The 53,292-nt window shown below is 61.0% G+C and carries 54 protein-coding genes (1 of these 54 cut by a window edge); 21 read left to right on the top strand and 33 right to left on the bottom strand.

Going from position 1 to position 53,292, the window contains the following annotated elements; all coding sequences use genetic code 11:
• Nucleotides 1-65: 65 nt before the first annotated feature.
• The 8 genes from hydA to BMZ10_RS24075 form a co-directional block, all read right to left on the bottom strand.
• The gene (hydA, locus tag BMZ10_RS24110; protein ID WP_093468334.1) at nucleotides 66-1,502 is read right to left on the bottom strand and encodes a dihydropyrimidinase; all 1,437 of its coding nucleotides are present in this window, start codon (nucleotides 1,500-1,502) and stop codon (nucleotides 66-68) included.
• Between the two features lie 13 nt (nucleotides 1,503-1,515).
• Nucleotides 1,516-2,412 carry an allantoinase PuuE gene (locus tag BMZ10_RS24105; protein WP_093468331.1) on the bottom strand — a complete coding sequence of 299 codons (897 nt, stop codon included), beginning with the start codon at nucleotides 2,410-2,412 and terminating at the stop codon, nucleotides 1,516-1,518.
• A gap of 54 nt (nucleotides 2,413-2,466) precedes the next feature.
• Nucleotides 2,467-3,339: a MurR/RpiR family transcriptional regulator gene (locus BMZ10_RS24100; RefSeq protein ID WP_093468328.1), complete on the bottom strand. Its 873-nt coding sequence runs from the start codon at nucleotides 3,337-3,339 to the stop codon at nucleotides 2,467-2,469.
• Nucleotides 3,340-3,356: 17 nt separating this feature from the next.
• Nucleotides 3,357-4,604 (bottom strand): cysteine desulfurase-like protein, encoded by a 1,248-nt coding sequence (locus tag BMZ10_RS24095; RefSeq protein ID WP_093468818.1) that lies wholly within the window; start codon nucleotides 4,602-4,604, stop codon nucleotides 3,357-3,359.
• Between the two features lie 22 nt (nucleotides 4,605-4,626).
• Nucleotides 4,627-5,361, bottom strand: a complete 735-nt coding sequence (locus BMZ10_RS24090) for an amino acid ABC transporter ATP-binding protein (protein ID WP_093468325.1) — start codon at nucleotides 5,359-5,361, stop codon at nucleotides 4,627-4,629.
• Nucleotides 5,358-6,035 (bottom strand): amino acid ABC transporter permease, encoded by a 678-nt coding sequence (locus BMZ10_RS24085; protein ID WP_093468322.1) that lies wholly within the window; start codon nucleotides 6,033-6,035, stop codon nucleotides 5,358-5,360. The genes BMZ10_RS24090 and BMZ10_RS24085 overlap by 4 nt, the downstream gene beginning before the upstream one ends.
• A 52-nt stretch (nucleotides 6,036-6,087) precedes the next feature.
• Nucleotides 6,088-6,864, bottom strand: coding sequence for a transporter substrate-binding domain-containing protein (locus BMZ10_RS24080; protein WP_093468319.1), 777 nt, complete (start codon nucleotides 6,862-6,864; stop codon nucleotides 6,088-6,090).
• A gap of 403 nt (nucleotides 6,865-7,267) precedes the next feature.
• On the bottom strand, nucleotides 7,268-7,885 hold the full coding sequence (locus BMZ10_RS24075; protein ID WP_093468316.1) for a PAQR family membrane homeostasis protein TrhA: 618 nt from the start codon (nucleotides 7,883-7,885) through the stop codon (nucleotides 7,268-7,270).
• A 163-nt stretch (nucleotides 7,886-8,048) separates the two neighbouring features.
• Between BMZ10_RS24075 and BMZ10_RS24070 the strand changes: the two genes are divergently transcribed.
• The gene (locus BMZ10_RS24070) at nucleotides 8,049-8,969 is read left to right on the top strand and encodes a LysR family transcriptional regulator (RefSeq protein ID WP_093468313.1); all 921 of its coding nucleotides are present in this window, start codon (nucleotides 8,049-8,051) and stop codon (nucleotides 8,967-8,969) included.
• A gap of 102 nt (nucleotides 8,970-9,071) precedes the next feature.
• On the opposite strand, the gene madM is transcribed toward BMZ10_RS24070, so the two are convergent.
• From madM to pilG, 15 genes are all read right to left on the bottom strand, one after another.
• Complete coding sequence (gene madM / locus BMZ10_RS24065) at nucleotides 9,072-9,836, bottom strand: malonate transporter subunit MadM (protein WP_093468310.1); 765 nt, start codon at nucleotides 9,834-9,836, stop codon at nucleotides 9,072-9,074.
• 1 nt (nucleotide 9,837) lies between these two features.
• On the bottom strand, nucleotides 9,838-10,281 hold the full coding sequence (gene madL, locus BMZ10_RS24060) for a malonate transporter subunit MadL (protein WP_093468308.1): 444 nt from the start codon (nucleotides 10,279-10,281) through the stop codon (nucleotides 9,838-9,840).
• A 67-nt stretch (nucleotides 10,282-10,348) separates the two neighbouring features.
• Entirely contained in the window at nucleotides 10,349-11,284 is a 936-nt protein-coding gene (gene mdcH, locus BMZ10_RS24055) for a malonate decarboxylase subunit epsilon (RefSeq protein ID WP_093468305.1), read from the bottom strand.
• The gene (locus BMZ10_RS24050) at nucleotides 11,281-11,916 is read right to left on the bottom strand and encodes a malonate decarboxylase holo-ACP synthase (RefSeq protein WP_177182210.1); all 636 of its coding nucleotides are present in this window, start codon (nucleotides 11,914-11,916) and stop codon (nucleotides 11,281-11,283) included. Before BMZ10_RS24050 ends, mdcH begins: the two co-directional genes overlap by 4 nt.
• On the bottom strand, nucleotides 11,910-12,710 hold the full coding sequence (mdcE, locus tag BMZ10_RS24045; RefSeq protein ID WP_093468299.1) for a biotin-independent malonate decarboxylase subunit gamma: 801 nt from the start codon (nucleotides 12,708-12,710) through the stop codon (nucleotides 11,910-11,912). The genes BMZ10_RS24050 and mdcE overlap by 7 nt, the downstream gene beginning before the upstream one ends.
• Complete coding sequence (locus BMZ10_RS24040; protein ID WP_093468296.1) at nucleotides 12,707-13,558, bottom strand: biotin-independent malonate decarboxylase subunit beta; 852 nt, start codon at nucleotides 13,556-13,558, stop codon at nucleotides 12,707-12,709. Before BMZ10_RS24040 ends, mdcE begins: the two co-directional genes overlap by 4 nt.
• Nucleotides 13,551-13,850 (bottom strand): malonate decarboxylase subunit delta, encoded by a 300-nt coding sequence (locus BMZ10_RS24035; RefSeq protein ID WP_093468293.1) that lies wholly within the window; start codon nucleotides 13,848-13,850, stop codon nucleotides 13,551-13,553. The genes BMZ10_RS24040 and BMZ10_RS24035 overlap by 8 nt, the downstream gene beginning before the upstream one ends.
• Before the next feature lie 2 nt (nucleotides 13,851-13,852).
• Nucleotides 13,853-14,743 carry a triphosphoribosyl-dephospho-CoA synthase gene (locus tag BMZ10_RS24030; RefSeq protein WP_093468290.1) on the bottom strand — a complete coding sequence of 297 codons (891 nt, stop codon included), beginning with the start codon at nucleotides 14,741-14,743 and terminating at the stop codon, nucleotides 13,853-13,855.
• Nucleotides 14,743-16,419 (bottom strand): malonate decarboxylase subunit alpha, encoded by a 1,677-nt coding sequence (gene mdcA, locus BMZ10_RS24025; protein ID WP_093468287.1) that lies wholly within the window; start codon nucleotides 16,417-16,419, stop codon nucleotides 14,743-14,745. The genes BMZ10_RS24030 and mdcA overlap by 1 nt, the downstream gene beginning before the upstream one ends.
• Nucleotides 16,420-16,576: 157 nt before the next feature.
• The gene (locus BMZ10_RS24020) at nucleotides 16,577-17,065 is read right to left on the bottom strand and encodes a chemotaxis protein CheW (protein WP_093468284.1); all 489 of its coding nucleotides are present in this window, start codon (nucleotides 17,063-17,065) and stop codon (nucleotides 16,577-16,579) included.
• Entirely contained in the window at nucleotides 17,058-23,042 is a 5,985-nt protein-coding gene (locus BMZ10_RS24015; RefSeq protein WP_093468281.1) for an Hpt domain-containing protein, read from the bottom strand. The genes BMZ10_RS24020 and BMZ10_RS24015 overlap by 8 nt, the downstream gene beginning before the upstream one ends.
• Before the next feature lie 54 nt (nucleotides 23,043-23,096).
• On the bottom strand, nucleotides 23,097-25,133 hold the full coding sequence (locus tag BMZ10_RS24010; RefSeq protein WP_093468278.1) for a methyl-accepting chemotaxis protein: 2,037 nt from the start codon (nucleotides 25,131-25,133) through the stop codon (nucleotides 23,097-23,099).
• 57 nt (nucleotides 25,134-25,190) lie between these two features.
• Entirely contained in the window at nucleotides 25,191-25,730 is a 540-nt protein-coding gene (locus BMZ10_RS24005) for a chemotaxis protein CheW (RefSeq protein ID WP_093468275.1), read from the bottom strand.
• A 16-nt stretch (nucleotides 25,731-25,746) separates the two neighbouring features.
• Nucleotides 25,747-26,112: a twitching motility response regulator PilH gene (gene pilH / locus BMZ10_RS24000; protein WP_093468272.1), complete on the bottom strand. Its 366-nt coding sequence runs from the start codon at nucleotides 26,110-26,112 to the stop codon at nucleotides 25,747-25,749.
• A 46-nt stretch (nucleotides 26,113-26,158) separates the two neighbouring features.
• Nucleotides 26,159-26,569, bottom strand: a complete 411-nt coding sequence (gene pilG / locus BMZ10_RS23995; protein ID WP_065991170.1) for a twitching motility response regulator PilG — start codon at nucleotides 26,567-26,569, stop codon at nucleotides 26,159-26,161.
• 266 nt (nucleotides 26,570-26,835) lie between these two features.
• Between pilG and gshB the strand changes: the two genes are divergently transcribed.
• The 7 genes from gshB to BMZ10_RS23960 all read left to right on the top strand — a co-directional run bounded on the left by gshB (nucleotide 26,836) and on the right by BMZ10_RS23960 (nucleotide 33,188).
• Entirely contained in the window at nucleotides 26,836-27,789 is a 954-nt protein-coding gene (gshB, locus tag BMZ10_RS23990; protein WP_093468269.1) for a glutathione synthase, read from the top strand.
• Between the two features lie 244 nt (nucleotides 27,790-28,033).
• Entirely contained in the window at nucleotides 28,034-28,936 is a 903-nt protein-coding gene (locus BMZ10_RS23985) for an energy transducer TonB (RefSeq protein WP_093468815.1), read from the top strand.
• Nucleotides 28,937-29,281: 345 nt separating this feature from the next.
• Nucleotides 29,282-29,851, top strand: a complete 570-nt coding sequence (locus tag BMZ10_RS23980) for a YqgE/AlgH family protein (RefSeq protein ID WP_093468266.1) — start codon at nucleotides 29,282-29,284, stop codon at nucleotides 29,849-29,851.
• The gene (gene ruvX / locus BMZ10_RS23975; RefSeq protein WP_093468263.1) at nucleotides 29,851-30,291 is read left to right on the top strand and encodes a Holliday junction resolvase RuvX; all 441 of its coding nucleotides are present in this window, start codon (nucleotides 29,851-29,853) and stop codon (nucleotides 30,289-30,291) included. Before BMZ10_RS23980 ends, ruvX begins: the two co-directional genes overlap by 1 nt.
• Before the next feature lie 90 nt (nucleotides 30,292-30,381).
• Nucleotides 30,382-30,903, top strand: coding sequence for a bifunctional pyr operon transcriptional regulator/uracil phosphoribosyltransferase PyrR (gene pyrR, locus BMZ10_RS23970; protein ID WP_093468260.1), 522 nt, complete (start codon nucleotides 30,382-30,384; stop codon nucleotides 30,901-30,903).
• 12 nt (nucleotides 30,904-30,915) lie between these two features.
• Nucleotides 30,916-31,920, top strand: coding sequence for an aspartate carbamoyltransferase catalytic subunit (locus tag BMZ10_RS23965; protein ID WP_093468257.1), 1,005 nt, complete (start codon nucleotides 30,916-30,918; stop codon nucleotides 31,918-31,920).
• Entirely contained in the window at nucleotides 31,917-33,188 is a 1,272-nt protein-coding gene (locus BMZ10_RS23960; RefSeq protein ID WP_093468254.1) for a dihydroorotase, read from the top strand. The genes BMZ10_RS23965 and BMZ10_RS23960 overlap by 4 nt, the downstream gene beginning before the upstream one ends.
• A gap of 117 nt (nucleotides 33,189-33,305) precedes the next feature.
• On the opposite strand, the gene BMZ10_RS23955 is transcribed toward BMZ10_RS23960, so the two are convergent.
• Nucleotides 33,306-33,725 (bottom strand): NINE protein, encoded by a 420-nt coding sequence (locus BMZ10_RS23955; protein ID WP_093468251.1) that lies wholly within the window; start codon nucleotides 33,723-33,725, stop codon nucleotides 33,306-33,308.
• Nucleotides 33,726-33,975: 250 nt separating this feature from the next.
• Between BMZ10_RS23955 and BMZ10_RS23950 the strand changes: the two genes are divergently transcribed.
• Nucleotides 33,976-34,710, top strand: a complete 735-nt coding sequence (locus tag BMZ10_RS23950; RefSeq protein WP_093468248.1) for a C40 family peptidase — start codon at nucleotides 33,976-33,978, stop codon at nucleotides 34,708-34,710.
• Between the two features lie 141 nt (nucleotides 34,711-34,851).
• Here BMZ10_RS23950 and BMZ10_RS23945 read toward each other — a convergent pair whose 3' ends face one another.
• Nucleotides 34,852-35,886: a type IV pilus twitching motility protein PilT gene (locus tag BMZ10_RS23945; RefSeq protein WP_093468246.1), complete on the bottom strand. Its 1,035-nt coding sequence runs from the start codon at nucleotides 35,884-35,886 to the stop codon at nucleotides 34,852-34,854.
• Between the two features lie 54 nt (nucleotides 35,887-35,940).
• Here BMZ10_RS23945 and BMZ10_RS23940 point away from each other — a divergent pair, with 54 nt between their 5' ends.
• The 9 genes from BMZ10_RS23940 (at nucleotide 35,941) to BMZ10_RS23900 (ending at nucleotide 42,651) form a co-directional block, all read left to right on the top strand.
• On the top strand, nucleotides 35,941-36,627 hold the full coding sequence (locus BMZ10_RS23940) for a YggS family pyridoxal phosphate-dependent enzyme (protein ID WP_093468243.1): 687 nt from the start codon (nucleotides 35,941-35,943) through the stop codon (nucleotides 36,625-36,627).
• 24 nt (nucleotides 36,628-36,651) lie between these two features.
• Nucleotides 36,652-37,470 carry a pyrroline-5-carboxylate reductase gene (gene proC, locus BMZ10_RS23935; RefSeq protein WP_093468240.1) on the top strand — a complete coding sequence of 273 codons (819 nt, stop codon included), beginning with the start codon at nucleotides 36,652-36,654 and terminating at the stop codon, nucleotides 37,468-37,470.
• Between the two features lie 10 nt (nucleotides 37,471-37,480).
• On the top strand, nucleotides 37,481-38,071 hold the full coding sequence (locus tag BMZ10_RS23930; RefSeq protein WP_093468237.1) for a YggT family protein: 591 nt from the start codon (nucleotides 37,481-37,483) through the stop codon (nucleotides 38,069-38,071).
• Between the two features lie 193 nt (nucleotides 38,072-38,264).
• On the top strand, nucleotides 38,265-39,404 hold the full coding sequence (locus tag BMZ10_RS23925) for a homoserine O-succinyltransferase MetX (RefSeq protein WP_093468234.1): 1,140 nt from the start codon (nucleotides 38,265-38,267) through the stop codon (nucleotides 39,402-39,404).
• 7 nt (nucleotides 39,405-39,411) lie between these two features.
• The gene (gene metW / locus BMZ10_RS23920) at nucleotides 39,412-40,032 is read left to right on the top strand and encodes a methionine biosynthesis protein MetW (protein ID WP_093468231.1); all 621 of its coding nucleotides are present in this window, start codon (nucleotides 39,412-39,414) and stop codon (nucleotides 40,030-40,032) included.
• Between the two features lie 22 nt (nucleotides 40,033-40,054).
• The gene (locus BMZ10_RS23915) at nucleotides 40,055-40,501 is read left to right on the top strand and encodes a DUF4426 domain-containing protein (protein WP_093468228.1); all 447 of its coding nucleotides are present in this window, start codon (nucleotides 40,055-40,057) and stop codon (nucleotides 40,499-40,501) included.
• Complete coding sequence (gene rdgB / locus BMZ10_RS23910) at nucleotides 40,498-41,094, top strand: RdgB/HAM1 family non-canonical purine NTP pyrophosphatase (protein WP_093468225.1); 597 nt, start codon at nucleotides 40,498-40,500, stop codon at nucleotides 41,092-41,094. Before BMZ10_RS23915 ends, rdgB begins: the two co-directional genes overlap by 4 nt.
• Nucleotides 41,091-42,305: a radical SAM family heme chaperone HemW gene (gene hemW / locus BMZ10_RS23905; RefSeq protein ID WP_093468222.1), complete on the top strand. Its 1,215-nt coding sequence runs from the start codon at nucleotides 41,091-41,093 to the stop codon at nucleotides 42,303-42,305. Before rdgB ends, hemW begins: the two co-directional genes overlap by 4 nt.
• 22 nt (nucleotides 42,306-42,327) lie before the next feature.
• Nucleotides 42,328-42,651 carry a DUF3392 domain-containing protein gene (locus tag BMZ10_RS23900; RefSeq protein ID WP_093468219.1) on the top strand — a complete coding sequence of 108 codons (324 nt, stop codon included), beginning with the start codon at nucleotides 42,328-42,330 and terminating at the stop codon, nucleotides 42,649-42,651.
• A 154-nt stretch (nucleotides 42,652-42,805) separates the two neighbouring features.
• Here the strand turns inward: BMZ10_RS23900 and trmB are convergent, their stop codons facing one another.
• From trmB to BMZ10_RS23880, 4 genes are all read right to left on the bottom strand, one after another.
• Nucleotides 42,806-43,519, bottom strand: a complete 714-nt coding sequence (trmB, locus tag BMZ10_RS23895; RefSeq protein ID WP_093468812.1) for a tRNA (guanosine(46)-N7)-methyltransferase TrmB — start codon at nucleotides 43,517-43,519, stop codon at nucleotides 42,806-42,808.
• Nucleotides 43,520-43,574: 55 nt separating this feature from the next.
• Nucleotides 43,575-44,369 (bottom strand): thiazole synthase, encoded by a 795-nt coding sequence (locus BMZ10_RS23890; RefSeq protein WP_093468216.1) that lies wholly within the window; start codon nucleotides 44,367-44,369, stop codon nucleotides 43,575-43,577.
• Between the two features lie 69 nt (nucleotides 44,370-44,438).
• Nucleotides 44,439-44,639, bottom strand: a complete 201-nt coding sequence (thiS, locus tag BMZ10_RS23885; RefSeq protein ID WP_093468809.1) for a sulfur carrier protein ThiS — start codon at nucleotides 44,637-44,639, stop codon at nucleotides 44,439-44,441.
• 330 nt (nucleotides 44,640-44,969) lie between these two features.
• Nucleotides 44,970-45,353 carry a DUF423 domain-containing protein gene (locus BMZ10_RS23880; RefSeq protein ID WP_093468213.1) on the bottom strand — a complete coding sequence of 128 codons (384 nt, stop codon included), beginning with the start codon at nucleotides 45,351-45,353 and terminating at the stop codon, nucleotides 44,970-44,972.
• A 79-nt stretch (nucleotides 45,354-45,432) separates the two neighbouring features.
• Here BMZ10_RS23880 and mtgA point away from each other — a divergent pair, with 79 nt between their 5' ends.
• Nucleotides 45,433-46,143, top strand: a complete 711-nt coding sequence (gene mtgA / locus BMZ10_RS23875) for a monofunctional biosynthetic peptidoglycan transglycosylase (protein ID WP_093468806.1) — start codon at nucleotides 45,433-45,435, stop codon at nucleotides 46,141-46,143.
• Between the two features lie 76 nt (nucleotides 46,144-46,219).
• Here mtgA and rpoH read toward each other — a convergent pair whose 3' ends face one another.
• The 4 genes from rpoH to ftsY all read right to left on the bottom strand — a co-directional run bounded on the left by rpoH (nucleotide 46,220) and on the right by ftsY (nucleotide 50,459).
• A complete protein-coding gene (gene rpoH, locus BMZ10_RS23870; RefSeq protein ID WP_093468210.1) occupies nucleotides 46,220-47,074 on the bottom strand; it encodes an RNA polymerase sigma factor RpoH in 855 nt (284 codons plus the stop codon).
• A 138-nt stretch (nucleotides 47,075-47,212) separates the two neighbouring features.
• Entirely contained in the window at nucleotides 47,213-48,238 is a 1,026-nt protein-coding gene (ftsX, locus tag BMZ10_RS23865) for a permease-like cell division protein FtsX (RefSeq protein ID WP_093468207.1), read from the bottom strand.
• Nucleotides 48,235-48,906 (bottom strand): cell division ATP-binding protein FtsE, encoded by a 672-nt coding sequence (ftsE, locus tag BMZ10_RS23860; RefSeq protein ID WP_093468204.1) that lies wholly within the window; start codon nucleotides 48,904-48,906, stop codon nucleotides 48,235-48,237. The genes ftsX and ftsE overlap by 4 nt, the downstream gene beginning before the upstream one ends.
• Nucleotides 48,903-50,459 carry a signal recognition particle-docking protein FtsY gene (gene ftsY / locus BMZ10_RS23855; RefSeq protein WP_093468201.1) on the bottom strand — a complete coding sequence of 519 codons (1,557 nt, stop codon included), beginning with the start codon at nucleotides 50,457-50,459 and terminating at the stop codon, nucleotides 48,903-48,905. The genes ftsE and ftsY overlap by 4 nt, the downstream gene beginning before the upstream one ends.
• 451 nt (nucleotides 50,460-50,910) lie before the next feature.
• Here ftsY and BMZ10_RS23850 point away from each other — a divergent pair, with 451 nt between their 5' ends.
• Both BMZ10_RS23850 and BMZ10_RS23845 read left to right on the top strand, forming a co-directional pair.
• A complete protein-coding gene (locus BMZ10_RS23850; RefSeq protein WP_093468198.1) occupies nucleotides 50,911-52,263 on the top strand; it encodes a M16 family metallopeptidase in 1,353 nt (450 codons plus the stop codon).
• Nucleotides 52,264-52,322: 59 nt separating this feature from the next.
• Nucleotides 52,323-53,292: the 5' portion of a M16 family metallopeptidase gene (locus tag BMZ10_RS23845; RefSeq protein ID WP_256214583.1), read on the top strand. The gene runs 464 nt beyond the window's last position; only the first 970 of its 1,434 coding nucleotides appear in the window; the start codon lies at nucleotides 52,323-52,325; its stop codon lies beyond the right edge, outside the window.

The raw sequence follows: 53,292 nt of genomic DNA, 5'->3' as shown, positions 1-53,292 counted from the left end.
GTGCGCACACCGGCCTCTTCCCGGCTGAAGCCGGTCAAACCCACACCGACAGGGTCGCGTTGTCATCAATCCGGCAGTTCCGATATCCGCCGCCGCGCTTTTGCAGGTTCCGGGCGGGAGCAGGGCAGAAACTCGCCGCGCCCAGGTTCACCTGACGCACTGCCGTCCCACACGCATTCCCCTCGGGCGAAGGTCATCGCAGGCCAGGCACTCAAACGCATACCCTCATACGGGGTGTAATCCACGTTATGGTGCAGCCGCTCGTTGGTCAGCTCGACGTCCAGATCCTCATCCCAGATCACCAGGTCCGCATCAGCGCCAATGGCGATGCTGCCTTTGCGCGGATACAACCCATAAAGGCGCGCGGCATTGGTGGCCGTGAGGGCAACAAACTCCTGCGGGCTGATCCGGCCCTTGCGGACCCCTTCCGACCATAACAGCGCCATGCGCGTTTCGATTCCCGGAATGCCGTTGGCAACCTCAGAAAACGGTGGTGCATCGCCGTGGGCGCGCTTGCCGTCATGGCCCTCGTAGCGAAATGGCGCGTGATCTGACGAGAACACTTCAAACGAGCCATTCTGCAGACCGTCCCAGATCACCTGCTGGTTTGCCGAATCGCGAGGCGGCGGGCTGCAGATGCATTTCGCGCCCTCGAAGCTGTCGTCGCAGCCGAGCGAATCCGCTGTCAGAAACAGATACTGCGGGCACGTCTCGCCATAAACCTTCAGCCCTTGGCTCTGGGCCCAGCGAATCTGCTCGATCGCCTCACGCCCGGAAACGTGAACGATCAGGATCGGCACATCGACTAGCTCGGCCAGTGCAATGGCACGATGAGTGGCTTCGCGTTCGACCAGCATCGGCCGTGACGTGGCGTGATAGCGAGGGGCGCTATGCCCGGCGGCCAGCAATCGTTCGGTCAGCCAGGCAATGCAATCGCTGTTTTCTGCGTGGAGCATCACCATCGCGCCTTCGGCCCGCGCTACCGAGAGCGTTTCCAGGATCTCCCGGTCATTGAGCTTCAGCGCGTCGTAGGTCATGTAAATCTTGAACGAGGTGTACCCCTCGGCGATCAGTTCGGGCAGTTCGCGGCGCAACACGTCTTCGGTGGGATCGGTGACGATCAGGTGAAACGCGTAGTCGATCAGCGCCCGGCCATCGGCGCGTCGGTGATAGTCCTCCACCGCTGCACGCAGGCTCTGTCCTTTTTGCTGGCAGGCAAAAGGAATGACCGTTGTGGTCCCGCCGCACATGGCGGAGCGGGTGCCGCTTTCGAAATCATCGGCCATGACTGAGCCATCACCGGTCGGCTGATCAAGGTGGACGTGGCTGTCCACGCCGCCTGGCGTCACGGTCCTACCGCCAGCATCGACTTCCCGCGAGGCGCCTTGCAACGCGAGCCCCAGCGCGGCAATGCGCCCGTCACGCACGCCGATGTCGCACAAAAAGCTGTCTGCGGCGGTGACTACGTTGGCATTGCGGATGATCAGATCGAAAGCCTGCATCTCATGTTCCCCCTCAGGCGCGTGCCAACCAGGCCTTGGCAATTTCTTCTCGAGTGGTGAACCAGACGCCCTCGTGGGCCTGGGCGTACTCGATGAATCGCTTGATCGCGCGCACGCGCCCCGGGCGTCCGACCATGCGCGGATGCAGTCCGATGGACATCATCCGCAGCCCGTCGGCGGCCTCTTCGTACAGCACGTCGAAACTTTCCTGCATGTATTCGAGGAAATCGGAAGCCTGGGACAATCCCGGAGAATTCCAGTAGCGAAAGTCGTTGACGTCGCTGGTGTAAGGCACCACCAGGTGCTGCTTGCCTTCGACTTCAACGAAATACGGAACATCATCGTTATAGGCGTCGGAGTCATACAGAAAGCCGCCCTCCTCAGCCACCAGCCGCCGTGTGTGAACGCTGGCGCCGTAGCGGCAGTACCAACCCACCGGACGCTTGCCGCACGTCCGTTCGAAGGACTCGATCGCCAGACGAATGTGCTCGCGCTCCTCGGCCTCGCTCAGGCGGAACACCTCCTCCCAGCGGTAACCGTGACTGCAGATTTCGTGGCCCAGTTCGACCGCTGCTCTGGCGACGTCAGGGTTCTGTTCGAACGCGACGGCGCAGGCATGAAAGGTCGCCGGGACGTTGGCCTGTTGCAGGATGTCGAGGATGCGCCAGATACCGACGCGGGCGCCGTATTCGTACATCGATTCCATCGCCAGATTGCGCACGCCTTCGGGAAACTGATAGCTGCCCCATTCGGTCATGCTTTCCTGATCAGCGTCGCCCATGGCGAGCGAGCGTTCAGAGCCTTCTTCGTAGTTGATGACGAAATTGACGGCCAGACGCGCACCATTAGGCCAGGTGCCACGTGGCCGTTCCCGGCCATAGCCGATCAGATTGCGAAGGGGTAGCGCCATAGAACCAGTCTCCTGCAACGTTCGAACAGCCCGTAAAAGTGCCGAGCCCCAGGCTCAGCAATCGATATTTTTCAGTGCATCGTGATCAGGTCCGTCGAGGTTCTGGCCGTTGCGAAAGGCCAACCCCATGGCCAGCGTCTGCGCAATGCAAAACGCTGCGGTAAGCGAGCGGAAGCCCAGCAGCTCGGCGTCGTTGACCTCAATCATTACCGACGCTTTCTGTCCGACAGGGCTCAGGATGCTGTCAGTGATCGCCACGATCGGCGTGCCCGCGGCGACTGCCTGCTGGCAGGCATCGATGGTTTCCTGCGCGTAGGGTGGAAAACTCACCGCCACCAACACGTCATCGCCATGCAGCGCGCCAACCTGTTCGCGCAGGCTGCCGCCCAGACCGCTGATGTGTACGGCGCGGCGTCCTACACGGCTGAGGGCGTAGCTGAGATAGGCCGCCATGGGAAACGAGCGACGCATGCCGACCACAAAGGTGGTGCGCGCCTCTTGCAACAGACCGATGGCTTTCTCGATGGCCTGGACCTGTTCGCCCTCGGCCAGATGCTCAAGCGAAACGATGTTGGCGCGGCTGAACGCGCCAAGCATCGCCCCGACATCGGTGGGGTCATCCAGCAGTTGCTCGCCCCGGTAGTGGCGGATTCGCTCTTTGAAACTGCCTTGCCCGGCCTGCTGCAACGGCTGCTTGAACAACCGCTGCAGGTCACTGAAACCACCAAACCCCAGCGCCTGCGCCAGCCGGATGAAGGCCGATGAAGGAATGCCGGAGATTTTTGCCAGCGCAGCCACGGTGTTCAACGCAACGTCGTGAGGGTGTTCGTTCAGGTAATGAGCGGCATCACGCTGCCGCGCGGTCAGACGTTCCTGATGTTCGACGATGGCAGAACGCAGCTCGGCCAGGGTTTGAGGTAGAGGCATAAAATCGCTCGATAAATTCAGGATGGACGCAGTTCCGAAATCGCCTGGGCCAGATGCGCCACCAGACGATTCAACTCATCGACGCTGTTGTAATGGGCAATCGATACGCGAACCACGCCGCCGTAGGGGGTCAAGCCCAACTGTTCGAGCAGGCGTCGAGCGTAGAAGTCACCAAAGCGGATGCCCATGCGATGGCCATCGACACGACGCACGATGGCTTCGGACTGAACGCCCTCCACCACAAAGCTGATCGTCGGCACCCGATCGCCGTGGTTCACGCGGGATTTTCCGATGATTCGTACGCCCGGTGTCTCCCGAAGAAACGCCAGCAAGGTCTCGGCGAGCAGGTCTTCCTGTGCTTCGAAAGCGTCGAACGCTGCTTGCATCAGTTGACGCGGTGTACCGGCGGCGCCGAGCCGCTGGCCAATGTCGATCAGGTAGTCGCTGATGCCGATGCAGCCGTAAGACAACTCGTAGTTCAGGTTGCCCGGCTGCAGTTTGTAAGGGATGACGTCCTGACCAATGAAGAAGTGGTTCAGGCTTGGCAATTCCAGCAACGCTTCGCGCTTGCCCCACAGGACCGCGAAATGCGGGCCGAAGGTCTTGTAGAAACTGAAGACGTAGTAATCCGCGCCGCTGGCTTGAACATCGACCAGTCGGTGAGGGGCATAGGCCACCGCATCGACACACAATTTGCCGCCCACCCCATGCACCCGACGCGCGACTTCGGCGACCGGATTGACGCTGCCAAGAATGTTCGACGCGTGGGTCATGGCGACGTAGCGGGTGCTGTCATTGAGGAGGCTGTCCAGGTCGTTCAGCTCCAGCTCCATGCTGTGCGGGTCGACTTCCCACACTCGCAGGGTGGCGCCGCGCTCTTCGCAAAGGCGTACCCAAGGGCCGATGTTCGCTTCGTGGTCGCAGTTGGTGACGACGATCTCATCGCCTGGCTGGATGGAAGGCGCAACGGCGCGGCAGAGGATCTGCAGCAGGTGCGTAGTCGAGCCGCCCATCACGCACTCTTCCGGATAACGCGCATTGATCAGTTGCGCCACCGACTCACGCGCCGCCATCACCCGCGCCCCGGCGTCCACCGACTCGCTGTAGGAGGCGCCCAGTTGCACGGCGCTGTTAAGCAGGTAGTCGCTGATGCGATCGGCCACCGGCTTGAGCACGGCCGACCCGCCCGCGTTGTCCAGATACGCGTAACCGCTGCTCAGTGCGGGAAATTGGCTGCGGACGTAATCGATGTCCAAGGCATTCAAGGCAGTGCTCTCCAAAGTCAGTTCAGTGATGCAGGATGGCCTGCAAAAATGCACGGGTTCTGGGCTCTTGCGGGGCCGTGAAGAAGTCGTGCGGGTTGTTCTGTTCGATGATTCGCCCGTTCTCCATGAAGATCACCCGGTCGGCGACCTTGCGCGCAAAACCCATTTCATGGGTGACCACCACCATCGTCACGCCAGAGCGGGCCAGGTTCTGCATCACGTCCAGCACTTCGCCGACCATTTCCGGATCGAGCGCCGATGTGGGTTCGTCGAACAGAATCACGCGCGGCTCCATCGCCATGGTGCGAGCAATGGCCACGCGCTGCTGCTGCCCACCGGACAACTGCCCAGGGTATTTCTCGGCGTGAGCACCCATGCCGACTTTCTCCAGCAGCAAGCGAGCGCGCTCGTTGGCGTCACGCCGCGACATGCCCCGTACGCGCACAGGCGCCAGCGCGACGTTGGCCAACACGGTGAGGTGCGGATACAGGTTGAAATTCTGAAAGACCATGCCGACTTCACAGCGGATGCTTGCCAGCTTCGGGCCGTTTTCAACCCGCTGGCTGGCCACGCGAATGTCACCCTGCTGATATTCCTCCAGCAGGTTGATGCAGCGGATCAGCGTCGACTTGCCTGACCCCGATGGTCCGAGAATCACCACCACTTCGCCCTGATCCACGGTCAGGTTGATGTCGCTGAGCGCCTGAAACGGCCCGTAAAACTTATCCACGCGCTCGATTTCAATCACGGTACTCATGGGTTTTTCCTCCCAGCGCCATTTCGGCGCTCGTTCCAGCTCACCAGTTGCACCAGCGGCAACAGCAACAGCAGGTACATGACCGCAGCGCCCACCAGCGGAGTCGGATTGGCCGCCAGCGCCTGAGCCTGCGTGGCTTGCTTGAGCAGATCGGGCATCGCCACCACCGAGGCCAGCGCGGTGTCTTTCATCACGTTGATGCAATTGCTGGTCATTGGCGGCATGACGATGCGCATCGCCTGAGGCAGGATGATGTCGCGCATGGTGTTGAAGAAGCTCATGCCTTGCGACGCAGACGCTTCGAACTGGCCCTTGGGAATGGCCTCGATGCCGGAACGGAAAATCTCGGCCGAGTACGCGCAGGAGACCAATGACAGAGCGGCGGTCGCTGCGGCGAACGACGAGAGGCGAATGCCCACGAAGGGCAGCGCGTAATAGATCAGCACCAGCAAAACCAGCAGCGGAATGGAGCGCAACACGTCAATGTAGACACGCGCCAGAAAACGGATCGGCGCGTATGAATAAAGCCGCAGCATCGCCAGCATCAGGCCGCCCACGAGGCCGAGCAAAATGCTGACCACGCCCAGCATCACTGTCACGCCCAGGCCGCGCAGCATCAGTGGCAGCGCGTCGACGAACACGCTCCAGTTGAAGAAAGTCTGTAACAACTCCATTGCGATTCCTTGATGGCGGGCAGCGGCCGGGACAGGCAGGTTCGATCAAGCGTTACTTGAGGACGTCGACCACTTTGACGGTGCTCGACTCGGGATCTGCGTCAGCGCCGAACCATTTCTTGTGCAGGCCGGCGATCACACCCTCTTTCTTCATGGCAGTAATGATGTCGTTGACCTGTGTGGCGGATGCCCAGCCCTTGGCGTGCATCAACGAGTACTTTTCGCCGGTAGGAATACGCGCAACCACTTTGTACTGCGGCTTGTCCTTGATGTAGTACAGCACCGCCGGGATGTCGCTGACGTAGCCGTCCATGCGTCCCGAAGCGAGGTCGAGCATCGCCGGAGACAACCCTTCGTAGCGTGAGACTTCCTTGAACTTGTACTCGGCCTGATGGGCGTTCACCCACATGTCGCCAGTGGAACCGGTGTCGACGCCGACCACCTTGCCATCCATGTCCTTGAGCCCGGTGATGCCCGACTTGGCCAGCACGGACAGGGACTGGTCACTGTCGTAGTACGGCTGAGCGAAACCGACGGATTCGAGGCGTTTAGGCGTGATGGTGATCGAGGAGATGGCGATGTCTGCACGTTTGGACTGAACGGCACTGAACAGGCCGTTGAATGGAATGTTGACGAATTCCACGGTCTTGCCAGCGCGCTTGGCGACTTCCTTCACGACATCGACTTCGAAGCCAACGATCTCGCCTTTGCCGTCCTGAAATTCCCAGGGCACGTTGCCGACGTTGGCGCCCACGGTCCAGTCGGCCGCCCACGTGGAGGCAGAAAATGCGGTTGCCACGGCCATGCTCAAGAGTACTTTCACATTCATGTCTTGCTCCCCGATTAATCAGTCAGTCCAAGAAGGCCGCCATACCACCTGAGCGGGCGATTCGAGGATCAGACTAGGATGACGAATCAAATAATTCAAGAAATAAAATTAATGAATTAAATGCTTCAATCAGGTGCGAAATCTTTCTGATTTGGTGCGCGGTCGGGAGCGCATGCGGGCCGGGGATTGGACAGAAAATGAACAGCGGACGGCGAAGTCAGGTGCACTGAAGCAGAGCATTCATTCACCGGGTTCTGACTGCGCCTGACAGCTGTTCAAGTGAGGTACAGGAGCGCGTTTGCCCGCCACGGGGTCAGTTCAGAGGCTTCGATGTCAACTGACCTGCCGCAGTCGCGGGCAAGCGCGGGTCTACATATGCATGGCCGGTTCGGGCAAGCGTTTGTCAGAGTACATACGCGGTGATCGCCACGAAATGCAGAAGGCTTCCGGCGATCACGAACAGGTGCCAGATGCCGTGGGCATGGCGCAGCCGATGATCCAGTGCGAAGAAAATGATGCCGACGGTGTAGAACACGCCGCCCAGCGCCAGCCAGGTAAAACCGGCCGTTCCCAGCGCGGCCATCAACGGCTTGACCGCCACAAGCACGATCCAGCCCATCACGGCGTAAATGACGATGGACATCACCCGCGCCTCAGATCGCGGCTTGATCTCCTGAAGCACACCGATCACCGCCAGCCCCCAGACGATGCCGAACAGTGTCCATCCCCACGGCCCGCGCAGGGTGACCAGACAGAACGGGGTGTAGCTGCCTGCAATCAGTAGATAGATCGAAAAATGATCGACCTTCTGCATAATCGCTTTCGCCCTCCCGCGGACGCTGTGATAAACCGTCGAAGCGCTGTACAACAGCACCAGCGCCACGCCGTAAACCGCAACGCTGACGATCTTCCACACATCACCGGCCAGGCTTGCGATCACCAGCAACCACACTGCGCCGATGGACGCCAGGACTGCACCCACCAGGTGGGTCCAGGCGTTGAATTTTTCTCCGTAGTACATCCGCAAACCACCTCTCTCAATGCACAACACCCGACAAGGCTCCAGCTTATGACGCCAAAGCGCAATGCATGTGTCGGTGTGAATGAGAATTTCATGCAGCCAGTGGCGCACGACTTCGGCACAATCGGACGCTGAACAACAAGATCAGTCCCAGGAAAACGGCATGCAGATCGACGAAGAACTGACCCTCAAGAAGCTGGAAATCTTCCTGGCGTTCATGCGCACCGGTAACCTGGCTCGCGCTGCGGCCGAGCTGCAGACCAGCACGGTCAGCGTGCACCGGGCGATTCACTCGCTGGAAAGTGCGTTGCGTTGTCCGCTGTTCAAACATGAGGGACGCAACCTGACGCCGATGGAGAGCGCGTATGTGCTCGAAGAGCGGGCGCAGAAACTCGTGCAGGATGTGCTGAGCACTGTGGAGCAGACCCGCGAGGCAGCAGGTTTCTCAGCCGCGCGATTCAAGCTGGGGGCGCTGTATTCGCTGACCGTCAAAACCGTTCCGCAACTGATCATGGGGCTGAAGATCCGCCGCAGCGAGCTGAATATCGACCTGATCCTGGGCTCCAACATCGACCTGTTCTACAAGCTCAAGAACATGGAAGTCGACGCGATTCTGGTGTCGCTCAACGAGAGCGTGCACGATCCGGACTGCGAGCAGCTGCCGCTGTTTTCCGATGACATTTTCCTCGCCACGCCCGCTGACTCGCCGTTTGCCCATCAGAGCGAAGTCGATCTGAGCGATCTACGCGAGGCGACGTTCATCACGCTGACGCAAGGCTTCGCAACCCATCGCGACGGGGCGATGGTGTTTCAGCAGGCCGGGTTCGAGCCAAAAGTGGCAATGCAGGTCAATGACATCTTCACGCTGCTGAGCATGGTCAGTTCAGGGGTGGGTTATGCACTGCTGCCCGGCAGGATCGCGGCGGTTTATGAGAACCGCGTGCGGCTGATTCCGCTGCAATCGCGCTACCGTATGCAGCAGCACATCGGTCTGGTGTTTCTCAAGGCTCGCGAACGCGATCCGAATTTGCTGGCCCTGCTGGCGGAATGCCGAATGTATTCGAATCGGTTGATCGAGGGGTAAGCCCTCTACTGCTCGACCTTCCGATCTGTGGAAACGAGCCGGCTGGCGAATGCGCAGGCCTTTTCGCCGGCAAGCTCAGTCCCGCAAAAAGCATCCCCGCCTTCAGCCAAGTATTCCCCGCACGATGAAATACAGCAGCGACGGCCCGAGCAGACAACCCAGGCCCGTATGGAACGTTGCAGTCAGCGCGCCGTACGGCACCAGACGTCGATCCGTTGCCGCCAGCCCTGCGGTCACGCCACTGACGGTGCCGGCCAGCCCCCCGAAGACCATCGCCGAGCGAGGGTTGTCCAGGCCCATCCAGCGAGCGGCCATCGGCGTGCCGACCATGACCAGAATCGCTTTGATCAAGCCCGTCGCAATCGACAGCGCCATCACATCGGACGATGCGCCCAACGCCGCCCCCGTTACCGGCCCGACGATATACGTCACGGCGCCCGCGCCGATGGTGGTGATGCTCACCGCGTCCCGATAACCGAAGGCATAGGCCACGCATGACCCCACGATGAAGGGCATCACGGTGCCGAGAAACAGCGAGAACGCGCCGATCAAACCCGCCTTTTTCGCTTCGGTCGCCTGCACTTCGAAGGCGGTGGCGACGATGGCGAAGTCACGCAGCATGGCGCCGCCCATTAAACCGATGCCCGAGAACAACGCCAGATCCGCCAGCCCTTTCTGGCCGCCGGTCATCACCCCACCGACCCACGCCAGCACCAGTCCGATGACGATGGCGATGGCCGAACCGTGGATGCGCCCGAACGTCAGACGCCTGGACAGCACGACGGAAATCCACATCACGACGCCGACCACGGCAAACGCAGTCACCAGGCCCTGGCTGATCAGGTCTTTCTGGATGAGCTCCCACATATCAGCGGCCTCCTGCAGGGGAAACGGTCGCAGCGGCATTCGGCGCGATCACCGAGTCATGGTCCGCGTCTGCTTCTTTGGGCAGCGGCTCGCCTTTGTTGATCCGGCTGATGATGGCGATCGTGCAACCGCAGACCAGCACCGACCCGATGGCAGCGATCACGGCAATGGGGCCACCCTTGAGCGCGGTGACGACGTTTTGCTGGGCGGCCATCGCGACCACGACAGGGATGTACATCGCTCCCCAGAAGCCGACGCCCATCTCGCAGCCTTCGCTCATGCCGCCACGTTTTTGCATGTACAACCGGGCGCAGATCAGCAGGATCATCGCGATTCCGACGCCGCCCACGTTGGATTTGACGCCCAGCAGCACACCGAGCAGGTCGCCGAGAATCACCCCCGCAAGGGTGCAGATAGCGAGTAACGCGACACCATAAATAATCATTGTTGTTATCCTCAAATTGCATCGTCGAAGTTGTTGTTTTTGTGTTCCTTCGAAAGCAGCAGTCGGTTTATGGGTGGCGACTTTCCTCCTCTCGCGACAGTGCGCTCAGCGTATCCAGCCGGGCGCCCTGGAAGGCGACTGCGGATCCTTGTTCGAAAACCTTGCGCGCCAGCCCCGTGAGCACGGTGCCGGGCGGCAATTCGATGTGCAGCCGCGCGCCGCGCTCGTAGGCGGTCTGCACGGTGCTGCGCCAGTCGATGACCCGGCACATGTTGAACGCCAGGTCGCCACGCAGTTTTTCAGCCGTATAAACCGGGCGTGCAGTGCTGCCGCTGAGGTATTTGAGCGTCGGCGTCTGGACACACACCTGTGCGAACGCCTCAGCCAGGGTGTGGGCCGACGCCGTCAACAGCTCGCAATGGGAAGGCACGCTGACCGCCAGCCGTTTCGCCGCCGCAGCGCCTTGCGCCTTCGCCAGTGCCGCGACATGCGCCATCGCCTCATCGCTGCCCGCGATGACGAACTGGTTATCGGCATTGATGTTGGCCAGAAACACCGGCGAACGTGCGCCATGAACCTGCTGAATCAACCCCTCGACCACGCCCTGCTCGAGCCCGATCAATGCAGTCATGCCGTAGCCCTGTGGATAAGCGTTTTGCATGAGTTCGCCGCGCAGAGCGACCAATCGCACAGCGTCGGAAAACGTCAGCGCGCCCGCCACTACGGCGGCTGGATAGGCTCCGATGGACAATCCAGCCACAAAATCGGGCGTATGGCCTCGTGTCATCAGCAGCCGCGCGCAGGCGACGCCAGCAATCAACAGGCACAGCTGAACGGAACGGGTCGAGCGCAACGCGTCGGCGGTATCGAGCGCAAGGACGTCTTCGTTCAGCGCATCGCTGGCCTCACGCAGGCATTCGCCGACCAGCGCGTCGTCCGGCAGCGCATGCAGCATGCCCGCCTGCTGCGCGCCTTGGCCGGGAAACGCCCAAAAGGTGCTCATGCTGCTCGCTCCTCAGGCAACCAAGGGTTGCTGACCAGCCGTGCACCATCGTCAGCCTTGAGCAGGACCTGCCGCGACGAGCCGGCCCACTCACGTAAGGCCACGGCGCCAAAAGGCGTTTGCAACTGCAGGTCGATCCGGCAGGCAGCAGCCACCAGCGCATCGCTGAGCCGGGCGGCACGCTCACGCGTGAAAAACTCCGGCGCTCGCAGAATCAGGTCCAGATCGCTGTCCTGATGTAGCACCGGCACGCCCGTCGCCAGTTGAAAACCGGCACCGCCGGTCACGCCCCACGGGAGCTGCAGCGCATTCATCAGGCCGTAAATCTGCCGCAATGCGCTCAGCGCAGGCCCGTCGCCGGGCCCGGCGGAGACGTCTGCGAGCTGCTCCGGGATGACGCGACGGGTGATGTCAGCGATGAGCATCTGAGTGGCGAAACGCTGCTCGCGAACACGACCGCGCACACCGACCGCAATCCGCCCCGCCGCCACTTGCGCCCGCCTGACCACCACCGGATGTCCCTGACGGATGACGTCGAACACCCAGGCAGGCGCATCGGCTGGCAACGCGGCCACCGACAAGCCCCACAACAGATCGTGAGGTCGAACGGGCGCCTGGGCATTCATTACCACTGGGCCCGAAGCAGTTGGCGAACCTTTTGCGAGGCCGCGCGATTTGGCGCGCCCAGACGCCCGCTCAGATCATTGCTGCCATTCTGAGCATCCTTGATCGCAGCAATCAGGCAGTCCTGAACCGCCGACAGATCCGCCGCCGATGGCTGTTCGATGTGCTCGACCGAAAGCGTTTCCCAGAGCAGCCCGAGGCTGGCATAGCTGTCGATGTCGTAGGCCATCGGGGGCACACTGGCGGCCAGCTTTTCCAGCTCCTCGACGCTGCGCAGCGTCACCCGCGCCGCCGAAGCCTTGCCCATGGCATGCACCATCACGCCCGGATCCCGAAGCGCGATCAGACGATTAGCCTGATACCCGTGCGCAAGAAAGGCACCGGACATTGCCTTGCCGACCAGCAACCCGATCACCGGATGCCCCGCCAACCGCGCCCGAGCGTAAGCGTCCACTGCGCCGGCCAGGGCTTGATGGATGCCCAGCGCCTCCTCGCGACGACCGTAAGCCTGACTCGGGACATCGATGATTGCGACCAGCGCCCGCTTGTCATCGCGATCGCGGTCAAGCTCGATCGCGCTGTCTACCGCCTGCGCCAGACCCCAGCCTTCAAGCAGCCCCACCTCGCCGTTGCGCGCCCTTGGAAACGGGTTGTCAGGATCAGCGACCACCGACAGAAAGCGCGCCGGCTGACCGCCAAGCATCCCGTCGGCGGCCTTCACGGATGCCGGGAGGCCCGAGACCTGTGCGGAGCCTGCGCTCAAGGCATTGAACCAGTTCAATCCGCGGGTGGATACGCTCATGGTTGCTCTCCTTGATAGAGACTGCGAACGGCAGCGGGTTCGATTTGCGCCGTGGTGTCCACCCCGCCAAGACGCTCCAGAAACAGCGCGTACCGGCTGCTGCGCTCGTGCTCGGGCCTGCCTTGGCGCAACAGGTCCTTGATCTGCTGCGAAATCGCAGCGGTGTCGTCGGCGACATAGGCGTCCACCAGGCCGCTGGCGAAACGTTGTTCTCCGCCCGTCAGGCTCCAGATGAATGGCCGGTCACGAGAGTCGTACTCTTCGATGCCCGCCTCCTGCTCGATCACTTGCGGGCCGTTCAACCCCAGCCGCGCTTCCTGGGTCACAACCAGATAACTGCACAAGCCTGCTGCGATCGACATTCCGCCGAAGCAACCGACACTGCCTGCGACGACGCCGATGACCGGTTGACAACGCCGCAGATCGATGATGGCGGCATGAATTTCAGCAATGGCCGCCAGTCCGAGGTTGGCTTCCTGCAAGCGTACACCGCCGGTTTCCAGCAAAAGGATCGCTGCCGTTGGAATGCCCTTGCGATTGTCTTCGGCTGCCAGCTCCAGCGCGCCCGCCATTTTGGCGCCGCCGACTTCACCCATGCTGCCGCCCTGGAAACCTCCTTCGATCGCGCAGACAACTACGGGCTTGCCGGCAATCGATCCTTTGGCAATGACCACGCCGTCATCGGCTTGCGGCACGACGCCCTGTTTCGCGAGCCAAGGCGAAACCAGCCGCTCGAACGGATCGATCAGTTCACGAAAGCTGCCCTCGTCCAGCAACGCGCGGGCACGCTGACGTGCGCCCAGTTCGATGAAGCTGTGCTGCTTCAACAGGCGAGCGCTGTCAGTCATGACCCACCTCCTCAAAACCTTGCTCCAGCCGCAGCCGGACTACGCCGGGCGTTGCGCCGAAATCGTGAATATCGATGCTCAGGGCCGGCGGTGTCTGGCCGTCGAACATGCGCTGGAACAGATGCTCCCAGCGTGCAGAACTGCCGTTCACCGAGGTCATGACCTGAATGCTCAGCTTGCCGGGCACGCCGGGTTCCAGCAGCACTTCCAGGTCGCCCGACCCCACACAGCCCACCAGCGCACGTCCGCGCGGCGGCTGACCGGCGGGAAATTCAAAAGACAGCGTTTCCATGATCAGACGTTCCTCTTTTCATTGCCGAGCGCAGGCTCGAGGCAATCGATGAACAGACAGGCAGCGAGCAGATCCGCCGCGCCACCCGGTGACGCATTCAGACGCAGCAGTTGCTGATCCAGCTCATGCAGCGCCCGACGCCCGCTGAGGGTGGCGCTGCCACCGGCGTCCAGAACGCGCTGAGCGCCTTGCTGCATGGTCTGCAGCCCTTGCTCGCCGGCGCGATACAGCACGCAGGTGTCGGACAGTTCGGTCATGATCGCGAGCAGCGCATCGAGCCTCGCATTCTGCTCGCCAGACTGTGTGGCGCGGCTGCGCTTGAGCTGCACAAGTCCCGACTGGGTGACAGCGGGGAACCCCATTTGCGCCTGTTCGCGCGCGCCCATTGCGCCGTATTTGCGCGCTACTTGCGCACCATGGCTTTGCGTCTGCGAAGACGCGTGGCGGTCTTCGATCAACGCCAGACATCCGGCTCGCAGGCCAAGTCCGGCAGGCGAAAGATCGTCAGGATCCAGCGCCGCCGCAGTCACCAACAGGCCCAGCGCCCAGATCGCACCGCGATGGGTGTTCACGCCATTGGTGGTACGCATCATCGCTGCCTCGCCGTCGCGACCGATACGACCGATGGCTTCACGCAGCGGCTGGCCGATCTCGCCGATCGTGAGGGCGGCCTCGGCCATTTCCTTGAATGCCGGCCAGAGCGCCAGCGCTGAGGCGTGCATCAGACCGAGGTGCAGATCGTCATGCGCGCCGCTGCTGCGCCTGTCCACCAGGGCGGGTTTGGGCGACAGGTCGGCCTCATCGATGAGGGCTTCGACGGCCAGATCCGCCAGGCTTTCAGCCAAAGAAACGCTACGCGGTGCTGCATCGAAAGATACGTTGAATGCGTGCATCACCAACTCCTGAATTTCGCGGGCGGGTTGTACAAACCGCCGGACCATTCCACCAACTCGGCAATGCTCTTGGCGGCTAACAGCTCGCGGCTGGCGTCAGTGCGACGAATACCCAAGTCTTCCGGCAGCGCGATCAGGCCTTCACGACGCATGCGGGCAGTGTCTTTCGGATCATGTCTGAGCCCGATCGACGTCACGCCCGCCACGGCGGCGATCATCGCCTGACGGTCCTGCAGACTGCGCGCCTTGTACAGGTAAGCGATGCCTTCCTCGGTGAGCAAATGGGTGACGTCGTCGCCGTAGATCATGATGGGCGCCAGCGGCATGCCGCTTTTCTTCGCGACCTCAACGGCATCCAGCGTCTCGACGAAGGTCGGTTTGCCACCCTCCTGGAAGGTTTCGACCATTTGCACAACGAGCTTTTTGCCGCGCTCAAGGTAGGCATCCGGCCCGTCGCCGCTCAGCTGACGCATGTCCAGCCAGGCAGGGGTGCCGTGACGTCGACCGCGAGGGTCATGCCCCATGTTCGGCGCGCCGCCAAAGCCGGCAAGACGACCGCGCGTGACCGTCGAGGAATGCCCGTCGCCGTCGACTTGCAGTGTCGCGCCGATGAACAGGTCCACCGCGTACTGACCGGCGAGCTGACACATCATGCGGTTCGAGCGCATGGAGCCGTCGTGGCCGGTGAAGAACACGTCAGGTCGGGCGGCGATGTAGTTTTCCATGCCCAGTTCGGTACCAAAGCAATGCACACTTTCGACCCAGCCGCTTTCGATGGCCGGAATCAGCGTCGGATGAGGGTTCAGCGTCCAGTTACGGCAGATCTTGCCTTTCAACCCCAGCGATTCGCCGTAGGTCGGCAGAATCAGCTCAATCGCGGCAGTGTTAAAACCGATGCCGTGGTTGAGCGACTGGACGTTGTGTTTTTCGTAGATGCCGCGAATGGCCATCATCGCCATCAGCACGTGAACGGGCTTGATATGACGAGGGTCTCGGGTGAACAACGGCTCGATATAGAACGGTTTATCGGCCACCACCACGAAATCGACCCACGAGGCCGGGATGTCGACGCGCGGCAGGTCGCTCACGTCCTCGACCAATTGATTGACTTGCACGATGACGATGCCGTCGCTGAACGCTGCGGGTTCGATCAGGGCGGGCGTGTCTTCGGTACTGGCGCCGGTGTAGATGTTGCCCGCGCGGTCAGCCATGAAACCGGCAGACAACACGACGTTGGGTATCAGATCGACCAGCAGGCGGGAGTACAGCTCGATGTAGGTGTGAATCGCGCCGATCTCCAGCAGCCCGTCCTCCAGCAACTGACTGATCCGCAGGCTCTGCGTGCCGGCAAACGAGAAGTCCAGCTTGCGCGCGATGCCACGCTCGAAAAGGTCCAGGTGTTCAGCACGACCGACGCTGGGCATGATCATGTGCAGATCATGAAGCTTGCCGGGATCAGCCTTGACCAGCGAACGGGACAGAAAATCTGCCTGTTTCTGGTTGTTGCCTTCAAGTACCACACGGTCACCCGGCGCGATCAACGCCTCAAGCGCCGCGACGATCTTGTCGGTGGGCAGAACGACGCCATCGGCGAAGGAACGCACCAGATCGAGCCGCCGCTGCTTTTCGCTGCGACGACGCGACCAGCGCGGGTCAAGTTTCGTTGTTGTAGTCATGCTGACTCCACGAGTTCGCTGTCGTGGGCAACATTAGGAGCTATCGCGTGGCGGTATCAATCAAGCACGGTGGGCGATCGTTACGGCTGGAGTAACGATCGCGAGCGAGCGTCATCGGCTTGCCGACACCGATATTCAAACAAGCAGCGCAATCAGCTCAGATCGCAGGCCCGGTTGGCACCAGGTTTGCGTCCACCAGCCACTGCTCCAGCGCGATCAGGTCCGGTATTTTCGCGACGGTGTCACCGACCTGCACGGCCGCCCGTTCCAGCTCGGACAACGGCACGTCGACGTAACTCAGCTGGCTGTCGAGCTTGCAGGATCGGGGAATGCCTTGGGTCAGCAGCGCGATGAATTTCAGATCGGGACGGGCGCCCAGCGCATTGAGCACGACGATGCGCGCACGGCCGCCAACGCGGGCGCGGCTTCCGCAAGCCGCCTCAAAGCTGAGCAACGGCAGACTGCGGTGACGCCAGTTGATGGGGCCCAGATACCACTGAGGAGCGGCGGGGTCGGCGACGGTGTCCTGATAATCGATCAATTCGGCCACCGCGACGTTCGGCAACAGCAAGTGGCGGTCGCTGAGCGGAATGAGCAGACCGGTGAGGCTGGTCAGACGCGCCGTTTGCGTGGTTGTGTCAGACATGCACGTGACTCCAGTGGGCGATGCTCTCCAGCAGCGCCGCTTCCTGATACGGCTTGCTCATGTACTCGTTTACCCCCAGCGCCATGGCGCGATCGCGGTGTTTCTGGCCGGAGCGGGAGGTGATCATAATAATGGGCAGATGTCTGAGCGCCTCGTCTTCGCGAACCTTGCTCACGACTTCGAAGCCGTCCATGCGCGGCATTTCGATGTCCAGCAGCATGACATCCGGCGTGTGCTCCTGCAGCAGCGCCATGGCATCGACTCCATCCTTGGCGGTGAGCACATTCATGCCGTTGCGCTCCAGCAATCGCCCGGTCACTTTGCGCACCGTTACCGAATCATCCACCACCATCACCAGCAACGGCTTGGTCTGCTCGGCTTCCACATACTGCGCCGGGGCCTGCCCCGACACCTGCAGCGCAAGCATCCGGGCATGCAAGCGACGAATGTGCGCGAACAGATCCAGGATCAGCACAACGCGGCCATCACCCAGGATCGTCGCACCGGCAATGCCTTGCACACTGGAAAACTGCGGCCCCAGGTTCTTCACCACGATCTCCCGCGAGCCCGCAAGCGCATCGACCTGCACAGCCACCCACTGATCATGCACGTGCACCAACAATACCGGCAGCGGCTGGGTCTGGCCGATCAGTCGGGGCGGTTGACCATTGTTGAGCAGTTCGCCCAGATAGCGCAGCTCGTAAGTCCGCTCGCCGTACTGATAACGCGGCGGCGTGGACTGGTAACAGGTCTCCAGCTCATTGGGCATCACGCGCACGATGCCTTCGATACTGTTCAGGGGCACGGCGTACTGCTCTTCGCCGCACTGCACCATCAGCGCCCGATTGACCGAGACCGAGAACGGCAGGCGGATACGAAAGCGCGCACCCTCGCCGGACTTCGAATCGATGACCATCGAACCGCCCAACTCTTTCACCTCGGCGTGCACCACATCCATGCCCACGCCACGCCCGGAAATCTGCGTGATCGTCTCGGCGGTGGAAAAACCGGCCTGCAGGATGAACTGCAACGTATCGTGCTCACTGAGCTCGGCGTCCGGCCCGATCAGCCCGCGCTTGACGGCTTTGCGGCGCACGGCCTCGAAATCGACGCCTGCGCCGTCGTCGCTCATCTCGATCACGATATCGCCGCCCTCGTGCGCAAGGCTCAGCACGATGTGCCCTACGTCGGACTTGCCCGCTGCCAGACGCTTCTCCGTGCTTTCCAGGCCATGATCAATGGCGTTGCGCAGCATGTGCTCCAGCGGCGCCACCATGCGTTCGAGGACGTTGCGGTCCATCTCGCCCTCAGCGTTGACCACGTCGAACTTGACCTTCTTGTTCAGCTCGCCGGACACCTGACGGACGATCCGGCGCAGACGCGGGACCATTCGCTCGAACGGGACCATGCGCGTGCGCATCAGGTTTTCCTGCAGCTCGGTGTTCACACGCGCCTGTTGCAACAGCAACGTTTCGGCTTCATGGGCACGCGTGTCGAGGGTTTCCTTGAGCTCCATCAAGTCAGACGCGGACTCGAACAGCGCCCGCGACAGCTGCTGCAATTGAGAATGCCGGTCCATTTCCAGCGGGTCGAAATCTTCGTAACCCAGGCGTTCGGCCTGATGATCACGACTGAGAATCCGCCCTTGGGTTTCAATATCCAGGCGTCGCAACTGGTCGCGCATCCGCTCGATGGTGATTTCCATTTCGGCCAGCGTTACCTGAGCGTCGCTGACCTGCTGCTCGATGCGGCCGCGGAAAATCGAGGTCTCGCCGGCCAGGTTGACCAGATCCTCCAGTTGCTCGGCTGGCACCTTGACCATTTCTGGCCCCGTTCGCTCAGCCTCTGCATCTGCAGGCGGCATCACAGGCTCGGCCGCAGGCAGCGGCGCCACCGGCGGCACGTCGAGAGGCTTGCTCACAGATTCCTGAGCGGCGCCAGAGGACGAGTACTGCGCGATGCTCTCAATCAGCAACGCCGGATTGGGCAGCGGCTCATAACCGCGAACGGCATCGACCATGTCAGCGAGCATGTCGTGGCCGCTTTGCAGCAGGCCGTTGAGCAGCGCGCTGTTTTTCAGGGTGCCCGACGACAACCCTTCATAAAGTGATTCCATCTCATGGGCCAGATCACCGATCGGGGCAATCTCAACCATGCGCGCGCCGCCCTTGAGGGTATGCAGATCGCGCAACAGGTTTTCCACTTCAAGGCTGTTCTGCGGATCGGCCTGCCAGCGCACCAAGGATGCGCTGGTGCTCTCGATAATGTCATCGGCTTCTTCGAGAAAGATCTCCAGCAGCTCCGGGTCGCGCTCGTCCAGCGCTTGAATCATTGAACCGACATGGCGCGGCTCAATGTCCTGGGGCTGTACATAACAATTCTGCTGGCGGAACTCGCGAATGGCCTCGATCAGGGACTGCGGGCTGGTCAACGCAACGCGGTTCTGCAATTGCTCGAGCATCAGCGCCAGATGATCGTGACTGCGCACCAGAAGATCCGCGAGCGTCGGCGAGTGGCTGCAGCGACGGTCGATAAGGCATTCGTAAAGCGATTCCAGCTCATGCCCAAGATCACCGACCGGCCCGATCTCGGCCATCCGTGCGCCACCTTTGAGAGTGTGCAGATCACGTTGCAGTGACGACAGCGGCAGCGGGTTTTCCGGGTCATCCAGCCAACGCTGCAACGCCTGGCCCGCGCTTTCGAGAATATCGGCCGCCTCTTCCAGAAAGATATCGACGATCTCTTGATCCAGCTCATCGCGAACCGGCTGCTCAGGTTCTGCGTTCAGGCTTGCGGTGGCTTCCTGCAGATCAGTGACGCGAGTCGGCTGCCCGCCTTCGCTGCGAATCAGGCCCGTGGCGCCAGGGTCCAGCGCCTCGTCGAGCAGGTCGCGCAATGCCTGGACGCGCTCCGGGCAGGCCTGAACCTGCTGGCCGGCGGCAACCTCATCGAGCATGTTGATCAGGGCCTCGTGAGCGTTTTCTGCCTCATCGAAGAAACGCTCGCTGACTGCCAAGCTGCTTTCTTCCACCGCGCCATACAGATCCAGCAGCGCTTCACACAGCTCATCGACCTGCGGCAAATCGGCCATGTGCGCGCCGTGACCGAGCATCGTCAGCTCATCGAGCAGCGCATTGAGTTCCTGACGCTCACCCGGATGCTGCCGCCACCGTTCGAGCAGACTTTCGGCGTCAAGCAGGATGTCCATGCCTTCGGCCAGAAAACTGGCGAGCACCTGCGGATTGCGCCGCGTGCGCAGTCCGTTGTCATCGGCGGCCAAGGCCTCAGCCATGCGCTGTTCAAGCAACTGATTGGCCGATCGGATCAGCTCATCCGCGCCATAGATCGGCATCAGCGGATCGACCGTCAGTTGCGCCAGCCCCTGATGAAACAGCGGCTCGGCGGCTGACAGCAAATCCAGTTCAGACTCGCCGACGGCAATCTGGTTGGTCTTGAACTCGCGCACCAGTTGATCGAGCGGACCGGCGAGTTCTGCCATCGGCAGCACACCGGCCATGTAGGCGCTGCCCTTGAGCGTGTGCAACGCGCGCAGCAAGTCGTCGCTGAACGAGGGCGACTCCTCGCCCCTGGCAGTGTCGAGGCAGCGATTGAGCGTGTCCAGGTGGGTCTGGGCTTCCTGGCGGAAAATCTCCAGCAATTGCGGATCGAACGCTTCCGACGGGGCGTCCTGCGCCACCGGCGTGGCCTGCGGTTCAGGGTTTTCACCCTGAGCCAGGGCATGAGCCCGGGCGGCGAGCTGATCGACATCATCGCGTTGGCGCTGAACGTCTTCGGCAAAATCCCGGATGACATCCGGCAGCAGCACAAGCACATCGGTGAGCAGTTGCTGCACATGCGCATCCGGCTCGACGCTGCGTTCGAGCACGCGGTTGAGCAGGTTCTCCACTGCCCAGGCCAGCTCGCCGAGAATCAGCGCGCGGACCATTCGCCCGCTGCCTTTGAGCGTATGAAACGCGCGGCGTATTTCAGTCAGGGCAGCGCTATCGTCCACGCTGGCCAGCCAGCGCGGCAGGTATTCGCGCAGTGCATCGAGCATTTCATCGGTTTCTTCGAGAAACACATCGCGCAGCTCGTCATCCACAGGCGGCTCGCCCTTGGGCGGCGGCAGCAGGCTGGCGGGAACGTGCCGCGCGGGCGGGTTCACCGCCGAGACCGGACTGGCCAGCACCTCGGCGATGCTCGGGCTCGGACTGACCAACACCTGGCGCTCGCGCAGCTCATGCAGCTCCTCGTGGCTAATGACTTCTTCGAGCACCGGCACTTCGACAGCGTCGGGAACAGGCGAATAACCGAGACGGGCCAGACTTTCCTGCGCCATATCCAGCACATGCTCGCCGGGCGCTTCGGGATCTTCGGCCATGCGTTCCAGGTAATACTCGACACCGATGATCACATCGGCCAAGTGATCGAGCTGCGAGGAGGCGGGAGGTTCCTCGCCGGCCAGCAGATGCTCGGTGATGTATTCGTTACACGCTGCGAGCATGCCCGACGCACGAGCCAGCGGAATCATCGCCAGGGCGCCACGCACTTGAACCAGTTGTGCACTCAGCGGCTCCAGACGATCGCGAGCGAGGTCGCCGTCAACGTAGTCGTCGATCACGTCCTTGGCCTGCTGCAGAACGACGCGCGCTTCCTTGATGACCAGTTGATGAATCTGACTCAGGTCGGTGGTCGGCAAACGGCTTTCTTCCGGACTGCTTTGGTCGACCGACCCGGCTATGCCTGCCAGTGTCGCCTCCACGTAAAGCAGGGCGCCTGCAACATCCATCAACGTGGCGTCATCGGGCTCGCGCTGCCCTTGCGCCATGCCCTGCACCACCGCCAACTGGTCGATGATCACTTTGCGCGGCTGACCGAACCCCAGCACCGCGAGCGTATCGGCAATCTGCCGCAGCGGCGGGAGCAGCGCGTTGAGTTCACTGACGTGCTGGCGATCGCCCCGCACGAACACGTCCAGCCGCTCCTTGGTGCGCACCAGTTCGTCACACAGCGCGATGATCACCGAGCGCATGGCATCGCGATCCGGACCGGCCATCCGTGCGCGCTCCTCATCGACCAGCGCGCTCTCCGGCAAGGCTTCGGCCAGGCCGTACTGGTCTTTCAACTCGATCATCCTCTGCGCCTGGCTGTCGGATTTGGCGATATAAAACAGCAAGCTCTTGAGCAATTCATCTGGCGCCGGTTGATTGATTCCGGCAATGCCTTGCTCCAGCAAGCGCTTGAGTTCCTTGTCGGCATCCTTGAACAGGCTGCGTAGCGCGGGGCTGTTGGTGAAATTGCCGCTGGCCATGGTTTCGACCAGCGCAGAGGCGATGCGCCAGAGGGGCTCGAGCGGCGCGTCCTTGCACAAGGCCTCAAGCTTGGCGAAGACCTTGGTCATGTACGCGAGTTGCGTCTGCACATCCTGCTCACGCAGCAGCCCTACCAGCGCGGTCTGCAAAGTCTGACGCAGCTTGCGCAGCCTGGCGCCGAGCTCCGGGCTGTCACGTTGCGTGAGTGTCTGCGCATCCAGCGCCGGGAGCGAGAGCAGTTGGGGCGAAAACAGACTGGTTTCCGAAAGCAGGCTTTCGCCCCGAGCACTGCGCAGGTCGTTGAGCAACGGCAGTACCACCAGCGGCAGATCGCGCCGGGCAGAATGAATGCGCTCCAGGTACACCGGCAACTGGCTCAGCGCCTGATGCAGCAGGTGTACGGCCTCGGTTTCCTGAGGCACGCGCCCTTGCTGGAACGCCAGGGCCAATTGCTCGATTTCCTCGGCGAACAGCGCGGCACCGTAGAATTCGATCATCTGCAGGCTGCCGTGCACCTGATGAATGAAATCCAGGCACACTTCCATCGCCGCCGGGTCGTGGGGCCGGGCGACGAACGTATCCAGCGCCTGTCGAGCGTGTCTGAGGGTTTCGGCTATTTCGCCCTTGACCCATTCCAGGGCCACGTAGTCGTGACGGTCAGCCATGATGACTCCGGTTGCCTTTGCCTTGACGCTTCGTGTTTCGCACCGACGGGCACATCAATGCCGCGAGGCCGGCAATGTGAATCCGGACACCGAGCGGCGCATCTCGCTGGCCATTTTCGCCAGATTGCCCATGCTCTGCGCAGTGGCAGCGGTCCCGGACGTGGTTTGCGTGGTGGTTTGCTGGATCACAGTCATGGTCGCGGAAATCTGCTGCCCCAGCGCGCCTTGCTGCTGTGCGGCATTGGTGATGCTTTCGATCAACGCGGCCAGCACCTTGGAAACCCCTTCGATTTCTTCCAGCGCGACACCGGCATCCTGCGCCAAACGCGCGCCGCGCACCACTTCGGATGTCGTCTGCTCCATAGAGATGACGGCTTCATTGGTGTCGTTCTGAATGGCGCGGACCAGGGTTTCGATCTGCTTGGTGGCCGAAGACGAGCGCTCGGCAAGACGTTGCACCTCGTCGGCAACGATGGCGAAGCCGCGACCGGCATCGCCCGCCATCGACGCCTGAATGGCGGCGTTCAGCGCCAGAATGTTTGTCTGGTCAGCGATGTCGTCGATCAGGCTGACAATGTCGCCGATTTCCTGAGACGACTCGCCCAAGCGCTTGATCCGTTTGGACGTGTCCTGAATCTGCTCACGAATGTTGTCCATTCCATTGATGGTGTTGTGCACCACCTCGTTGCCCTTGTTGGCGATGGCGACCGAACGCTCGGCCACGGCGACCGACTCGGAGGCGTTGGCCGATACTTGAGCAATGGAGCGCGACATGTCGTTCACCGCATTCGACGCCGCGGCGATCTGCAGCGCCTGATGCTCGGACGCTGCTGCCAGCTGGGTCGCGGTTGTCTGGGTGTCCTTGACCGCGCCGAACACCTGTTCGGCCGTCAGGTTGATGGTCGCCACCAGTTCACGCAATTGATCGATGGAATAGTTGATCGAGTCTGCAATGGCGCCGGTGAAGTCTTCCGTCACCGAAGCCGCCACCGTCAGGTCGCCGTCCGCGAGATCTTCGATCTCGTCGAGCAGGCGCATGATCGCGGTCTGATTACGCTCGTTTTTCTCAGCGGTTTCGCGCAGTTGCCGGTTGGTTTCACGCACCATCACAAGACCGATGAGAATGATCGACGCCAGCGCCAGCAAGCCCAGCATATAGCCGCCGTAGCTGTTGATGGTCCGACCGCCAGCCATGTGCTCGAAGCTGTTGGCCAGCACCGATGCCTCGTCGAGCAGCGTTTGCGAAAGATTGAAGATATTCCCCGCCGCCTCCCGCACTTCGAGCAGTTCCGGCGACGTTTCCAGAATTTCGTCCACGGAGCCCGACACGAACTGGAACAGCTCGGCAATCTCGGCCAGCCGCGCGCGGGCGTCGCGGTCCTCGACCTGAGTGATCTTCAGTGACGCGTTACCCTCCAGCATGCCGTTGAGCACGCGTCCGAACTGGCTGGCATCACGTCCGAAAGCGTCGGCGGCCTGAACCGCCGTCTCATCGCCCGACAGCACGGTGTTTACCGCACCAAGAATCCGCTCGGCCAGCAGCGACTGGCGCTGAGCGAGTGCGACCTGGCTGGCAGGTGCACGGTTCTGCAGAAGAATGTCGACGACTTTTTCCGACTCGATCTGCAATTGAGGGATGGTTTCGGCCAGGGTCGCTGCCACTTGGTGAAGCGACAACACAGTCTGCTCGCGTGAAAGAATGACATCGGTGCTCTTTCGCAGATTTTCCCAGTCGTCCTGCACCGCTTTCAATTCATCGCCCACCTCGGCAGGAGCCGCGGGAAGACCGGTGTTCTTGTCGCCTTTCTTCAGATATTGCCAGCGCGTGTCGAAATCGTTGCGCGCATCCGCCAGCAACTTGAACGCCGCGGATTTCCCCGCCGCTGCCTCGGTGGCGTTCTTGGCAATGCGTTGCGACAGCACGCGCAGCTCGCCGGCATGGCCGATGTACTGTTTGTCGTAGTTGGACTGGGTGCTCAGGTACGCGAAATTGACGAAGAGCAGCATGATCGAAATGATCAGGACGACAAACAACGCGATGATTTGCGATCGGCTGCGCGCGCCTTCCAGGGACTTGCCGGTATTACTCATTGCTCAGGGCTCCGCCTGCGAAGACGGCGAACGTCCTCGATGCTGTGCAAGACAGTATTAAAGTGCAACATCCATGAACCCCGGCGACTGCACCAGCGTTCTGGGACTGAAAACCCGCCAGGCCTGTTCACGCAGGAAACGGCCCTGAATGTACGGCGCGATTTGCGCGTCGCTGTCATCCAGGGTCTCAGGCATCAGGCTGCGCTCGCTGAAATGCTGCATGCCGAGGACTTCGTCCACCAGCAACCCGGCAAACACGTCCTGGTCATCGATGACCAGCACACGCCGCTGCTTGCGCAAGGGCGACAGCTCATGGCCGAAAAATGCACACAGATCCATGATCGGCAACAGCCTGCCCCGCAGATTCGCGATGCCGCGCACCCACGGCTTTACACCCGGCAGCGCGGCGTAGCGGGGTTCATGAAGAATCTCATCGACCTCGCCCATGGGCGCCACGTAGAAACGCTCGCCCATGCGAAAGCCGATGCCGCTCCAGCCCTGCTGTCGGGTTTCCTGCAGCGGCAATCCGGCGGCGAGCGAGCGGCAGCGCTGGTCGATATCGAGCAGCAGCTGAAAAGCAGTTTGTGACTGAGCCATGAACGCCAGCCGGGCGTCAGCCCGCCAGAACCGCGTTCAGGGTTTTCATGAGGGTTTCTTCATCCACCGGCTTGGTCAGGTAGTCCCGCGCACCCTGGCGCTTGCCCCAGACCTTGTCGGTTTCCTGGTCCTTGGTGGTGATCATGATCACCGGGATCATGTTGGTGTCGGCATCCTTGGTCAGCTGGCGGGTCGCCTGAAAGCCGTTCAGGCCGGGCATGACGATGTCCATCAGCACTGCGTCAGGCTTTTCCTGACGCGCCAGCGCCACACCGTCTGCACCGTTCTCGGCCTTGAGGACCTGATGGCCGTGCTTTTCCAGCATCCCGGTCAGCTTGTACATTTCGGTCGGCGAATCATCGACGATCAGAATTCGAGCCATGGTGCTTCCCCATAGAAACAGCCGTCCCCGGGCAAGGGGATCGACTTCAAGATAGTTGTTGTTCTACTGCAACGAACCCCGGCACGTGGGCCTTGATTGCACTGAGCAGTTCTTCCTTGCTAAACGGCTTGGTCAAAAACTGATCGGACCCGACGATTCGCCCCTTGGCTTTGTCGAACAGCCCGTCCCTGGAGGACAACATGATCACCGGCGTGGACTTGAACGCCCGGTTGTTCTTGATCAACGCACAGGTCTGATACCCGTCCAGCCTGGGCATCATGATGTCGACAAATATGATTCGTGGATGATTATCGGCGATCTTGGCCAGCGCATCGAAACCGTCTATGGCAGTGATCACTTCACAACCGACGTTTTTCAACAGGGTCTCGGCGGTGCGGCGAATCGTTCGAGAGTCGTCGATGACCATCACTTTCAATGGGGCTGAATGCTGTTCCATATCTGCTCTACCATCGCCGCGGCGATTCAGATGGGTCTGCCTTCGGCCGGGCCTATGGTGCTAGTCGGGATCGCTGAACCCCCATCTAGAGGGGTGCAAAGGCAACCGTCATGATGGCGGATGCCGAGCCTTTTTAGCACACTCTAAAGGCGCAATCCATAAAGCATCTGCGCCGCTCTTGCCCCTTGACCCCAAGCCTGCGCAGCGCCACCCTGACGCCTGTTTTCAGGCCGGTCGCGGCCATTACCGATCAGAGGATATTGCCCATGAGCATTCGCCTGGGAATTGTCATGGACCCCATCGAGCGCATTTCCTATAAAAAGGACAGCTCGCTGGCCATGCTCCTGGCAGCGCAAGCGCGCGGTTGGTCGCTGTTCTATATGGAACAGCACGATCTTTATCAGGATGCAGGACAGGCCCGTGCCCGCATGAAGCCGCTCAAGGTCTTCGCCGATCCGGCGCACTGGTTCGAACTGGAGGCCGAAGTCGACAGTGGCCTGGATGAGCTGGACGTTATCCTGATGCGCAAGGATCCGCCCTTCGACATGGAGTTCGTCTACTCCACCTACCTGCTGGAGCAGGCCGAGCGCGCGGGCGTGCTGGTGGTCAACAAACCGCAGAGTCTGCGTGACTGCAACGAAAAGCTGTTTGCGACCCAGTTCTCCCACTGCACGCCGCCAACGCTGGTGAGCCGCCGCTCGGACATCCTGCGCGAGTTCGCCGCCAAACATGGCGATGTGATCTACAAGCCTCTGGATGGCATGGGTGGCGCATCGATTTTCCGTCATCGTCCGGAAGACCCGAACCTGTCAGTCATTCTCGAAACCCTGACCAACCACGGCCAGAACCAGATCATGGCTCAGGCCTACCTGCCTGCAATCAAGGACGGCGACAAGCGCATCCTGATGGTCGATGGCGAGCCGGTGCCGTATTGCCTGGCACGCATTCCCGCCGCAGGGGAAACCCGTGGCAACCTGGCCGCCGGTGGCCGTGGCGAGGCGCGCCCGCTGACAGAACGCGATCGCTGGATCGCCGCCGAAATCGGCCCGAGCCTGCGGGAAAAAGGCCTGCTTTTCGTTGGTCTGGACGTGATTGGCGAGCACCTGACCGAAATCAACGTCACCAGTCCGACCTGCATTCGTGAGATCGACAACGCGTTCGGTACGGACATTGGCGGAATGTTGATGGATGTGATCGAGAAAAAGCTGCAGGCCCGATAGTGCAGCTTTCTGCAGGAGCGCGCTTGCCCGCGATTAAGGTGCGTCGGTAACAATAATGTTGAATATTCCGACGTCATCGCGGGCAAGCGCGTTCCTACAGTGACGATGCATCGCCTGTACTGCCCACTAATCGGCCCGCCGATATCAAAGCCCAAGCACCGGCTGACATTGCGGTATCATGCGCGGCCTGAATTTCGCGTTAGGTGGGTTCTGTAATGCTGGCATTCGTGCTTCCGGGGCGTCGATGAACGCTGCGGTCGACAAAGATCTTCCCATGGCTCTGACCCGCACCGGCGTGCGCCCGGCTGATCGCCTTGGCTTTACCCTGATGATCGCGGCGCTGATCCATCTGGCGCTGATCCTTGGCGTCGGCTTCACCTACGTCAAGCCGGAAAAGATCAGCCAGACGCTGGAAATCACCCTCGCACCCTTCAAAAGCGACACTAAGCCCAAAGACGCCGACTTCCTCGCTCAGGAAAACCAGCAGGGCAGCGGCACCCTCGACAAGAAAGCGGTGCCCAAGACCACGGAAATCGCGCCGTATCAGGATACCCAGATCAACAAGGTCACGCCCCCGCCTGCCGCCAAGCCGGTGGTGAAGCAGGAAGCGCCCAAGACCGCTGTGGCGACCAAGGCCCAGGCAACGCAAAAGACTGTCGCCAAGCGTGATGAGGTAAAACCGGAAGAACCGAAGAAAGCCGCACCCACCTTCGACAGCACGGAGCTGAACAGCGAAATCGCCAGCCTTGAGGCCGAACTGGCCGATGAGCAGCAGGCTTATGCCAAGCGCCCCAAGATTCATCGACTGAGCGCCGCATCGACCATGCGCGACAAGGGCGCCTGGTACAAGGAAGACTGGCGCAAGAAGATCGAGCGCATCGGCAACCTCAATTACCCCGACGAGGCACGGCGCAAGCAGATCTACGGCAGCCTGCGGATGATGGTATCGATCAACCGGGACGGCTCTTTGTATGAGGTGTTGATCCTGGAGTCATCAGGCCAGCCGTTACTGGATCAGGCAGCACAGAAGATCGTGCGGCTGGCGGCGCCGTTTGCGCCATTCAGCGGTGATCTGGCCGACATCGACCGTCTGGAAATCATCCGAACCTGGAAATTCGCCAAGGGCGACAAGCTTTCCAGTAATTGATCGCGATATACGGACGCCGCATTTCCCAGGCGAAGTGAGCCAACTGCCTTCAACGCCCCATCGATCAATGGCGCAACACCCGACGCCTTCCCGGCTGAAGCCGGTCCTACGACAAACATGCGGCGCCTGTAGGACCGGCTTCAGCCGGGAAAAGGCCGGTGATGCGGTGCAGATGCATTGGTTGGAAATCATTCTTCGCGGGCAAGCGCGCTCCTACAACGTTTGCCAATACATCGCGCAGTGCAGGCCTGTCGAACATGAAACCTGAAACCTGTCGCGATTTATCCACCCTCGAGTCGGTTCTGCCAGTTGTCACAGCAGCCCCACGGCGCCACACTAGGGCTCATGAAAAACGTCACTCCGTCGTACCTCAAGCATCAATTTCTGATCGCCATGCCCCACATGCACGATGAGAACTTCGCTCAGACCTTGACCTACATCGTCGAGCACAACGCCAATGGCGCCATGGGCCTGGTCATCAATCGACCGCAGAGCCTGTCGCTGGCCGATATCCTCGAGCAGCTGCGTCCCGAAATGACGCCACCTGCCCGCTGCCAGCAGATCCCCATTCATGTCGGCGGGCCCGTTCAGACGGATCGCGGCTTCGTGTTGCATCCCACCGGTCAGATATTTCAGGCCACCGTAGACTTGGGCGGCATCTCGCTTTCCACCTCGCAAGATGTCTTGTTTTCCATCGCTGACGGCTACGGACCTGATCAAAATCTGATCACGCTGGGTTATGCAGGCTGGGACGCCGGGCAACTGGAAGCCGAATTCGCCGCCAACGCCTGGCTCAACTGCGCGTTCGATCCCAGAATTCTTTTCGAGCTCGACAGTCACGAGCGCCTCGATGCCGCCGCCGCAAAACTGGGCATCAACCTCAATCTGCTGACCAGCCAGGCGGGACACGCCTGATGGCCGCACTGCGCCTGTTATTGGGGTTCGACTACGGCAGCAAGCAGATTGGCGTGGCCGTCGGCCAAGTGATTACCGGCCAGGCGCGAGAGTTGTGCACATTGAAGGCCCAGAATGGCGTTCCCGACTGGACCAAGGTTCAGGCCCTGATCGCCGAATGGAAGCCGGACGCGATCGTTGTCGGACTGCCGCTGAACATGGACGGCACGCCCAGCGAAATGAGCGCCCGCGCCGAGAAGTTCTCGCGCCAGATCAACGGCCGCTTCAACCTTCCGGTTTACACCCACGACGAGCGCCTGACGACCTTTGAAGCCAAAGGCGAGCGCATGTCCCGTGGCGGTCAGAGTGGCAGTTATCGCGACAACCCGGTGGACGCCATTGCCGCAGCGCTCTTGCTGCAGGGCTGGCTGGAAGCCAATAGCGCACTGTTCGAAACCTGATCGATTTACACTGCATCGAGTTGAAAGCACCGAATTCGAGTTTCAGCCCGCGCCGACGAGCAGTCCGGCCGGGCCTCTGAAGGAGCGACCATGACCCTGCCCAATCCCGCCGAACTGATCCGCCAGATGGCGAACGATCTGAACGCGCACTTGAATAAACGCGGCATCAGCGAGCCTCGCTTCATTGGCATCCGGACCGGCGGAGTCTGGGTCGCGCAGGCCCTGCTCGAAGCGATGGGCAGCCAGTCGCCTCTCGGCACGCTGGATGTCTCTTTTTATCGCGATGACTTCAGCCAGAACGGTCTGCACCCGCAGGTGCGCCCTTCGGAGTTGCCGTTCGAGATCGAAGGCCAGCATCTGGTGCTGATCGATGATGTGCTGATGAGCGGCCGCACGATACGCGCGGCGCTCAATGAACTGTTCGACTACGGCCGCCCTGCGAGTGTGACGCTGGTTTCTCTGCTCGATCTGGACGCCGCCGAGTTGCCGATCCGCCCGAATGTGACCGGCGCGACGCTGGACCTGTCTCCGAACGAGCGAGTCAAGCTCTCCGGCCCGACGCCGCTGACCCTCGAACTGCAAGACCTTTCCACCGATTCCGCCGCCCTCTAAGAGTCCTTTGCGATGACGCCTCCCGACGCCAAGCGCCCGCTGCAGCTGAACCATCAGGGTCAACTGCAACATTTTCTCTCGCTCGACGGTTTGCCCCGCGAACTGCTGACCGAAATCCTCGACACCGCCGACTCATTCCTTGAAGTCGGCGCACGGGCGGTGAAGAAAGTCCCGCTGCTACGCGGCAAGACGGTGTGCAACGTGTTCTTCGAGAACTCGACGCGGACCCGCACCACGTTTGAACTGGCGGCACAGAGGCTGTCGGCGGACGTCATCACCCTGAACGTGTCGACCTCTTCGACGAGCAAGGGCGAGACGCTGTTCGACACCCTGCGCAACCTTGAGGCCATGGCCGCCGACATGTTCGTCGTACGCCACGCCGACTCCGGTGCGGCGCACTTCATCGCCGAGCACGTCAGCCCGCAGGTGGCGATCATCAACGGCGGTGACGGCCGACACGCTCACCCGACCCAGGGCATGCTCGACATGCTCACCATCCGCCGCCACAAGGGCAACTTCGAGAACCTCTCGGTCGCCATCGTCGGCGACATTCTGCACTCGCGGGTTGCGCGCTCTAACATGATCGCCCTCAAGGCGCTGGGTTGCCCGGACATCCGCGTCGTCGCCCCCAAAACGCTGCTGCCGATCGGCGTCGAGCAGTACGGCGTCAAGGTCTACACCGATCTGGCCGAGGGCTTGAAGGACGTAGACGTGGTGATCATGTTGCGCCTGCAACGCGAGCGCATGTCCGGCGGTCTGCTGCCGAGCGAGGGCGAATTCTATCGTCTGTTCGGCCTGACCACCGCCCGCCTGGCGGGCGCCAAACCTGACGCCATCGTCATGCATCCGGGTCCGATCAACCGCGGCGTGGAGATCGAGTCGGCAGTGGCCGATGGTCCGCATTCGGTGATTCTCAATCAAGTGACTTACGGCATCGCGGTGCGCATGGCCGTATTGTCCATGGCCATGAGTGGCCAAACCGCACAACGCCAGTTCGAGCAGGAGAACGCGCAGTGAAGTTCAGCATCCTCGGCGCTCGCGTCATTGACCCTGTCAGCGGTCTGGATCAAGTCATCGACGTTCACCTGGAAGCCGGCAAGATTCTCGCCCTTGGCGTCGCGCCTGCCGATTTCACCCCGTCACAAACCATCGACGCCGCCGGCCTGATCGCCGCTCCCGGCCTGGTCGACCTGAATGTTTCCCTGCGCGAGCCGGGCTATAGCCGCAAAGGCTCCATCGCCAGCGAAACCCGCGCAGCGGCGGCCGGCGGCGTGACCAGTCTGTGCTGCCCTCCCCGGACCAAACCGGTCCTCGACACCTCGGCGGTTGCCGAACTGATTCTGGACCGCGCCCGAGAAGCCGGACACAGCAAAGTGTTCCCCATCGGGGCGCTGAGCAAGGGGCTTGAAGGTGAGCAACTGGCTGAACTGATCGCGCTGCGGGACGCAGGCTGCGTGGCGTTCACCAACGGGCTGATGAATTTCCGCAGCAACCGCACGCTCTGCCGCGCGCTGGAATACGCAGCGACCTTCGACCTCACTGTGATCTTCAATTCGCAGGACGACGACCTGGCTCAAGGCGGTCTGGCGCACGACGGTCCAACCGCCGCATTCCTGGGTTTGCCCGGCATTCCGGAAACCGCCGAAACGGTCGCGCTGGCCCGTGACCTGTTGCTCGTCGAGCAAAGCGGCGTTCGCGCGCACTTCACTCAGTTGACCAGCGCGCGCGGCGTGGCGCTTATCGCCCAGGCTCAGGCACGCGGCCTGCCGGTCACTGCGGACGTGGCGCTGTATCAGTTGATTCTGACCGACGAAGCGCTGATCGACTTCTCCAGCCTGTACCACGTCCAGCCGCCGCTGCGCACCCGCGCCGACCGTGACGCGCTGCGTGAGGCAGTGAAATCGGGCGTCGTTCAAGCCATCTCCAGCCACCACCAGCCTCATGAACGCGACGCCAAGCTGGCGCCCTTCGGCGCGACTGAGCCGGGCATCAGCAGCGTCGAGTTGTTGTTGCCACTGGCGATGACCCTGGTTGAAGACGGCCTGCTGGACCTGCCGACGCTGCTCTCACGCTTGAGCGCAGGCCCGGCAGCGGCCTTGCGCCTGCCCGCCGGCCAACTGGCCGCCGGCGCGCCTGCCGACCTGGTCTTGTTCGACGCAGCGGCGTCCACCGTGGCGGGTGAGAAGTGGCTGTCCAAAGGCGAGAACTGCCCGTTCCTCGGCCACTGCTTGCCGGGCGCAGTGAAATACACCTTCGTGGACGGCCGGATCAGCTATATCGGCTAAGTCGACGCGCCGCTCTGTGCTCGCAGGAGCGCGCTTGCTCGCGACAGCATCAGGTCAGACACCCTGAAAACTCAGGTCTGACGCCTCGCGGACAAGCACGTTCCTACAGGTCAGCGTTTACCGGTGCTGCACGTTCTTCACCGAAATCTGGTCGTTGAGCGTCCAGAAGTCATACAGCACGCCGATGAACGCCAGGCCCCCCGTTAGCAGGTAGAGGATCCCGGTGATCCATTTGCCCTGATACATGCGATGCACCCCGAACACGCCCAGGAACGTCAGCAGAATCCACGCGACGCTGTAGTCGGTCGTGCCGGCGTTAAATCTCAAGTCGGCCTCGCGATCCATCGAGGGAATCAGAAACAGGTCGATCAACCAGCCAATTCCCAACAGGCCAAGCGTGAAAAACCAGATCGTGCCGGTCACCGGTTTGCCGTAATAGAAGCGATGAGACCCCGTGAAGCCAACGATCCACAGCAGATAACCCATGAGCTTACTGTGGGTGTCGTGATGCGGGACGTCGTGCTGATAGGTGTTCATTGGTAACCTCTTTCGTCGCGATAGAAAAAAATATGCGTAACTTTTGTGACTTTGGTGACCCTGTCCGACGTATGGCTTGAACCTATCCTTGATCGTGCAAACCCTTGTTCTTCAAGGCGATGAGCATACCAACGTGACAGTTTTACCGCCGAAACTGACTTTCAGGGCAGTAAATTGTTCGACAAATGGCCTCGGCAACTGGAAAAAAGCTGTTATAAAGTTGCGCGCTGACCAATATGAGCCCTGCCTAATGCGTCCATTTTTAAAGACATGGCTGACTATTTGCCTATTTATGCCACTGGCCGCCCACGCCACCAATCGTGAGCAACCGCTTCCTTCGAGTTTCACCGGTTTCACCGCACGAGCCGAGTCACCGGAAACCGTTTCACGCAATATCGCCGCTCAGCGAGCCGCGATGGCTGCAATCGAAGAGACAGCAACACCGCTTGCAACTTCCGGCAAAAAGTCGCGAGCCACCAAAAGCAAGAACACCTCGGGTTCTCGCAAGATTTCGCAAAACACGGTCGCCCTCGCCGCTTCGGCGCAGACGGGAACCAAGCAAAGCACCAACGTGGTGAACCGTGCGGTTAAAGCCATCGGTACCCCTTATCGTTGGGGCGGCACCAGCCCGACTAAAGGGTTCGACTGCAGCGGACTGGTTAAATACGCGTTCAATGACGTAAGTGAAGTGGATCTGCCGCGTACCTCGAACGCCATGGCCGAAGGCCACGGGCAAAAGGTCGATCGCAAGGATCTGAAGCCGGGTGACTTGCTGTTTTTCAACATCAAGAGCCGCAAGGTTAATCACGTCGCCATCTACCTGGGTGACGATCAGTTCGTCCACGCCCCGCGTCGTGGCAAGTCCGTGACGATCGATACGCTGAAAAAGCCGTATTGGGACAGCCATTACGTTGTCGCCAAGCGCGTGCTGCCCAAGCAGCCGCCAAGCCGCAAAGGCACGACGGTGCGAATCGCCCAGCGCTGATCTGCGACGTTCCGTCTGACGACGGAGAGCTTTGTGGGAGTGGATTCATTCACGAGCGGATCGTACAGCCGATGGAAAACCTGTCGGATGTACGGCCAATCATGAGTGCATGCACTCCCACAGTCGTTCAAGGCAATCGAATCAGAAGTTATCCGGTGTCTTTGCCTTCTCGCGAGCGCTTTCCCGCGTGATCAGCCCTTTGGCGATCAGGTCCTTGAGGCACATATCCAGCGTCTGCATCCCCAGCGAGCCCCCCGTCTGGATCGACGAGTACATCTGCGCCACCTTGTCTTCCCGGATCAGGTTTCGGATCGCCGAGGTGCCGATCATGATCTCGTGCGCCGCCACCCGGCCACCGCCGACCTTTTTCAGCAGCGCCTGGGAAATGATCGCGTGCAGCGACTCGGAAAGCATCGAGCGAATCATCGACTTTTCCTGAGCCGGAAACACGTCGACGATACGGTCGATACTTTTTGCCGCAGACGTGGTGTGCAGCGTGCCAAACACCAGGTGACCGGTTTCGGCTGCGGTCAACGCCAGGCGAATGGTTTCCAGGTCCCGCAGCTCGCCGACCAGAATCACGTCCGGGTCTTCACGCAGCGCCGAGCGCAAGGCCTCGGCGAAACCATGGGTGTCGCGGTGAACTTCGCGCTGGTTGATCAGGCTTTTCTTGGACTCGTGAACGAATTCGATCGGGTCTTCGATGGTGAGAATGTGGTGGTGCTTGTTACTGTTCAAGTAATCGACCATCGCCGCCAGCGTGGTCGACTTGCCCGAGCCGGTGGGCCCGGTCACCAGAATCAGGCCACGCGGGACGTCGGTAATCTTGCGAAACACTTCCCCCATGCCCAGCTCTTCCATGCTCAGGACCTTCGAGGGAATGGTCCGGAATACAGCGCCCGCGCCACGGTTCTGATTGAACGCATTGACCCTGAACCGCGCCACGCCGGGCACTTCGAAGGAGAAGTCCGTCTCCAGATCTTCTTCGAAATCCTTACGCTGCCTATCGTTCATGATGTCGTAAATCAGCGCCTGGACCTCTTTCTGGTCCAGCGCTGGCAGGTTGATCCGCCTTACATCGCCATCGACGCGGATCATCGGTGGCAGGCCGGCAGAGAGGTGTAAGTCCGACGCGCCTTGCTTGGCACTGAAGGCAAGCAGCTCGGTAATATCCATACAGCTCCTCATCACATAGAATGCCGCAGACTTTAGCCCTGCTGGCGCAAATCAATGTCCACGATAGCAGAGAACATTTCAACGCTCGCGGAGCGAATTCATAACGCCGCGCAGGCCGCTCAACGCGACCCGGCATCCGTCGGCCTGCTGGCCGTGAGCAAGACCAAACCGGCAAGCGATCTGCGTGAGGCTCACGCGGCAGGTCTGCGCGACTTCGGCGAGAACTACCTGCAGGAAGCCCTCGGCAAACAGGCTCAATTGAGCGATCTGCCCTTGATCTGGCATTTCATCGGCCCCATCCAGTCAAACAAGACGCGCGCCATCGCCGAGAATTTTGCCTGGGTACATTCAGTGGACCGCCTGAAGATTGCACAACGTCTGTCCGAACAACGTCCCGCCGGACTGCCGCCGCTCAATATCTGCATTCAGGTCAATGTGAGTGGCGAAGCCAGCAAATCGGGTTGCACACCGGAAGACCTGCCAGCGCTGGCACATGCGATCAGCGCCCTGCCTAATCTGAGATTGCGCGGATTGATGGCAATTCCCGAACCTACAGAAGACAGCGACGAACAGAACGCTGCCTTTGCCGCTGTACGTGACTTGCAACACAGCCTCAACCTGCCGCTGGACACTCTTTCCATGGGCATGAGCCACGACCTGGAAGCCGCCATTGCACAAGGCGCGACCTGGGTGCGGATCGGCACTGCCCTTTTTGGCGCCCGGAACTATGGGCAGCCTTAACTTTCGCCTTACAGGAAACCGTTCATGAGCAAAACCCGTATCGCATTCATCGGCGCAGGCAACATGGCGGCCAGCCTGATCGGCGGCATGCGCGCCCAAGGCGTCGAGGCTGAACTGATTCGCGCCAGCGATCCCGGCGCCGAAACCCGCGAACGCATCACCCGAGAACACGGAGTCCAGGCTTTCGCCGACAACGCCGAAGCAGTCGAAGGTGCCGACGTGGTGTTGCTGGCGGTCAAACCGCAGATGATGAAAACCGTCTGCGAGTCGCTCAAGCCAAGCTTGAAGCCCGATCAGTTGATCGTTTCCATTGCCGCTGGCATCACCTGCGCCAGCATGAAGGCCTGGCTTGGCGAACAGCCGATCGTTCGCTGCATGCCCAATACGCCGGCGCTGTTGCGTCAGGGCGTCAGTGGCTTGTACGCCACCGAAGACGTGACATCAGCTCAGCGCCAGCAGGCGGAAACCCTGCTCTCGGCAGTGGGCATCGCCCTGTGGGTGAATGAAGAAGCCCACATTGATGCGGTAACGGCGGTGTCGGGCAGCGGCCCGGCTTACTTCTTCCTGCTGATTGAAGCCATGACCGCCGCCGGCGTGAAGCTTGGCCTGTCGCCCGAGGTTTCCAAGCAACTGGCCGAGCAGACCGCTCTGGGCGCTGCACGGATGGCGACCGAGAGTGACGTCGATGCAGCGGAGCTGCGCAGCCGCGTGACCTCACCTGCGGGCACGACGGAAGCTGCGATCAAGTCCTTCCAGGCCGACGGCTTCGAAGCGATCGTGGAAAAGGCGCTCGGCGCTGCGGCACACCGTTCCGCCGAACTGGCCGAATTGCTGGGTAAATAAGGAGTAGTTCATGAATGCACTCACTGGCGCCACGATCTTTGTTATTCAGACGCTGATCAGCCTGTACCTGACCATCGTCCTGCTGCGCTTCGTGCTGCAACTGGTCAAAGCCAACTTCTACAACCCGCTCAGCCAGTTTGCCGTGCGGGCCACGCAACCGCTGCTCAAGCCCATTCGCCGGATCGTCCCCAGCGTCCTGGGTCTGGACACGTCCTCTCTGCTGCTGGCGATCGTGATTCAGGCGTTGTTGATGGCCTTCGTGCTGATGATGACTTACGGCACCATCGGCGACGTCCCACACCTGTTGATGTGGTCGATCATCGGCATCACGTCGCTGCTGCTGAAGATCTTCTGGGTCGCGATGATCATCATGGTCATCGTCTCGTGGATCGCGCCGGGCACGCACAACCCTGCCGCAGAACTGGCCTACCAGATCAGTGAGCCGATCCTGGCGCCCTTCCGCCGCATCATCCCCAATCTGGGTGGCATGGACATCTCGCCGATCTTCGCCTTCCTGGCCATTCAAGTGCTGCAGTCGTACGTCATGCCCGAACTGGCAGCGTACTCCGGCATGCCGCAGGAGCTGTGGCGGTTGATCTAAATCCCGCCCCACCCTGTAGGCGTGAGCTCGCTCGCGATGACGGTGCGTCAGATACTTAGCTGGCGTCTGGCACACCGCAATCGCGAGCAAGCTCACTCCTACAGGTACTCATCTGTCCACCGCCCCGTTGTTCGCTTGCCGCTACCCCCCGTGATCTTTAGACTTACGCCTCATTTCAGCGAGAGCAGGGTCGATGTCCACGGTCTTTCCCGAAGATTCTGTCGGTCTAGTCACGCCGCAAACGGCGCATTTCAGCGAGCCACTGGCTCTGGCCTGCGGTCGGTCGCTGGCCGCTTATGACCTCATCTACGAAACCTACGGTCAGCTCAACGCCGCCAAAAGCAATGCGGTGCTGATCTGCCACGCCTTGTCGGGCCACCATCACGCGGCCGGCTATCACAGCGCCGAAGACCGCAAGCCAGGTTGGTGGGACAGCTGCATCGGCCCGGGCAAGCCCATCGACACCAACAAATTCTTCGTGGTCAGCCTCAATAACCTGGGTGGCTGCAACGGCTCGACAGGCCCCAGCAGCATCAACCCGGAAACCGGCAAACCCTTTGGCGCCGGCTTCCCCGTATTGACCGTCGAAGACTGGGTGCACAGCCAGGCGCGTCTGGCCGACAGCCTGGGCATCATGCAATGGGCCGCCATCGTCGGCGGCAGCCTGGGCGGCATGCAGGCCCTGCAGTGGACGATCACCTATCCGGACCGCGTGCGTCATTGCCTGGCGATTGCGTCGGCGCCCAAGTTGTCAGCGCAGAACATCGCGTTCAACGAAGTCGCACGCCAAGCGATCCTGACCGATCCGGAATTTCATGGCGGCTCGTTCCAGGAACTCGGCGTCATCCCCAAACGCGGCTTGATGCTGGCGCGCATGGTCGGGCACATCACGTACCTGTCCGACGATTCGATGGGCGAGAAATTCGGCCGCGGCCTGAAAAACGAGAACCTCAACTACGACTTCCACAGCGTCGAGTTTCAGGTCGAAAGCTACCTGCGTTATCAGGGCGAAGAGTTTTCCGGCCGCTTCGACGCCAATACGTATCTGTTGATGACCAAGGCACTGGACTATTTCGATCCGGCCGCCAACTTCAACGATGACCTGGCCGCAACCTTCGCCGGTGCGAGCGCCAAATTCTGCGTGATGTCGTTCACCACCGACTGGCGCTTCTCGCCCGCGCGCTCTCGCGAACTGGTGGATGCGTTGATGGCCGCGAAAAAGGACGTCTGCTACCTGGAGATCGACGCGCCGCAGGGCCACGATGCCTTCCTGATGCCGATCCCGCGCTACCTGCAAGCCTTCTCCAGCTACATGAACCGAATTGCACTCTGAGGACACCATGAGAGCCGACCTGGAAATCATCCAAGACTGGATACCGGCAGGCAGCCGCGTGCTCGACCTCGGTTGCGGCGACGGCGAATTGCTGGCCTGGCTGCAGCAGAACAAACAAGTGACAGGCTACGGGCTGGAGAATGATGCCGACAACATCGCACGCTGCGTGTCGCGAGGCGTCAATGTCATCGAGCAGGACCTGGACAAAGGCCTGGGCAACTTCGCCAGCAACAGCTTCGACGTCGTGGTCATGACGCAGGCGCTGCAAGCAGTGCACTACCCTGACCGAATCCTTGACGAGATGCTTCGCGTGGGTCGTCAGTGCATCATCACATTCCCCAACTTCGGTCACTGGCGCTGCCGCTGGTACCTGGCGAGCAAGGGCCGCATGCCGGTTTCCGAGTTCCTGCCCTACACGTGGTACAACACGCCGAACATTCACTTCTGCACCTTCGAAGACTTCGAGGAGCTGTGCCGCGGTCGCTCGGCAAAGGTCATTGATCGGCTGGCGGTCGACCAACAACATCGCCACGGATGGGCAAGTAAACTATGGCCTAATCTGTTGGGTGAGATCGGCATCTATCGGGTCAGCAGCCCGACCTTGCAGGATCACCAGATCGCGGTCTGAACCAACCGACAGGAGAATGATCATGCGTCGTCTGAGTGCAATGCTGAGTCTGCTCATCGCACTTGCAGCTCCGGCGATGGCTGCCGACAGCGCGAGCCTGAACAGGCAGCAGCAGTTCGGCGACGTGACCATTCACTACAACGCGTTTGGTTCAGGAATGCTGCAGCCGTCGATTGCCAGGGACAAAGGCCTGACCCGCAGCAAGGGCATGGGCGTGATCAACATCACTGCGATCAAAGACGGCAAAACCGTTACTGCCAGCGTCGACGGCTCGGTGGCAGACCTGACCGGCCGCAAGGAAGCGTTGAGCTTCAGGCCGATCAGCGAAAACGGCTCGGTCAATTACATCGCGCAGTACGACGTGCAGCCCGACACCTCGGCCACTTACATCTTCACCATCAACGTGAAAACCGTTGACGAACAAGTTCACACGCTCAGCTTCAACCAGGAAATCTTTTCGGACCCATGATGAACTTCACCCAGCTCGTACTCGCCAGTCACAACGCCGGCAAACTCAAAGAACTTCAGGCCATGCTTGGCGGCAGCGTGCAGTTGCGCTCGATCGGCGAGTTCAGCAGCGTGGAGCCTGAGGAGACGGGTCTGTCGTTCGTCGAGAACGCCATTTTGAAGGCCCGCAACGCTGCGCGTATTTCAGGTCTGCCGGCACTGGCCGATGACTCGGGCCTTGCCGTGGATTTCCTCGGCGGAGCGCCGGGTATCTATTCGGCGCGCTATGCCGATGGCAAGGGCGATGCGGCGAACAACGCCAAGCTGCTCGACGCCCTGAAGGATGTGCCGGAACACGCGCGCGGCGCGCAGTTCGTCTGCGTGCTGGCGCTGGTTCGTCACGCCGATGACCCGTTGCCCATTCTGTGTGAAGGCCTGTGGCATGGGCGCATCCTGACGGCCGCCAGCGGCGAGCACGGATTTGGCTACGATCCGCTGTTCTGGGTGCCGGAGCGCAATGTTTCGAGCGCCGAACTCAGCCCGGCCGACAAGAACCAGATCAGCCACCGTGCACGCGCCATGGCTATTTTGCGTCAGCGTCTGGAATTGCAATGAATCACGATTCAGACACCCGGCCGCTGATTCTCGGCGCGGCCGGTTTCAGCTCCGAGCAGCCAAGAAACCCGCTGACCGAACTGCCTCCGCTTTCGCTGTACATCCATATTCCGTGGTGCGTGCGCAAATGTCCGTACTGCGACTTCAACTCTCATACCGCCAGCGCGGTACTGCCTGAGCAAGAGTACGTCGACGCGCTGCTTGCCGACCTCGATCAGGACCTGCCAAGCGTTTATGGCCGCGCGTTGAGTTCGATCTTTTTCGGCGGGGGCACGCCCAGCCTGTTCAGCGCAGAGGCACTTGGGCGACTCTTGAAAGGGGTCGAGCAACGCATACCCTTCGCGCCCGATATCGAGATCACCCTGGAAGCCAACCCCGGCACGTTCGAGCAGGTGAAATTCAGCGCATACCGGGCCTTAGGCATCAATCGGCTGTCGATTGGCATTCAGAGCTTTCAGGAAGCCAAGCTCAAGGCACTGGGCCGCATCCACAATGGTGACGAAGCGGTACGCGCTGCCGACATGGCGCGCCAGGCCGGTTTCGATAACTTCAATCTGGACCTGATGCACGGCTTACCGGATCAGTCCCAGGACGATGCACTGAGCGATCTACGCCAAGCCATTGCGCTGGCGCCGACCCATCTCTCCTGGTATCAGCTGACCCTGGAACCCAACACCGTTTTCTGGAATCAGCCGCCGACGCTGCCGGAAGACGACATCCTGTGGGACATTCAGGAGGCCGGTCAGACGCTGCTGCGGGAAAACGGCTACGCGCAATATGAAGTTTCTGCCTACGCGCAATCCGGCCGTCCGGCACGACACAATCTGAATTACTGGAGTTTCGGCGACTTCATCGGCATCGGCGCAGGGGCTCACGGCAAGCTCAGCCACCCGGACGGACGCATCGTACGCACCTGGAAAACCCGACTGCCCAAGGATTACCTGAATCCGGCCAAGTCGTATCAGGCCGGCGAGAAGCTCTTGGCGCTGGACGAAATGCCGTTCGAATTTCTGATGAATGCGCTGCGCCTGACAAAAGGCGTCGACGCTGCATTATTTCAGCGGCGCACCGGTCTAAGCGTCGATTCGCTCGCCAGTGCGCGTCAACAGGCCGAACAACGAGGCTTGCTCGAGGCCGATCCGACGCGTCTGGTGGCCACTGCTCGCGGGCAGTTATTTCTCAACGACCTGCTGCAGTATTTTCTTCTATAAGACTCAACGCTAAGGACACTGAATGGACCTCGTACTCGACCTGCTGGCAACTGTCTCGCGCTGGAGTCGCAGCAACCTTTCGGAAATCGCACTGGCGTTGGTGGGCTGTCTGCTGATCCTGTTCGGGGCCGACATCAAGGGCTGGATCGAAGGTCGCATCAGCAGCTTCGCCGGGGCCTTGCGCGTTCCCGTCATGGCCCTGCTGTGCACCATCGGCAGCGGCGCTGCGCTCATCTACGCCACGCCATGGGTCGTGCGCGGGCTGAGCCAGTTCAACAACTACAGCCTGGCGCCCGTGTTGTTGGTGGTGCTGGTGCTGATCGGCGTTGTGGCGGATCGGAAGTAATCCAGGGCTGACACCACGCGCTCGCGCGGCGGGCACGTCATCTATGGCAGCGAGCCTGCTCGCGAGAGCACCAGTTCAGCCAGTGCACGTCTACTGGCTGATCCTGAGCCTTCACGAGCAATCTCGCTCGCACAGTGACTCATCGGCGGATGAGTCAGGCGGTTTTTTCGAACTTCAAATCCCAGACCCCATGCCCCAGACGCTCGCCACGTCGTTCGAACTTGGTGATCGGGCGTTCCGCAGGGCGCGGGACGCATTTGCCGTCTTCGGCCAGATTGCGGTAACCGGGAGCAACGTTCATCACTTCCAGCATGTATTCAGCGTAGGGCTCCCAGTCGGTCGCCATGTGCAGGACGCCGCCGGGCTTGAGCTTGCTGCGAACCAGCGCGGCAAATTCGGCCTGAACGATGCGACGCTTGTGATGGCGCGCCTTGTGCCAGGGATCCGGGAAGAACAGCATCAGGCGATCGAGGCTGTTATCGGCAATGCAACGATTGAGCACTTCGATCGCGTCGCAATCGTAGACCCGCACGTTCTTCAGGCCTTGCGTCAGAACGCCATTGAGCAGCGCACCGACACCAGGACGATGCACTTCAACGCCGATGAAATCTTGCTCGGGCGCCGCCGCTGCCATTTCCAGCAATGAGTGTCCCATGCCGAAGCCGATTTCCAGCGTGCGCGGCGCAGCGCGGCCGAACACCTTGTCGAAATCGACCGGCTCGTCGGCCAGCGGCAGGACGAACAACGGTTTGCCCTGATCCAGCCCGCGCTGCTGGCCTTCGGTCATGCGACCGGCACGCATCACGAAGCTCTTGATGCGTCGATGATGGCTTTCATCGCCCTGTTCTTTACCGTCTTCGTCGTTCATCACTTCGTCGTCCGGAAGTGCATCGGGCTTTTGCGAATCAATCATCAACAGGCTCTTACTTGATCAGACCGTCCAGCGGCGAGGACGCGCTGGCATAGAGTTTCTTGGGCATACGACCCGCCAGGTAAGCCATACGGCCTGCCAGAATGGCGTGTTTCATCGCTTCTGCCATCAATACCGGCTGCCCGGCGTGGGCGATGGCCGAGTTCATCAGCACGGCTTCGCAACCCAATTCCATCGCGATGGTGGCGTCCGAAGCGGTGCCGACACCGGCGTCGACCAGCACCGGCACTTTCGATTCTTCGAGAATGATCCGCAGGTTGTACGGGTTGCAGATCCCGAGGCCCGTGCCGATCAGGCCCGCCAAAGGCATGACTGCGCAGCAGCCGATTTCGGCCAGTTGGCGCGCGATGATCGGGTCGTCGCTGGTGTAAACCATCACGTCGAAACCGTCTTTGACCAGCGTTTCGGCAGCCTTGAGGGTTTCGATCACGTTAGGGAAAAGGGTCTTCTGGTCGGCCAGAACTTCAAGCTTGACCAGGTTGTGGCCGTCGAGCAGCTCACGCGCCAGGCGGCAGGTACGCACTGCCTCGATGGCGTCATAGCAACCGGCAGTGTTCGGCAAGATGGTGTAACGATCAGGTGGCAGCACGTCGAGCAGGTTCGGCTCACCCGGATTCTGGCCCAGGTTGGTACGACGCACGGCGACCGTCACGATTTCCGCGCCAGAGGCTTCGATGGCCAGACGGGTTTCTTCCATATCCTTGTACTTGCCAGTGCCGACCAGCAGGCGCGACTGGAAAGTCCGACCGGCCACTGTAAACGGCTTGTCGCTATGAACATTGCTCATCGGAAATCCTCTTTACGGTTGAGGTTCTTGCAGCTCTTTTGGATCGGGTCGCAGCGCCGGTCGGCAGACCTAGCCACCGCCGATGGCATGCACCACTTCGACCTGATCGCCTTCATTCAGGGTCGTAGATGCGTGCTGGCTGCGCGGGACGATATCCAGATTGAGTTCGACTGCGATCCGACGTCCGACCAGATCCAGACGTGTCAGCAATGCCGCGACGGTCTCGCCGTCGGGCAGTTCAAAGGATTCACCGTTCAACTGAATGCGCATGCGAATGGCAGCCATCATTTTAGGGGGCGAGCATTCTAGCCCGATCAGCCTCCGGGACCAAGGCAAAGGCACGCCATTCGTCTCAGCCTGGGAGCAATGGTTTCACCTGTGGGAGTGGCTTGCTCGGGGCCGCCATCGGACGCAGACGGATTTCCACCACTGCATCTCCACAGCATGCACCGGCCTCTTCCCGGCTAAAGCCGGTCCTACAGGGGCTGAAAGCTTTCCGTAGGACCGGCTTTAGCCGGGAAGGCGCAGGGCGTTACGCCGTAGATCGAAGGGCGCTAAAGACAGTTTGCCCTCTCCCACAAGTTGTTGGTGGTCGGCCACTTAAAGGGTATCCACGCCCAGGCGCCAGGCCGTCCAACCCAGAATGAACCAACCGACGAGAAAGCATAGGCCGCCTATCGGCGTGATGATGCCCAGCTTGCTCACTCCCGTGAGCGTCAACACGTACAGGCTGCCCGAGAACAACAGGATACCGAGTGTAAAGGCAATGCCGGCGTAATTGACCAGCCGCCCCTGAATCTGAGTCGCCAGGATCGCCACGCCGAAGATCGCCAGCGCGTGAATCAGCTGATAGAGCACGCCAGTCTGGAAGGTCGCAAGGTATTCAGGGGTGAGGCGGTTTTTCAGGCCATGAGCAGCGAATGCGCCCAGCGCGACACCGGTAAATCCGAAGAAAGCGGCCAGCATCAAGAAGGTTCGTAGCATGGGTGACTCCGTCAAAAATCGTTCTATCCTGCGCGGTCTGTATAATGGCCCGCTCAACCGCTTCGGCCAAGCCATCTCTATGCTGCGTTTCCTGCTCAGTCGTATCGCCAAAGTCCTGCTCTGGTTTGCAGCGGCGAGTGTCGTGCTGGTTTTGATCTTCCGCTGGGTGCCGCCACCTTTCACGGCGCTGATGGTCGAGCGCAAGATTGAATCATGGTTCGACGGCAAGCCCATTGATCTGCAGCGTGACTGGCAGCCATGGGACAAAATCTCCGACGATCTCAAAGTTGCGGTCATCGCCGGGGAAGACCAGAAATTCGCCGAGCATTGGGGCTTCGATATCGACGCCATTCAGGCGGCGCTGGTGCATAACGAGCGCGGCGGTTCGATTCGCGGCGCCAGCACGCTGAGCCAGCAGGTGTCCAAGAACCTGTTCTTATGGTCAGGCCGCAGTTATTTGCGCAAGGGACTGGAGGTGTGGTTTACCGGGTTGATCGAGGTGTTCTGGTCCAAGCAGCGAATCCTCGAGGTGTATGTCAACAGCGTCGAGTGGGACGACGGGGTTTTCGGCGCGCAAGCGGCTGCGCAACACCACTTCCATATCAACGCCGGCCAGTTGTCGACGCAGCAGGCCAGTTACCTCGCCGCAGTGCTGCCAAACCCTCGCGAATGGAGCGCCAGCAATCCGAGCAGCTACGTCTCACGACGGGCCGGCTGGATTCGCCAGCAAATGCGCCAGCTGGGTGGTGATGAGTATCTGGCGGGGTTGAATCACAGCCGCAAATGGTGAGGTAGCCCAACGCGCACTGAACCCCATAAACAAAAACGCCCCGATCATCTCGGGGCGCTTCGTTTCAGTCTTTCGCTTACGCGGCGATTGACGACTTCAGTTTGTTCATCGCGCTCTTCTCGAGCTGACGAATCCGCTCGGCAGAAACGTTGTACTTCTCCGCCAGGTCATGCAGCGTCGCTTTTTCCTCCGCCAGCCAACGCTGATAGAGGATGTCGCGGCTGCGCTCATCGAGCACGTTCAAGGCTTCGTGCAGGTTGGCGGTGGAGCTGTCGGTCCAATCGGAATCTTCCAGCTGACGCGCCGGATCGTAACGATGGTCTTCCAGGTAGTTGGCCGGAGACTGGAACGCGCTGTCGTCGTCGGCTTCAGCAGCCGGGTCGAACGCCATGTCGTGGCCAGTCAGACGGCTTTCCATTTCGCGCACTTCGCGCGGTTCAACGCCCAGGCTTTCCGCCACACGATGAACTTCTTCGTTGTTCAGCCAGGCCAGACGCTTCTTCTGGCTGCGCAGGTTGAAAAACAGCTTGCGCTGAGCCTTGGTGGTCGCCACTTTCACGATGCGCCAGTTGCGCAGGATGAATTCGTGAATTTCGGCCTTGATCCAGTGCACAGCAAACGACACAAGGCGAACACCCATCTCGGGGTTAAAGCGCTTCACGGCCTTCATCAGGCCAACGTTACCTTCCTGGATCAGGTCAGCCTGAGCCAGTCCATAACCGGAATAACTGCGTGCGATATGCACGACAAATCGCAGGTGGGCGAGCACCATCTGCCGAGCCGCCCCTAGATCCTGCTCGTAATAGAGACTCTCGGCCAGTTCACGCTCCTGCTCGGGCGTCAGCAATGGAATGCTGTTTACCGTGTGCACATAGGCTTCCAGGTTTGCACCCGGAACCAAGGCATAAGCAGGTTGCAAAGAATTGGTCATACGAAAAAACCTCCGACACATGACTCGTGCAGTTCAGCACTGCGAAATTGACCGGGAACCGCTAGACAAGTTCCCTTAGCTGAAAAGTCAATAGATGAAACAAAATTTACGCTACAAAAATGACCTGAATATTAAAACTCAACGAGGTGCCAGCTCTCTCAAATGGCGTGCGACCGCAATCCACGCACCGATATAACCCAACAACACGGCTCCTAGCAAGAGCGACAGCCCATCTGCCATCGGCACCCCCGCCAGCGAGAAGTTACTGCCATACAAGCCGGCCAGCTTGACGACCGCTTCGTTCAGCCAGTCCAGGCCGAAAGCGAGTACGCCCCATGATAGTACCCCGGCACCGAATCCATACAGCGCGCCCATATAAAGGAAAGGCCTGCGCACGTAGCTGTCCGTGCCGCCCACCAATTTGATGACTTCGATTTCGGTGCGCCGGTTCTCAATGTGCAGACGGATGGTATTACCGATGACCAGCAAGAGTGCACCCACCAGCAGCACGGTGAGACCGAAAACGAAGCGATCACCCAGCTTCAGGATCGCTGCCAGACGCTCGACCCATACCAGATCCAGCTGAGCCTGCTGCACCTTCGGCAGCTCCGCCAGACGCGTACGTAACGCCTCCAGCGCGGCTTTGTCAACTTCCAGCGGTGTCACCAGCACAACGCCAGGCAACGGGTTTTCCGGCAGCTCCTTGAGCGCCTCGCCCAGACCGGACTGCTGCTGAAACTCGTTCAAGGCCTGATCGCGACTGATGTACTCGGCATCCGCCACGCCCGGCATCTGTTTTATCTGACCGACCAGACTGTCGCCTTCGGTCGACGAGGCATCGAGCTGCAAATAAAGAGAGATCTGCGCGGCACGTTGCCAGGACCCACCCAGACGCTCGACGTTGTTCAACAGAAGCGACAAGCCCATGGGCAAGCTCAGGGCGATAGCCATCACCAGACAGGTGAAAAAGCTGCCGATCGGTTGCTTGCCCAAACGGCGCAGGCTGTCCAGCAGACTGGAGCGATGGGCTTCGATCCACGCATTGAACAGCGTACCGAAATCCGGGCCGTCATCATCGTCGTGCTTCTTTTTCTTCTGCGGCGCGGGATCGGCGGCCTTGGGGGCCACGCGCTCGGAAACCTTGGGACTGCGAGTCGCACTCATGCTCCGGCCTCCCCGTCGCCGATCAGTCGGCCGCGTTGCAGTGTCAGCATGCGATGACGCATACGCGCAATCAGGGCCAGGTCGTGACTGGCGATCAGCACGCTGGTGCCAAGGCGATTGATGTCTTCGAAGACGCCCATGATTTCCGCTGCCAGCCTTGGGTCGAGGTTACCGGTCGGTTCGTCCGCCAGCAGCAAGGCCGGGCGGTGAACGATGGCGCGGGCAATACCCACGCGCTGTTGCTGACCTGTGGACAAGTCGCCGGGGTACAACTCGGCCTTGTCAGAGAGCGCCACGCGCTCCAGTGCCGAATCGACGCGCTTGGTCACCTCGGTTTTGGACAACCCCAGAATCTGCAGGGGCAAGGCGACGTTGTTGAACACCGTGCGGTCGAACAGCAACTGGTGATTCTGAAATACCACGCCGATCTGACGACGCAGAAAGGGAATCTGCGCCGTGCTGATCTGGCCCAGGTCCTGACCGGCCAGCAGCAACTTGCCGGTGGTCGGGCGCTCCATGGCGAGCAACAGACGCAACAGCGTACTTTTGCCGGCGCCAGAGTGACCGGTTACAAACAGAAATTCCCCACGACGTACTCGAAAGCTCAGCTCGTGCAAGCCGACGTGTCCGTTCGGATAGCGTTTACCGACCTGTTCGAAACGAATCATGTGCGCTCCCGCTCGGCGAAAAGGGCCTGAACGAAGGGTTCAGCCTCGAAAGTCCGCAGATCGTCGATGCCTTCACCGACACCGATATAACGGATTGGCAAGCCGAACTGCTTGGCCAGCGCGAAGATCACGCCGCCCTTGGCCGTGCCGTCCAGCTTGGTGAGCGCAAGTCCGGTAAGGCTGACAGTCTGATTGAACTGCTTGGCCTGGTTGATAGCGTTCTGCCCGGTACCGGCGTCGAGCACCAGCAGCACCTCGTGCGGGGCCTGCTCGTCCAGTTTGCCGATCACGCGGCGAACCTTCTTCAGCTCTTCCATCAGGTTGTCTTTGGTGTGCAGACGGCCAGCGGTGTCAGCAATCAGTACATCGATACCGCGCGCTTTGGCCGCCTGCACGGCATCGTAAATCACCGACGCCGAATCGGCGCCAGTGTGCTGAGCGATCACCGGAATCTTGTTGCGCTCACCCCAGACCTGTAACTGCTCGACCGCCGCGGCGCGGAACGTATCGCCAGCGGCAAGCATGACTTTCTTGCCTTCGAGCTGAAGTTTTTTCGCCAGCTTGCCGATCGTCGTGGTCTTGCCTGCGCCATTGACGCCCACCACGAGAATCACGAACGGCTTGTGCTCGGAGCCAATGACCAGCGGCGCTTCAACCGGCTTGAGCATCTCAGTCAGCTCGCTCTGGAGCGATTTGTACAGCGCATCGCTGTCCGTGAGTTGTTTTCGCGCCACTTTCTGCGTCAGGTTGCGCACGATCAACGACGTGGCTTCAACACCGACGTCGGCCGTCAGCAGGCGGGTTTCAAGCTCATCGAGCATGTCGTCGTCGATGGCTTTTTTGCCCAGGAACAGGCTCGCCATTCCTTCGCCGAGACTGGCGCTGGTTTTCGACAGGCCTTGTTTCAGGCGCGCGAAGAAACCGGGCTGTTTCGCTTCGACGGGCGCCTGCTCAGTCGCAACCGGCACCGCGGGAGTCTCTGCCAAGGGCGCGGCCGGTGTCGCAACGGGCGGCGGCGTGACAGAAGGCGGTGCCAAAGACGGCAGGTCATCGCCGGGCACCGGATCAGGCAGGGCAGGCTCGACCAACGGTATAGCGTGCGTCGCAGCGGTCTGACGGGGGGCGGCTTGATCGGGAGCGTTCAGTGCGCCATTCTCAGGCTGCTCCGACACGACCGACTGCGGTGGAATCTGCGGCGTCACGTGGGGCTCGCCTTCATCCGTCAAAGCGACCGGTTCTTCGGCCACTGGCAACTTCAGCCAAGGCTCTGCGCCAGGCGCCTGGTCAGTGACGGGCTCGACGACAACAGGCGGCTCGTTCGGAACGAGAGACTCCGGAGCGCGCTCGGCGGGAATCGGCGGTGCGACTTGGGCCTCAACTTGGGGCTCAGCAGCGACCGGCGTCTCTTCAACGACAGGCTCGGGCGCTGTTTCAGGTGCGGTCTGTGGCTGCTCGTTGACGGTTTCCTGCGGCTTTTTGCGCAGCCATCCGAACAGGCCTTTCTTCTCGCCAGCCGGGGCTGGGGTCTTCTTGTCGTCGTTGGAACCAAACATGGAGGACGGCTATCTCAAGGTAGCGACGCGCCAGAGCGGCGCCTCTGAAAAATTCTGTCAATGCGAAACAGACTGCTTTTATGTCTGCTTGTTCATAGCCTGCCTGGAACATCGCCCGGACGTCGCGTCGGCCCTGACAAGGGTCTTTAAGGCCATTTCTTACGAAGTCCGTTTACGACTCACACATCTTAGCCGTGGTCGGCAAGCAAACTGGTCGCTATCCTAGGGCGTGTGATCACATATTTCCACCGCCGCGTTCCCGCGCAAAAGCGCGTAAGACAAGGCGCAAGCCGTGAGGGATGTGTGTTTCCCTGCCAGGATCTGTAACGCAGTATGGCGCGCTTCCAGACCACCCTCCGGAGCGCCGCGGGAAATATGTGATGATACGCCCTAACCCCTGCGCCCGCCGACGCCAAGTTCAAGCAGGCCGCCTCGAAGGTTCAAATTACGAATGAATGCTCTTGTCCGCTGCGCCGCAGGCCTGCTGCTCAGCACAATCTGTTTGCCCTTTGCAGCCCTGGCTGCCGACCCTCAACCCACCTCCGAATTCACGCTCGATAACGGCCTGAAAGTCATTGTGCGCGAAGACCATCGCGCACCGGTCGTGGTTTCTCAGGTCTGGTACAAGGTTGGCTCCAGCTACGAAACGCCAGGCCAGACCGGCCTCTCCCACGCGCTGGAACACATGATGTTCAAGGGCAGCGCAAAAGCGGGTCCTGGCGAGGCGTCACTGATCCTTCGCGATCTTGGCGCGGAAGAAAACGCGTTCACCAGTGACGACTACACCGCTTACTACCAAGTGCTGGCGCGTGACCGTTTGAGCGTGGCGTTCGAGCTTGAGGCTGACCGCATGGCCAGCCTGCGTCTGCCGCCCGAGGAGTTCGCTCGCGAGATTGAAGTCATCAAGGAAGAACGCCGCCTGCGCACGGATGACAAGCCCAATGCCAAGGCGTACGAGCGCTTCAAGGCGATCGCTTACCCCGCCAGTGGCTACCACACGCCGACCATTGGCTGGATGGCTGACCTGGACCGCATGACCGTTCAGGAGCTGCGTCACTGGTACGAGTCCTGGTACGTGCCGAATAACGCCACGCTGGTTGTGGTGGGCGACGTGAAACCCGATGAAGTGAAAGCACTGGCGCAACGCTTCTTCGGGCCAATCCCTCGCCGCGATGTTCCACCCTCCAAAAAGCCGCTTGAGCTCGCCGAACCCGGATTGCGCCAGATCACCGTGCATGTGGCCACGCAAATGCCCAGTCTGATGTATGGCTTCAACGTGCCGAGCCTTGCGACCGCCACTGATCCGCAGTCGGTCAATGCCTTGCGACTGATCTCCGCCTTGCTCGACGGCGGCTACAGCGCGCGCATCCCCGCCCGCCTGGAGCGTGGCGAAGAACTGGTGACCGGCGCGTCGTCGGACTACGACGCCTACACCCGTGGCGACAGCCTCTTCACCATCAGCGCCACGCCTAATCAGCAGAAAAAGAAAACCCTGGCAGACGCGGAAGCCGGAATCTGGCGTCTGCTCGACGAGCTGAAGACCAAGCCACCGACCAAAGAGGAACTGGAACGGGTTCGGGCGCAGGTCATCGCGGGGCTGGTCTATGAACGCGACTCCATCACCAGCCAGGCCAGCACCATTGGTGAACTGGAAACGGTGGGACTGTCCTGGAAGCTGATCGATCAGGAACTGTCGGCGCTGCAAAGCGTGACGCCTGAGGACATTCAGAAAGCGGCACGCACGTATTTCACCCGCGAACGCCTCGCCGTTGCGCACGTTTTGCCTGAGGAGAAAGCCCAATGACCAAGCGCATCGACACCCGCGCTGCACGGCCTCGGGCCTCGGTATTGCTGCTGACCGCAATGCTGAGCCTGCCTGGCGCCGCACTTGTGCAGGCGGACGCGCCAGCCGACGCACCCAAGGCAATCGACAAGGCAGCATCCACGCTGGAATCGCTGAAGGCGCTTGACGGAAAAGCCCCACCCCGCCGCGACCTGAACATTCAGTCGTGGCAGACCGCAGAGGGCGCTCGGGTTTTGTTCGTCGAAGCCCATGAGCTGCCGATGTTCGACATGCGCCTGCTGTTTGCCGCTGGCAGCAGTCAGGACGGCGCCACGCCGGGAATCGCACTCGTGACCAACGCCATGCTCAATGAGGGCGTAAAGGGCAAAGACGTGAGCGCGATCGCGGAAGGATTCGAAGGACTGGGCGCGGACTTCGGCAACGGCTCCTATCGCGACATGGCCATTGCTTCGCTGCGCAGCCTGAGCGCCCCTGAAAAGCGCGAGCCTGCGCTGAAGCTGTTTTCGGAGGTCGTCGGCAAGCCTACGTTTCCCGCCGACTCGCTGGCCCGTATCAAAAACCAGCTGATGGCGAGCTTCGAGTATCAGAAACAGAACCCTGGCAAGCTGGCGGGTGATGAGCTGTTCAAACGTCTTTACGGCGATCATCCTTATGCGCACCCGAGCATGGGCACGGCCAAAACCATCCCGCCGCTCACACTTGCTCAGTTGAAGGCGTTTCACGCCAAGGCGTACGCCGCCGCAAATGCTGTCATTGCGCTGGTGGGCGACCTGTCGCGGGCTGAAGCGCAAGCCGTCGCGGCGCAGGTGTCGGCGGCGCTGCCAAAAGGCCCGGCGCTGGCGAAGACCGTTGCCCCTACCGAGCCCAAAGCCGGCGAAACCCACATCGAGTTTCCGTCCAAGCAGACTCATCTGATGATGGCTGAGCTGGGCATTGACCGCGCCGACCCGGATTACGCGGCATTGTCGCTGGGGAATTCGATTCTCGGCGGCGGGGGTTTCGGCAGCCGCCTGATGGCCGAAGTTCGTG

Origin of the sequence: Pseudomonas sp. NFR16, from assembly GCF_900108875.1 — a bacterium.
In the GTDB taxonomy this organism is placed as follows: domain Bacteria; phylum Pseudomonadota; class Gammaproteobacteria; order Pseudomonadales; family Pseudomonadaceae; genus Aquipseudomonas.
This window is presented reverse-complemented; position numbering and strand designations above follow the sequence as displayed.

What these genes read in the sequence shown, in the direction of transcription:
- ftsE (WP_093468204.1), bottom strand. Translation starts at nt 48,906, where the DNA reads ATGATTCGTTTCGAACAGGTCGGTAAACGCTATCCGAACGGACACGTC.
- BMZ10_RS23955 (WP_093468251.1), bottom strand. Translation starts at nt 33,725, where the DNA reads ATGAACACCTATCAGCACGACGTCCCGCATCACGACACCCACAGTAAG.
- mdcA (WP_093468287.1), bottom strand. Translation starts at nt 16,419, where the DNA reads ATGACTACAACAACGAAACTTGACCCGCGCTGGTCGCGTCGTCGCAGC.
- pilH (WP_093468272.1), bottom strand. Translation starts at nt 26,112, where the DNA reads ATGGCTCGAATTCTGATCGTCGATGATTCGCCGACCGAAATGTACAAG.
- mdcH (WP_093468305.1), bottom strand. Translation starts at nt 11,284, where the DNA reads ATGAGCACCTTTTGGGCGTTTCCCGGCCAAGGCGCGCAGCAGGCGGGC.
- ftsX (WP_093468207.1), bottom strand. Translation starts at nt 48,238, where the DNA reads ATGAGTGCGACTCGCAGTCCCAAGGTTTCCGAGCGCGTGGCCCCCAAG.
- BMZ10_RS24020 (WP_093468284.1), bottom strand. Translation starts at nt 17,065, where the DNA reads ATGTCTGACACAACCACGCAAACGGCGCGTCTGACCAGCCTCACCGGT.
- BMZ10_RS24040 (WP_093468296.1), bottom strand. Translation starts at nt 13,558, where the DNA reads ATGACTGACAGCGCTCGCCTGTTGAAGCAGCACAGCTTCATCGAACTG.
- BMZ10_RS24010 (WP_093468278.1), bottom strand. Translation starts at nt 25,133, where the DNA reads ATGAGTAATACCGGCAAGTCCCTGGAAGGCGCGCGCAGCCGATCGCAA.
- gshB (WP_093468269.1), top strand. Translation starts at nt 26,836, where the DNA reads ATGAGCATTCGCCTGGGAATTGTCATGGACCCCATCGAGCGCATTTCC.
- BMZ10_RS23880 (WP_093468213.1), bottom strand. Translation starts at nt 45,353, where the DNA reads ATGCTACGAACCTTCTTGATGCTGGCCGCTTTCTTCGGATTTACCGGT.
- hemW (WP_093468222.1), top strand. Translation starts at nt 41,091, where the DNA reads ATGAATCACGATTCAGACACCCGGCCGCTGATTCTCGGCGCGGCCGGT.
- BMZ10_RS24075 (WP_093468316.1), bottom strand. Translation starts at nt 7,885, where the DNA reads ATGTACTACGGAGAAAAATTCAACGCCTGGACCCACCTGGTGGGTGCA.
- BMZ10_RS24105 (WP_093468331.1), bottom strand. Translation starts at nt 2,412, where the DNA reads ATGGCGCTACCCCTTCGCAATCTGATCGGCTATGGCCGGGAACGGCCA.
- BMZ10_RS24035 (WP_093468293.1), bottom strand. Translation starts at nt 13,850, where the DNA reads ATGGAAACGCTGTCTTTTGAATTTCCCGCCGGTCAGCCGCCGCGCGGA.
- BMZ10_RS24005 (WP_093468275.1), bottom strand. Translation starts at nt 25,730, where the DNA reads ATGGCTCAGTCACAAACTGCTTTTCAGCTGCTGCTCGATATCGACCAG.
- metW (WP_093468231.1), top strand. Translation starts at nt 39,412, where the DNA reads ATGAGAGCCGACCTGGAAATCATCCAAGACTGGATACCGGCAGGCAGC.
- BMZ10_RS23925 (WP_093468234.1), top strand. Translation starts at nt 38,265, where the DNA reads ATGTCCACGGTCTTTCCCGAAGATTCTGTCGGTCTAGTCACGCCGCAA.
- rdgB (WP_093468225.1), top strand. Translation starts at nt 40,498, where the DNA reads ATGATGAACTTCACCCAGCTCGTACTCGCCAGTCACAACGCCGGCAAA.
- proC (WP_093468240.1), top strand. Translation starts at nt 36,652, where the DNA reads ATGAGCAAAACCCGTATCGCATTCATCGGCGCAGGCAACATGGCGGCC.
- pyrR (WP_093468260.1), top strand. Translation starts at nt 30,382, where the DNA reads ATGACCCTGCCCAATCCCGCCGAACTGATCCGCCAGATGGCGAACGAT.
- mdcE (WP_093468299.1), bottom strand. Translation starts at nt 12,710, where the DNA reads ATGAGCGTATCCACCCGCGGATTGAACTGGTTCAATGCCTTGAGCGCA.
- BMZ10_RS24080 (WP_093468319.1), bottom strand. Translation starts at nt 6,864, where the DNA reads ATGAATGTGAAAGTACTCTTGAGCATGGCCGTGGCAACCGCATTTTCT.
- madM (WP_093468310.1), bottom strand. Translation starts at nt 9,836, where the DNA reads ATGTGGGAGCTCATCCAGAAAGACCTGATCAGCCAGGGCCTGGTGACT.
- madL (WP_093468308.1), bottom strand. Translation starts at nt 10,281, where the DNA reads ATGATTATTTATGGTGTCGCGTTACTCGCTATCTGCACCCTTGCGGGG.
- BMZ10_RS23980 (WP_093468266.1), top strand. Translation starts at nt 29,282, where the DNA reads ATGAAAAACGTCACTCCGTCGTACCTCAAGCATCAATTTCTGATCGCC.
- BMZ10_RS24085 (WP_093468322.1), bottom strand. Translation starts at nt 6,035, where the DNA reads ATGGAGTTGTTACAGACTTTCTTCAACTGGAGCGTGTTCGTCGACGCG.
- BMZ10_RS23915 (WP_093468228.1), top strand. Translation starts at nt 40,055, where the DNA reads ATGCGTCGTCTGAGTGCAATGCTGAGTCTGCTCATCGCACTTGCAGCT.
- ruvX (WP_093468263.1), top strand. Translation starts at nt 29,851, where the DNA reads ATGGCCGCACTGCGCCTGTTATTGGGGTTCGACTACGGCAGCAAGCAG.
- BMZ10_RS23940 (WP_093468243.1), top strand. Translation starts at nt 35,941, where the DNA reads ATGTCCACGATAGCAGAGAACATTTCAACGCTCGCGGAGCGAATTCAT.
- BMZ10_RS24015 (WP_093468281.1), bottom strand. Translation starts at nt 23,042, where the DNA reads ATGGCTGACCGTCACGACTACGTGGCCCTGGAATGGGTCAAGGGCGAA.
- trmB (WP_093468812.1), bottom strand. Translation starts at nt 43,519, where the DNA reads ATGAACGACGAAGACGGTAAAGAACAGGGCGATGAAAGCCATCATCGA.
- BMZ10_RS24090 (WP_093468325.1), bottom strand. Translation starts at nt 5,361, where the DNA reads ATGAGTACCGTGATTGAAATCGAGCGCGTGGATAAGTTTTACGGGCCG.
- BMZ10_RS23985 (WP_093468815.1), top strand. Translation starts at nt 28,034, where the DNA reads ATGAACGCTGCGGTCGACAAAGATCTTCCCATGGCTCTGACCCGCACC.
- rpoH (WP_093468210.1), bottom strand. Translation starts at nt 47,074, where the DNA reads ATGACCAATTCTTTGCAACCTGCTTATGCCTTGGTTCCGGGTGCAAAC.
- BMZ10_RS23890 (WP_093468216.1), bottom strand. Translation starts at nt 44,369, where the DNA reads ATGAGCAATGTTCATAGCGACAAGCCGTTTACAGTGGCCGGTCGGACT.
- BMZ10_RS23930 (WP_093468237.1), top strand. Translation starts at nt 37,481, where the DNA reads ATGAATGCACTCACTGGCGCCACGATCTTTGTTATTCAGACGCTGATC.
- BMZ10_RS23850 (WP_093468198.1), top strand. Translation starts at nt 50,911, where the DNA reads ATGAATGCTCTTGTCCGCTGCGCCGCAGGCCTGCTGCTCAGCACAATC.
- hydA (WP_093468334.1), bottom strand. Translation starts at nt 1,502, where the DNA reads ATGCAGGCTTTCGATCTGATCATCCGCAATGCCAACGTAGTCACCGCC.
- pilG (WP_065991170.1), bottom strand. Translation starts at nt 26,569, where the DNA reads ATGGAACAGCATTCAGCCCCATTGAAAGTGATGGTCATCGACGACTCT.
- mtgA (WP_093468806.1), top strand. Translation starts at nt 45,433, where the DNA reads ATGCTGCGTTTCCTGCTCAGTCGTATCGCCAAAGTCCTGCTCTGGTTT.
- thiS (WP_093468809.1), bottom strand. Translation starts at nt 44,639, where the DNA reads ATGCGCATTCAGTTGAACGGTGAATCCTTTGAACTGCCCGACGGCGAG.
- BMZ10_RS23965 (WP_093468257.1), top strand. Translation starts at nt 30,916, where the DNA reads ATGACGCCTCCCGACGCCAAGCGCCCGCTGCAGCTGAACCATCAGGGT.
- BMZ10_RS23950 (WP_093468248.1), top strand. Translation starts at nt 33,976, where the DNA reads ATGCGTCCATTTTTAAAGACATGGCTGACTATTTGCCTATTTATGCCA.
- BMZ10_RS23900 (WP_093468219.1), top strand. Translation starts at nt 42,328, where the DNA reads ATGGACCTCGTACTCGACCTGCTGGCAACTGTCTCGCGCTGGAGTCGC.
- BMZ10_RS24030 (WP_093468290.1), bottom strand. Translation starts at nt 14,743, where the DNA reads ATGCACGCATTCAACGTATCTTTCGATGCAGCACCGCGTAGCGTTTCT.
- BMZ10_RS24100 (WP_093468328.1), bottom strand. Translation starts at nt 3,339, where the DNA reads ATGCCTCTACCTCAAACCCTGGCCGAGCTGCGTTCTGCCATCGTCGAA.
- ftsY (WP_093468201.1), bottom strand. Translation starts at nt 50,459, where the DNA reads ATGTTTGGTTCCAACGACGACAAGAAGACCCCAGCCCCGGCTGGCGAG.
- BMZ10_RS23945 (WP_093468246.1), bottom strand. Translation starts at nt 35,886, where the DNA reads ATGGATATTACCGAGCTGCTTGCCTTCAGTGCCAAGCAAGGCGCGTCG.
- BMZ10_RS24070 (WP_093468313.1), top strand. Translation starts at nt 8,049, where the DNA reads ATGCAGATCGACGAAGAACTGACCCTCAAGAAGCTGGAAATCTTCCTG.